This is a genomic window from Amycolatopsis sp. NPDC004368, assembly GCF_053602515.1.
Window position 1 is genome coordinate 113,911 of the sequence record NZ_JBSGDT010000002.1, and the last position, 55,328, is coordinate 169,238.

Genomic DNA, 55,328 nt, shown 5'->3' on the forward strand with positions numbered 1-55,328 from the left:
CTGCTGTCGGTGGCCGTCGGCGCGATCCTGACCTACAGCACCGCCCAGCTGAGCTTCGAGCACCAGGAACTGCTCGGCGGCAGCCTCTCGATCGTCGCGGTCGCGTTCGTCACGGCGATGATCTTCTGGATGCGCAAGGCGTCCAAGCAGATGGCGGCCGAGCTGCGCGGCAAGATGGAGGACGCGCTCAACGTCGGCCCCGCCGCGGTGCTGCTGCTCTCGTTCCTCGCCGTGGGCCGCGAAGGCCTCGAGACGGCGGTGTTCTTCTACTCCGCCGTGCAGACCGCGCAGTCGGACACGATCCAGCCGCTCATCGGGTTCGTGGTCGGCATCGCCGCCGCGGTCGTGATCGCCTACCTGCTCTACCGCGGCGCCGTGCGCTTCAACCTCGCGAAGTTCTTCAACGTCACCGGTGTGCTGCTGGTGTTCGTCGCCGCCGGTGTGCTCGGCTACGGCCTCCACGACCTGCAGGAAGCCGGGTTCATCCCTGGCCTGACCACCCTCGCCTTCGACGCGTCGAGCACGCTGCCGGAAACGTCCTGGTACGGCGCGCTGCTCAAGGGGATCTTCAACTACTCGCAGCAGACCACGGTGCTGCAGGCCATCGCCTGGGTCGCCTACGTGGTGATCGTGCTGCCGCTGTTCCTCAAGCCCACCAAGAAGAAAACCGTCACGGCTCAGGCCGCTGCGGCCGCTGTCAAGGAGTGACCGTGCCCTTTTCTCCCAGAACCCCGCTGGCCGTGCTGGCCGGAGTCGGCGCCCTCGTGGCCCTGTCCGCCTGTGACAGCACGGATTCCGCGTCGAGTGGCTCCGGTGCCGCCGGGGGCCCGATCAAGGTCGAGGCCGCCGACACCAGCTGCGCCGTCGCCACGAACACCGCCAGCGCCGGCAACGTGACGTTCGAGATCACGAACAAGGGCAGCAAGGTCACCGAGTTCTACCTCTACGCCGAGGGCGACCGGATCATGGGCGAGGTCGAGAACATCGCCCCCGGCCTCAACCGCCGGCTCATCGTCGAGGTCCCCGAGGCCGGCAAGTACCAGACGGCGTGCAAGCCGGGCATGGTCGGCAACGGCATCCGCGGCGACTTCACCGTCACCGGCGGCGCGCAGAAGCAGACCGACACAAACTCGCAGAAGGCGGAAGCCACCAAGAGTTACGCCAGCTACGTCGCCAACAACACCGCCGCACTCGAGACCGAGACGCAGAAGTTCGTGGACGCGGTGAAGGCCGGCAAGGTCGACGAGGCCAAAGCCGAGTACGCCACCACGCGCGTGTACTACGAGCGCATCGAGCCCGTCGCCGAGAAGTTCGGCGACCTCGACCCGGCCATCGACGTGCGCGAGGCCGACCTCGAGAACGGCCAGCAGTTCACCGGTTTCCACCGCCTCGAGAAGGACCTGTGGGTCACCGGCCTGAAGCCCGACAGCTCGCAGATCGCCGACAAGCTGGTCACCGACGTCAAGGACCTGGTCGCCAAGACCAAGACGCTGCAGCTGAGCGCGCTCGACCTCGCCAACGGCGCCAAGGGCCTGCTCGACGAGGTCGCCACCGGCAAGATCACCGGCGAGGAGGAGACCTTCTCGCACACGGATCTGTGGGACTTCCAGGCCAACGTGGACGGTTCGAAGGGCGCAATCGCCTCGCTGCGGCCGATCCTGCAGGAGCGCGACCCGGCCCTGGTGTCCACTCTGGACAAGCAATTCGCCAACGTGCAGTCCCTGCTGGACAAGACCCGCTCCGGTGACGGGTTCAAGTACTACAACCAGCTGTCCCAGGACGAGATCAAGGCGTTCGCCGCGGCGGTCGACGCGCTGAGCGAGCCGCTGAGCAAGGTCGCGGAGGTTGTGTCGAAGTGAGTGACGAGGGCACCCGCGTCTCCCGCCGGAAGCTGTTCGGGCTGGCGGGAGCGGGGGTCGCCCTGGCCGGCGCGGGAGCGGCGGCCGGGGTCGGCATCGACCGGGCGGGCGGATCCACCGCGCAGGCCGCGGTGACCACTGTGGACTTCCACGGTGAGCACCAGGCCGGCATCGTCACGCCGACCCAGCAGAACCTGCACTTCGCCGCGTTCGACGTGACCACCACGGACGTCGGGGAGCTGCGGCAGCTGCTGCGCACGTGGACCTCGGCCGCGCGGCGGATGACGGCAGGGCAGGAAGTCGTACCCAACGGCGCCGTCGGCGGAGCGGCCGAAGCCCCGCCCGGCGACACCGGTGAGGCACTCGACCTGCCGGCTTCGGACCTGACACTCACCATCGGGTTCGGCCCGTCGTTGTTCGACGACCGCTTCGGCCTGGCCGCGAAACGCCCGGCGCAGCTGATCGACCTGCCCCTGTTCCCGAAGGACAAGCTCGACCCCGCCCGCACCGGCGGCGACCTGTGCATCCAGGCCTGCGCCAACGACCCGCAGGTCGCCGTGCACGCCGTGCGCAACCTCGCGCGGCTCGGCTTCGGCGTCACGGCCGTGCGCTGGTCGCAGCTCGGCTTCGGCCGCAGCGCGTCGACCTCGCGCGCGCAGGCCACGCCGCGCAACCTGTTCGGTTTCAAGGACGGCACGAACAACATCAAGTCCGAGGACACCGACTTCCTGCGCGACGAGGTGTGGGCCGTCGCCGGCGACGGCCAGGCCTGGATGGCCGGCGGCACGTACCTCGTCGCCCGGCGGATCCAGATGCACATCGAGACCTGGGACCGCGAGCCGCTCGAAGGCCAGGAGCAGATCATCGGCCGCACCAAGGGTTCCGGTGCGCCGCTGGGCCAGACGGCCGAGTTCGACGACGTCGACCTCGGCGTCCGCGGCGCCGGCGGGGTGCCCCTGATCGCCGACGACGCGCACATCCGCCTCGCTTCGCACCAGACGTTGAACGGCACCAGGATCCTGCGCCGCGGCTACAACTTCGTCGACGGTTCCGACGGCGTCGGCCACCTCGAAGCCGGCCTGTTCTTCCTGGCCTTCAACCGCGACACGCGCAAGCAGTACGTGCCGATGCAGCAGGCGCTGTCGTCGAAGGACGCCATGATGGAGTACGTGCAGCACACCGGTTCGGCGCACTTCGCGGTACCCCCGGGCCTCACCCCGACCTCCAGCTGGGGCGACGGGCTGTTCGCTTGACTTCGAGTGCGGTTGAAGTTGCACGATGAAGTGCATGTTCACCCCAGCAGAGCTCGAGTACCTCGCCACGCAGGGTCTCGGCCGGCTCGCCACGCAGCAGCCGAACGGGACCCTGCAGGTCAGCCCCGTCGGCTTCACCTACAACGCCGAGGCCCAGGCCATCGACATCACCGGCTACCACCTCACGCAGAGCCGCAAGTACCGCAACGTCGCCGCCAACGGCCGCGCCGCCTTCGTGGTCGACGACCGGCCGTCGCTGAACCCCATGCGCGTGCGGTGTCTGGAGATCCGTGGCCACGCGGAGGTGCTGACCGACGTGTTCGCCCCGCACGGGCACCTCGACGGCGCGGTGATCCGACTGCACCCGGAACGCATCATCAGCATGGGCATCGACGGCGCCGATGTGCCGCCGTTGGAGATGAAGCCGAACAACCGCAACGTGGTCCGCTGAGGCGGTCGTCGACTGTGGACGAACGTTCGGCGATGGAACTGGTCGAGAAGGCACGCGCCGAGACCGCGTCGTTGGCCGCCTCCCTGGCGCGGCGGCGGGACGAGATCGTGGCGGCGTCGAAGTTCACCAGTGGCGACGACGAACACGACCCGGAAGGCGCCACCATCGCCTTCGAGCGGGCACAGGTCCAGGCACTGCTGCGGCAGGCTGAAGACGAACTCGCGGCGCTCGGACAGGCCGCCGAGAGAGTGCTCGCCGGCGTCTACGAGGTCTGCGAACGCTGCGGCGGCCCCATTGCCGAAGGCCGCCTGGTGGCCCTCCCGACAACGCGGGTCTGCATCCGTTGCGCGGACAAGAGGTGACCGTCGCCCGGCAAACCCACCGCCAAAGTGCCGGTTGCCGTACCCGCCCCTCGTGCGGGTACGACAACCGGCAGGCCCCCAGGTCCTTCAGCGGCGCGCCCCCGCCACCGCGTAGACCGCTGTGCCCACAGCGAAAAGCGCCGAAGCCAGCCACCACGTGACAGCGACGTCCGCGGGTTGCAGCGGCCACGCCACCACGTGGTAGAGCCCCGCCGGCTCTGGTGGCACGAAGAGCGCGACCACGAGCCACAGCAAGGGCAGCGTCCAGCCGAACTGGCCGCCGAAGGCGAACGCGGCCAGGCCCGCGAGCCCGACGACACCGAGGCCGTCACGCAGGATCACCGGCGCGGGGACCGCGCAAGCCCGTACCAGCAGCACGACGCCGACCGCGATCACGCCCAGCAGCACCAGGTGCACGAGCCGCCGCGGGAACCAGCCGAACGCGGCGGTCCGGTCGAGGTCCACGTCCTGGCCCGAGAGGCCGGTGGCTGCGACGGCGATGGCCGCGCCGAGCGCCAGGGAGGCGAACAGCACCGACCAGTCGGCGCCGGCGAGCACGCGGATCACGAGCGGGCACAGCACCAGGGCCGCAAGGGACACGGGCAGGCGGCGGGAGCGAGCGTAGAGCGTCAGCCACCTCATGACGACCCTCCGGTCAGGAGTGCGTACGGGTCACCTGAGCAGGTCTGCTGAGCCTGGTACGCGGCCGAGACGCGTGCGAGCTGCTCGCTGGCGGGCAGGGCGCGCAACTGCGTCCCGACGTCGTGCATCGGTGTGGTGAGCCAGGAACCGTAGACGTCGGCGCGGGGTGGCGAGCTCGGGTCGCCGAGGAGCCAGGAAGCGATGATGTAGTGCGCCTTCGTGGCGGTGGGCGGGCCGGAGCAGAACGGTGCGGTCGCGAGGAGTTCGTACTCGAGGTCGTGGCCGGAGAAGTTCCGCAGCGAGGGGTCGTCGCGGCGAACGACGAGTGCGGACGGGTCGCCGGGACCGTGGGACCTGGTCTCCGAGGTCGTCGTTTCGACGATGCGCGTCGGCGCGCCGGGCAGCTTCGCCAGCAGGGCCAGCGCGGCCTTGCCCGGGCCGGCCACAGTGGACAGCCAGTCGGCGTGCAGAGTGGTGACGCACACCGGGCCGTCGCACACGGGCGCTGCAGCGCCGGGGTTGTCGACGAAGTTGTCGGCAGCCGTCGCCGGGAAGATCGGGATGGCGACGGCCAGCCCGACGACGACCGGCAGCAGGGCGAACCAGCGCCGGGCGGCCAGCGCGAGGAACCCCGTCGCCGCCAGGCCGAGCAGCCAGCACAGCTGACCGATCGACACCGAAACAACCGGGTCCACGAACGCGCTGAAGGGCTGCACACCCGCGGGCGAGAGCAGCGCGATCCGGTTCGGCACCGTCTGCTGAATCGAACTCCCCCGCACCCCGGCGGTCTGCAGGAACACACCCACCACCAGCGCCAGGATCCCGGCCGCGGGGGCCGTCAGCGGGTGGGGCAGCAGCCGCCCGGCGGCCAGCCCGACGGCCGCGCCGGCCACCACCGAGGCGATCCCGACCAGCAACGGCAGCACCCACGTGAAGGTGACCATCCCGTCGTTCGCGATCACCTGCCCGAGGCCGACCGCGACGATCACGAGGTAACCGACCACAGCGGACAGCCCGATCACGAGCGCGATCTTCGACGTTCGCCGGGCGACGGGCAGCGGAGTGGTGGACAACAGTTCGTCCATTCCCGACCGCCGGTCGCGCATTCCCTGGATCGCCCCGGCGCTCACGACGATCGGCCACAGCAAGGAGAGCTGATAGCGCGACCACAGCACCGACGGGGTCCACTGCAGGTTCCAGGCCTGGGCGTCCTTCCACCACGGGCCGCTGAACAGGAAGAAGTAGCCCAGCCCCACGGCCAGCAACACGACCACGAGCCACGGCGCGATCGTCCGCCGGAACTCGATCCGCAGCACGCTCACCAGGAACCCCTCCCCCGCTCGTGGTTGAGCAGGGCCGAGTAGCCGCGTTCGATGGGGCTGTCGCCGATGTCGTCGGCGCTGCCCGCGGCGGCCAGCTGCTCGGGCGTGCCCTGGAACACGAGCTTGCCCTCGGCGAAGAGCACCACGTCGGTGCACGCCGTGGCGACGTCTTCCACCAGGTGCGTCGACACGACGACACACGCGTCCTGTCCGAGCTGCGTCATGAGCTCGCGAAAGCGCACGCGCTGGGCCGGGTCGAGGCCCGCGGTGGGTTCGTCGAGCAGCAGGATGCGCGGGTCGTTCACGATGGCCTGCGCGATGCCGACGCGCCGGACCATGCCACCCGACAGGGTTTTCAGCTTGTCGTCGGCGCGGTCGGCGAGCCCCACTCGCTCGATCGCGCGCTGCACGGCGCCGGGAATGTCCTGCTTGGACATCTCCTTCAACCACGCCAGGTACTCGACGAACTCACGCACGGTGAACCGCTTGTAGTACCCGAAGGTCTGCGGCAGGTACCCGATGTGCCGGCGCAGGCGGCGCTGATCGATGTGTCCCCCGACCGACTCACCGAGCAGCGCCAGCCCGCCTTCCGCCGGCCTGAGCACCGTCGCCAGTGCTCTGATCAGCGTGGTCTTGCCGGCCCCGTTGGGCCCGAGCAGGCCGTGGACTCCTTTGCCCAGCGAGAGATCCAGGCCGTCGACGGCCATTTTCCGCCGCCCCACCCGTACTTTCAGCGCTTCCGCCTGGATTTCCCAGGCATAGGTCGACGGAGCGACCTCGGCGGCTTCGACTGCCCGCATGTCCATTGTCCCCTTCCTCCCTCAGTGGTGCACGCCGAGCCGCGTGAAGGCGCCCCGACGGAGCACCACCACCACGGCCGTCAGCGCGAAGATCCCGCCCCAGACCGGGAGCGATCCCGGTTGCAGTGCGAACGAATACCCCTTGGCCAGCGTCGGCACGACGAGCACCGCGACCCACGCCGCCACCAGCACCAATCCGGCCCGGGCCACGCCGATGACCGCTCCCAGCGCCAGGGTTCCCGTGGTGAACGCGAGGCTCGGCACGAGTGCCAGGCCCAGGTTCGTGCCGCTGAGCCAGCCCGCCACCAGAAGCACCGGCAGCACGAGCACCAGCACGGCCGTGGTGCGCCTCAGCACGAGGTCGAGACCCGCCCGCGGACTGGCGGCGACCACCTCGTACGCCTGGTCCAGACCACGCGACCACGCCGCAGCGACGCCCAGCACCGGCAGCACCGGCGCGAACAGCTGCACGAACGACAGCGTGTTCGGCAACGCCCGGTCGATCAGCACGGCCACGGCGGCCACCAGCACCATCATCACGAGCCACGGCAGCATCACGGGCGTCGCCCAGCCGCGCAGCCCGACCTTGAGGCGGCTCGGCGCGGGCCGCGGTGCCTTCGTGAGCTGCGGTTGCAGCCCGGCCCAGACGTCGGTGACCAGCGAGTCCGCTGTGGACAGTGCGGCCAGCCGGCCCCGGCACACCGCACACGTCTCCAGGTGCGCCTCGGCGGCCCACTCCGCGTCGCCCGGCAGGGGTTCGCCGTCGAGGTAGCCGGTGAGCATTCGATCCGGGACGTGGTTCATGTCAGTGCCTCCCGCATGGCGATCCGCGCACGGCGCGCCCGCGTCTTCACAGTTCCTTCCGGCAGCCCGAGCAGCACGGCGGTCTCGCGGACGGACAGCCCGTCGAGCACCATCGCCTGCAGGACCTGCCGCAGCTCCGGGGCGAGCGTGCGCAGCGCGTCGCCCACCTCGTCGCCGACGGTGCCCTTGAGCGCCTCGTCCTCCGCGGCCGGCGCGGTCACGTCGACCTGCGTCACAGTGGGCACCTGCGCGTGCTGGGCCCGGCGCCGGAACGCGTCGACCAGCCGTCGCGCCGCGATCGTCCAGACCCATCCGACGGCCGAACCCCCGGTCGCCGCGCCGGCGAACGACCCCGCCGCCCGCCACACCGCCAGGTACGTCTCCTGCATCACCTCGGCGACGATCTGCTCGTCCGAACACCGGCGCCGCAGCCGAACCGCCAGCCACGGCGCCGTGCGCCGGTAGAACTCCTCGAACGCCACCCGATCGCCCCGCGCAGCACGGCGGACGAGGTGTTCCTCGTCCGCCTCGGCCACGGATTTCTGGTGCTTCACATCAGGCAAGACGCCGCGAATCATCCCACGGTTCTCACTCGCGTGTGTCCTGGATCACACCAACGGGCGTGGCCAGCGTGTCGATTCTGAACCGGACGAAAGTCGGCTCGATGGGCTCCGTGCGGGTGCACATCGACCTCGCCCCGCTGAACGAAGAGCTGGCGCGCGAAGCCGCCGCGGCGAACTAGCCGACCGGGTGCAACGGCATCCGCACCCCCGGCGGCAACCGCGGGTGGTCCGGGGCCGCGCGGAAGGCCTGGATCGCCAGCGCGGCGAAGCGGCGCGAAGCCGCGACGCGGGCGGCCGGTGAAGTGGCTCGGATGCCGTTGTTCGCCATGAGGACCAGCACCAGGTCGTCGACGACGAAGTCCGGCCGCAGGTGTCCCGCGGTTTTGGCCCGTTGAGCGAGAGTGGCGAACGACGCAAGGGCGGCGTCTCGTGTGGTGGTGAAGTCGAACGCGCGGGGATAGCGCGACAGGAAGGCCGCGGTGAAGCCGCGGTCGCGGGCGTGGACGTCGAAGAGCCTCTCGATCACCTGGCAGAACCCGGTCCACGCGTCGGGGCTGGTGAGGCCTTCGTCGACGATCCGGCGGCACACGTCGAGCTGGTCGGCGAAGGCCGCGCCCGCCAGATCTTCCTTGGTCGGGAAGTGCCGGTACAGCGTCGCGGGGCCGACGCCGGCGCGGCGGGCGATCTCGCGCATCGGCACGTCGAGGCCATCAGCGGCGAAGACCTCGCGGGCGGCGGTCAGGATGCGGTCGCGGTTGTCGCGTGCGTCCGAACGCAGGGTCTGAGTCAAACGCGGAGTCACGCTCTCACTTTAGCCGAACCGGACGCCCCCGTCCGTTACCGTCGGCAGCCCGAGTGAGAGGAGAACACGCAGGTGAAAGCAGTCGCGATCGAAGAGTTCGGGCCGCCCGAGGGCTTGCGGGTGGTCGAAGTCGACGAGCCGGAGCCCGGCCCCGGGCAGGTGCTGATCGAGACCGAGGCCATCGGTGTCGGCGGGGTCGACGCCGTGATCCGGCGCGGCACGCTCGGCAGCTACGGCTTCCGGCCCGGCCACATCCCGGGCAGCGAGGTCGCCGGCACGGTCGTCGCGGTCGGCGAGGGCGTCGACCGGGCGCTCAAGGGCCGGCGCGTGTGGGCGTTGACCGGCACCGGCGGCGGCTACGCTGAGCGGGCGCTGGCCGACGAGTTGCTCCCGATCCCGGACACGCTCTCGAGCGAGGACGCCGTCGCCATCGGCACGTCGGGACCGGTCGCGCACTTCGCGCTGGCCCACGCGCACTTCCGGCCCGGCGAGTCCGTGCTGATCCGGGGCGCGGCGGGCAGCATCGGGGTCTCGGCGGTCCAGCTGGTCAGCGGTCAAGCGGAGACCGTCGCCGTGACCACGTCCAGCCCAGGACGCGGCGAACGGCTCAGGAGCCTCGGCGCCACCGAGATCCTCGACCGGCAGGCCACCGGCGACGGCCAGTACGACGTGATCCTCGACCTCATCGCCGGCGAGCACCTGCCCGGCTTCTTCGACCGGCTTCGGCCCAACGGCCGCCTGGTCGTGGTCGGGGTCGTCGGCGGGATGCCCCCGGCGGACTTCGCGGCGAAGCTGCTGCAGAACTTCCGCCGGTCGCTGTCGTTCGTCACCTTCAGCGCCGACACGGTGGCGCTCGAAGACCGCCAGGCCGTGCGCGAGCGGCAGTTCGAGGACACCGGCTTCCGGGCCGTCGTCCACGAGGTGCTGCCGCTCGATCAGGCCGCCCTCGCCCACCGCAAGATGGACGACGGCGAGGTCTTCGGCCGGATCGTGCTCAAGCCGTAGGTTCGTTGGCCGTCCGGATGAAGTCGCGGACGGACGTCACCGGGTCCCCGGAGCGCACCAGCGCCTCGCCGACGAGCACGACGTCCGCGCCCCAGCCGCGGTACTCCGCGACGTCACCCGGGCCGGCCACGCCCGACTCGGCCACGCGCACGCGATCGGCGGGGATCTGCGGGCCGAGCTCCTTGAACACGGTCCGGTCGACCTCCAGGGTGGTGAGATCGCGCGCGTTGACGCCCAGCACCTGCGCACCGGAGGCGACCCCGCGCTCCAGCTCCTCAACGGTGTGCGACTCCACCAGCGGCGTCAGGCCCAGCTCCACGGCGAGGCCGTGCAGGTCGCCGAGGAGCGAACCCTGCAGCGACACCACCATCAGCAGCGCCAGGTCCGCCCCGAACGCCCGCGCCTCCCACAGCTGGTACGGCTCGACGATGAAGTCCTTGCGCAGCACCGGAACGTCGACGCGCGTCCGCACTGCTTCGAGGTCCGCCAGCGAGCCACCGAACCGGCGCCGCTCCGTGAGCACGCTGATGGCGGCCGCGCCGCCCTGCTCGTACTGGCCCGCGAGCGCGGCCGGGTCGGCGATGTCGGCGAGCGCGCCCTTGCTCGGGCTCTTGCGCTTCACCTCGGCGATGATCGACACGCCCGGCGCCCGGAACGCGGGCAACGGGTCCCGCGTCGGCGGCAGATCACGCACCCTGGCCTGCAGATCCGCGAGCGACGTCGTGCGCTTGCGGTCCTCCAGGTCCTCGCGGACACCTTCGATGATGCCCTTCAGCACACCCAAACCCATGACAGCACTCCTCACGACGGCTCGCCCTCATCTTCAGCTTTCGGTTCGGAGAAGGCACGCGAGCGTGGTGGTGATCACCATGAGAAGGACCACGGCAAGGGTGCACCGGCCGCGCTCCAACCGACAGGAGCGGTCCTTTGTAGACAGAAATTGCTCCGGTGGCTCACGGCTCGTGGAGCGAGCGGGCCAGGCCGGTTGGCGGGAAGCGGAGAGCACTGGCGATTACATCGCGTCGACCGCAGGACGGGCGGATCGAACATCGCCCGTTGGCGTCTGCACCGGACAGGGAGCACTCGAATGCAACCACCGGTTTGTGGCGAATTTGACTGGCACCTCGTCGGATCGCCCGCCGTGGTCCGCCAAACAAGCGTGCATTCCCACCGGCGACGCCATCGGCGCCTGGACGGTCGGCGGAAATGCTGATCGACACACAACCCGCCCACAAGCGCCGGAGCGGACACTCAGGCCGAACGCGCAGTCGGCCCGAGTAGAAACGGCTGAACGCCGGTCACGGCCAGAACTTGCGCCAGCCGTCGGCTTCCAGGGTCGACGGTTCCACGCCGGCGTCGCGCGCTGCTTGCTCCGCCGCGCGGATGTCGCGGGCGAACTGCTTCGCGACGGCCCGCAGTTCGTCCTCGGGGTCGGTGCCCGCGCGGCGGGCCGTGGCCGCGGTGCGGAACAGCTGCTCGGCGGGGGTGGAGCCGGCCGGGAACAGGTCGAGGGGAATGCCGGCGCGGCCACTGCGTTGGCCGAGTTTTGCGGCCAGCGCCACGGCGGGCTGACCGAGCGCGACTCCGTCCACAATGGACCGACGTTGCTTCTCGGCCTGCTTGAGCTCTTCCCACTTCAGGTTCTGCTGGTCGACCGTGGCCACGTGCGCGCCGTCGGCGAACACGTGAGGGTGGCGGCCCACGAGCTTGGCCACCAGGGCCCGCGCGACGTCGTCGATCGTGAACGGGTCGGTGGCGTCCTCGGCGGCCACGCGGGCGTGGAAGAGCACCTGCAGCAGCACGTCGCCGAGCTCTTCGCGCAGGGCTTCGCGGTCGTTGTCCTCGATGGCCTCGAGCAGCTCGTAGGTCTCCTCGACGAGGTACTGGCGCAGCGTTTCGTGCGTCTGCACCGCGTCCCACGGGCAGCCGCCGGGTGAGCGCAGGCGGCCCATGACCTCGGCGGCTTCGACGAGCGGCGCCACGGGCGCCTCGAGCACGCGGGCACCCTTGGCCACCAGTGCGGCCGCTTCCGGTGCAGAGGCAGAAGCCGTGATCAGCACGAAGTCACCCGTGATCCCGGCCGGAACCGGGGGCACGCCGAACTGGGCGGCATCAACGTCCGAAGCCGCGTACACCGCGGCGCCCCGCAGCAGACCGGCCGCTTCGGCCGGGATGGTCGCCCCGTGGGCAACGACGACCACCGGCCCGTTCACTGCTGCATTCACTGCTGAGCCGGAGCACTGCCCCGGACCGGCAGCACGACACCCTGCAGGCTGTTCGCGTTGGCCGCGAGGTCCATGCCCACGATGTCCCACACGCCGTAGCGCGGGTTGATCTTGTAGTCGACCTGGCTCACGTACGGCTGCAACATCCGCACGCCGATCGCCCCGACCTGGTCCGGCGTCGGCTGCTGGGGCTGGTCCGTGGAGACGGGCTTGTCCGTGGACCGCTGCTTCACCACGGCCACGATCCAGCCGCTCGGCACCTGGGTCGGGTTCGGCTGGAACGCCATGACCGTGTTCGGCTGCGAGCCGAACAACACCGATCCGGCGTCCGCGGGCGACGACAGCGCTGCGAGCGGCTCCCCGACGTTGCCCTGCGCGCCCTTCGTCAGGTCCGCCTGCACGGCGGCCGGATCGGCCGCGTACGTCTGCGCCTTGGCCAGCGCCTCGGCGCGCGCGGTCGCCGGGTCGAGCGACGACGCCTCACCCTCGGCCGTCGGCTGGCCGATCACGACGTAGTCGAGCGTGACCGACAGCTTCGGCAGGTACTTCACCGCGAGCTGCTGCTCCAGGTACGCGTCGGTGAGCGCTTCGCGGTGGTCCCGCGCCCGCTGCACGAGCTGCGTGACGGCCGCGGGCTGGTCCTGCGCGAGGTTCTCCGGCATGGGCCCCGCGAGCGGGTCTCCCTGCGCCAGCGCGGCGGAGATGGTGGCCTGGTCGGCGACGAGGCCTTCCTTCTGCGCCGCCTTCTGCACCACGACGTGCAACAGCTGCTGGCGCACGATCTCCCGGCCCACCAGGTCGAGCTTGTGCTGCGCGGCGAGCTGCTGGGCGTACGGCTGCTCCTGCACGGTCTTGTCGATCAGGTCCTGGACCTGGTCGATGGTGGTGACCTGACCGTCGATGACCGCTGCCGTCGTCACCTGGCTCGGGCCGGCGCCGCACCCGGCGAGCAGGAGACCACCGGCAACGACACCCGCCAGCGCGCTGGTCCGTTTCCCGGCACCAGAGCGACCCATGATCCGCATCACAGGCCATACCCTCTCACACGTCCGCCCCCGAAACGCAACACCATCGAGGTCCGTTCGGCGATATTGTCGACTTATGGACTCTTGGTTGTCGATCGAGGTCTTCGATGGGGAGTTCTCCGCGCGCAGCTGGCAACGCGCCCACGGCGACAACCTCACCGAGGCCGCAGTGACCCATGGCGCTTCGCAGTGGACGTGGCACGTGCACCGCTGGAGCGTGACGTTGGAGATCGAGTTCGCGGATTCAGCGCAGCGGGACCGGTTCCGCTCGCTCGCGGCTGTTACGGCAGCCCTGGACGCCGTGCCGGATCCGGATCGCGGGCTGGCTGTGTACAACGGCCGGGGCGGCGGCGCGGGCGCCCGGGTGCCCCGCACGCCGCGGCCCCTGCCGATGGCCGGTGCGGGCGCGGTGCGTACGCCGAAAGAGGAAGTCCGTTTACGGCTGGCGACAGGTGAGCCGCCCACCTTCCAGCTCAGCTCAACCGGCTGAGCAATTCACGCCAAGCAGCCGCAGGGAGGGTGATGTGGCCGGCCTCGCGGTCTTTGGTGTCCCGGACCAGAACTTCGCGACCTCTCGCAACCTCGACGCAGTCACCGCCATGGCTGCTGTGCTTGCTCTTGCACCATTGGCTCGGCACGCGATTACGCTCCTGGATGGCGAGGCCCCTCAAAACTGGAGCTGTATCTCTTCTTCGGTTGCTGGATAAAGCTCGGCCGCGAGATCGGTGATGAACTGCTTCGAGTCGGTCTCGTTCAGCGCCTGCTCATTCAAGCCCCGGCAAACATTGCGGTACATGGCGATCTCTTCGGGGTCTTCGAGGAAGAGGTTCACCGCCTCGGTGTCGATGTAGACCACCGGATCCACTTCCTCGAATTCGAGCAATTTGAAGCTGCCTCCCACCCCCACATGGCAGCCCACCGAGGCAGGCACGATGCGGATCGCGATGTTCGGGCGCACCGCCAGCCGCAGGAGGTGGTAGAGCTGCTCCGCCATGAGGTCAGGGCCGCCGAAGTCGAGCCGCAGTATGAACTCGTGCAGGAAGATTTCGAACTTGATCCGCGACTGGTCGAGGACATCGCGGCGCTTCATGCGCCGGTTGACATAGCCTTCGAGATCGTCCTGCAGGTTTACCGACGACTCCATCTGCGCCCGGCAGTATCGCTCGGTCTGCATAAAGCCAGGAATAAGGTTCGCCTGAAAGGCGAAGATGGATGCAGCCTCGGCCTCGAAGTTCTCCAAGGTCCGCAACCGTCTCCGGCGGCGGTCCAATGGAGATTCGACAAGGCCGTATTTGTCCATGCCCTCGCAGAGGGCATAGATCTCGTCCGCCTCGTCGCCGACCACGCCCATGACCGCGAGCATCTTGACCACATCGATGTACTTGCTGCCACGCCGCGCGTTGAACATGTTGGAGATGCGGGTGGGCGGCCAGTCCAGCCGGCGCGCCATTTCCCGCACACCCCAGTGGTGTTCTTCCATCAGCTCGCGCAGACGCACACCGAGTTGGCGGCCTCGCACAGTCGAGAAGCGATCATGCACACAGGTGACGGTAAGGCCGCAACCGGTTCCACTCCAGGGTTCGGCTGGTAGTTCGCCCGAACGTCGGGCCGTTTCCAGCTGTGTACACCTCACACCGCAGCGGGCGTCTTCGTCAGTTGCGTCAGCAGCTTCGCGCACCAGTCCAGCAACTCCTGGTCCCGCAGCGTCGGCGCGCCCATCCGCCCACCGGCGGGGCCTTCCGTCGGTTTGGGGACGGAGACCGTGTTCGTGATGGCCTTGTACGTCGCCTTCGGGTAGAGCCGCTTCAGGCGCACCATCTGCGAGTCCGCGAGCGGCAGGGGTGCGAAGCGGATCGTGTTGCCCTGCACCGCAACCTCCGTGACGCCCGCCGCGCGGCAGGTGTGGCGGAAGGCCGCCACCGCGAGCAGGCGGTTGACCGGGGCGGGAGGTTGGCCGTAGCGGTCGATGAGTTCCTCGCGCACGGCGTCCAACCCAGCCGTGTCCGGGGCGGCCGCGATCTTGCGGTAGGCCTCCAACCGCAAGCGCTCGCCCTCGACGTAGTCGTGGGGGATGTGAGCGTCCACGGGCAAATCAACGCGGACTTCGGCGAGTTCCTCGTCTTCGGCGGGCTCGGCGCCGGCGTGGCGGCGGAAGGCTTCGACCGCTTCGCCGACCAACCGCACGTACAGGTCGAAGCCGACGCCCGCGATGTGGCCGGACTGTTCGGCGCCGAGGATGTTGCCGGCGCCGCGGATTTCCAGGTCCTTCATGGCCACAGCCATGCCGGCGCCCAGCTCGGTGTTCTGGGCGATCGTCGCGAGGCGGTCGTGGGCGGTTTCCGTCAACGGCGACTCGGGCGGGTACAGGAAGTACGCGTAACCGCGTTCGCGGCCACGTCCGACGCGGCCGCGAAGCTGGTGCAGCTGGGCCAATCCCAGCAGGTCACCGCGTTCGACGATGAGGGTGTTGGCGTTGGAGATGTCGAGGCCGGTTTCGACGATGGTGGTGCACACGAGCACGTCGTACTCGTTTTCCCAGAAGCCCTGGATGATTTTTTCGAGCTTGTCCTCGTTCATCTGGCCGTGCGCGGTCACCACGCGGGCTTCCGGCACCAGCTCGCGAATCCGGCGAGCGGCCTTCTCGATGGACGAAACGCGGTTGTGCACGTAGAAAACCTGGCCGTCGCGCAACAGCTCGCGGCGGACGGCGGCACCGACCTGCTTGTCGTCGTAGCTGCCGACGTACGTCAGGATCGGGTGGCGGTCTTCGGGGGGCGTCAGAATGGTCGACATCTCGCGGATGCCGGCGAGCGACATCTCCAGCGTGCGCGGAATCGGCGTGGCCGACATGGTGAGCACGTCCACGTGGGTGCGCAGCGCCTTGATGTGTTCCTTGTGCTCCACGCCGAAGCGCTGTTCCTCGTCGACGATCACGAGGCCGAGGTCCTTGTAGCGGATGCCGGTCTGCAGCAGGCGGTGCGTGCCGATGACGATGTCGACCTCGCCGTCGGCGAGCTGTTCGAGGATCACGTCGGACTCGGCCTTGTTGGTGAACCGCGAAAGGCCCTTGATGGTGACCGGGAACGACTGCATGCGCTCGGAAAACGTGTTGAGGTGCTGCTGCGCGAGCAGTGTCGTCGGCACGAGCACGGCGACCTGTTTGCCGTCCTGCACGGCCTTGAACGCGGCGCGCACGGCGATCTCGGTCTTGCCGTAACCGACGTCGCCGCAGATCACGCGGTCCATGGGGACGCCGCGCTCCATGTCGGCCTTGACCTCGTCGATGGCGGCGAGCTGGTCGTTGGTCTCCTGGAACGGGAAGGCGTCTTCGAGCTCGCCCTGCCACGGCGTGTCGGGGCCGAAGGGGTGGCCGGGCGCGGCCTGGCGGGCGGCGTAGAGCTGCACGAGCTCGGCCGCGATCTCCTTGACGGCTTTTTTCGCGCGCGCCTTGGTGTTCTTCCAGTCGGAGCCACCGAGCTTGTTGAGTGTGGGCAGCTCGCCGCCGACGTAGCGGGAGACCTCGTCGAGCTGATCCGTGGGCACGAACAGGCGGTCGCCCGGGTGGCCGCGCTTCGACGACGCGTACTCCAGCAGCAGGTACTCGCGCGTGGCGCCGGCGACCGTGCGCTGCACCATCTCGACGAAGCGGCCGATGCCGTGCTGGTTGTGCACCACGTAGTCGCCGGCCTTCAGCGCCAGCGGGTCGACGGCGTTGCGCCGCCGGGAGGGCATCTTGGCGTTGAGGTCCTTTGTGGACGTTCCGGCGTTGGCGCCGCGGCCCGTGAGGTCGGCCTCCGAGAGCACCACCAGCGCGCGCTCGGGCGAGACGAACCCGTCGACGAGCGCGCCACAGGTGACCGTGACGAGGCCGGTGCGCGGGGCCTCGGTGATGCCTTCGCCGGCCAGCGCGGCGGGCACTTCGGCCGCGGTGAGCTGCTCGACAGCGCGCGCGGCCGTGCCGTGGCCCGCGACCACCAGCACGCCGGTGCCGCCCGCGGCCACGTGGGCGCGCAGGTCGGTCATCGCGCGGTCGAACTCGCCGCGGTAGGCGGGCGCGGCCTCGACGCCGACGCGGTAGACGTCGGGGTCTTCGCTGCTCAGCTGGGTGATCGTCCACCAGGGGCGCTTGGTGTCCTGCGCGTGCTCGGCGATCTCGGCGAGGTCGCGGTAGGCCGACGCGCCGAGGTCGATGGGCGCCTGGCCGCCGGCCGCGGCCGTGGTCCACGACGCCTCGAGGAACTCCTGGCCCGTGCGCACGAGGTCGGCGGCGCGGGCGCGGATCTTCTCCGGGTCGGCGAGCAGCACGTGGCTGCCGCGCGGCAGGGCGTCGGTGAGCAGGGTGAGCTCACCCGCGCAGAGCACGGGGATGAGGGCTTCCATGCCTTCGACGGGGATGCCGTCGGCGAGCTTGGTGAGCATTTCGGCCAGCTGCGCGTCGGCTTCGTAGGTGACGGCCAGCTCGGCGGCCTTGGCCTTCACGTCGGCCGTGAGCAGCAGCTCGCGACACGGCGGCGCGGTGACGCGCTGGATCTCGCCGGGCAGCGACCGCTGGTCGGACACCGCGAACGCGCGGATCTCGCTGACCTCGTCGCCCCAGAACTCCACCCGGACGGGGTGCTGCGCGGTGGGCCCGAACAGGTCGAGGATGCCACCGCGCACGGCGAACTCGCCGCGTTTCTCGACCATGTCCACGCGCGCGTACGCGAGCTCGACGAGGCGCTCCAGCAGGCCTTCGAAGCTCTGCTCCTCACCCACGACCAGGTCGATCGGCGCCAGCGAGCCGAGGCCGGGAGCCATCGGCTGGATCAGGCTGCGCACGGTCGAGACGACGACCTTCAGCTCGTCGTCGCCCTGGTGCAGCCGGTGCAGCACCTCCAGGCGCCGGCCGACGGTGTCGGCGCGCGGCGAGAGGCGCTCGTGGGGCAGCGTCTCCCACGACGGGAAGTCGACGACCTTCTCACGGCCGAGCAGCGCTTCGAGGGCCGCGGTGAGCTCATCGGCCTCCCGCCCGGTGGCGGTCACCGCCAGCACGTGGCGGCCCGCCCCACCTGCGGCTTCGCTCTCCGCGAGCGCGGCGGCGACCAGCTGCCGCGCCGTGACGGCGCCCTGCAGCTCGAGCAGCGGGGCGCCCGCGCGCTCGACGACCCCGCGCAGGGCGGGGTCGGGAAGGATGGCTTGGAGGAGTCCGGACAGTGGAGCGTCGGTCACTCCCCCAGACTACGTCCCGGGGGCGGGGTGCCCCAGGTAGGTGGTCAGGGCGGGCCGCAGGTCTCGCTGGTCGATCTCGCCGACGGTCACCCAGGCGACGTGACCGTGGGGCCGGATGAGGACGGCGAGCGGCTGCTCGGGGACGCGGTGGCCGATGAGCGGGTTGTCGCCTTCCGCGTAGTGCTGCCAGGTGCCGCTGATCTTGGTGACGACGTGGGTGGCGCCGTCGGGGGTGTCGAGGAGGTCGGTGAAGACTTCCCGGAGCGCGTCGGCGCGGGCGCCCCGGGCCTGGCTGAGGGCGGTCTGGGCCATGCTCCAGCGCTGGGCCCACGCGCCGATGGGGCGACGCTCGGCGGTGTCGGTGTCGAGCAGTGTTTCGGGCGCTCGCCCGGGGGCGACGAGGGCGAGCTTCCAGCCGAGGTTCATCGCGTCGCCGAGGCCGACGTTGCGCCCCTGGCCACCAGCCGGCACCGGCGATCGGCGCAGTTGTCCACAGCAGACCGGAGTTGTGGACAACTGCGCGCGCACCGCGGCTCACTCAGCCGACGTCTCTGCTTCACGGCTTCAGGCTTCACGTATTAAGGCTTCGCGGCGTCACGGCTTCACTTGTGCTTCACCGCGACACAGCCTCACCGCGTCACGTCTCCACCGCTTCACCACTTTACTGCTTCACCACGTCACTGCTTCACCACGTCACTGCTTCACCAAAGTCGCCACGTTGATGTGCGGCCACAGGATGTCCAGGAAATCCAAGATGATCGTCTGCGTGTACTGCAGCTGCAGGAACTCGCCCAGCAGCGGGTCGGCGACCTTCTCGATCCAGAACACCGCCGTCATGCTGACGACGTTGGCGTTGGTGACCACGAACGGGATGTTCTGGACACCACCGGCCGAGCCGCCGATCACGTCCGTTGTGGACAGTGGCAGCACGGTGGTCTCGGTGATCGTCTGGTTCTTGATCGCCTCGGTGAGCACCAGGTTCGGGTTGGCAATCGCGCCAGAAGGAATCCCGGGGGCAGCGGCGTGGTCGTGAAGGGCGCCAGATACTGCGCGTTGGTGTCCGGTTTGCCCGTGCTCTTGGTGATGGGCGTCGAGTCGGCCACGTCGATTCGCGGGCCGCCCTTCACCTTCAGTGGCTGCCCCTGCGCGAGGAGCGCGTCGCCGTGGGGGATGGTGGCCATGCGGACCACGGTCTCCGGGGCGGCGGGCGAGGTGGTGGCCGGCACGTCGATCCATTGGCCCGTCTCGAAGTGCAGCGCGCCGCCGGTGACGCCGTCGCTGATCTGCTGCTTGTAGTGCAGGCCGCGGAAGAAGATGTCGTCCTGGGCGGAGCCGCGGTTGGGCACCGGGGCGCCGATCGGCTCGAACTCGAGCGTCTCCTGCGTTGAGTTCAGTTCGAGGAAAAACGGCTTTTTGTCGTGCTGGTCGGGGCGCGCGATGAGGTTGAACCCGCGGCCCATCCAGCGGCCGGTGAGCTCGCGCAGGAAGTGCAGCGTCGCAGGGTCGGCGGGGGCGCCGGCGCGAAAAACGTGAGCGGTCATGGCGGAACTTCCTTTCCGTGGCAACGGATCCCCGTGTCCGGGGACCCGTTGCGGTCACGGAATCAAGGCTTGCCCAGGTTCACGGGTTCACTCGTTCGAGCTAGTGGACCGTCACCTGGGGAAGCCGGGAATGGCCCAACGGGCCGGATTCCGCGGATCCCATGGCGCTCAACGGTTCCAGTCAGGGTCGCCGATCATGACCTCACCCCTTTTCACGTCGTCGGACAGGACACCGACGACACGGACGCGAAGCGTTGACTGGTTCAAGTAACACGGGACAGAACTTCAGCCACAAGAAATAGTTGTGACTAGGCCGGCGTGACCCTCAGCAGCTTGTCGTCCGAACCGTTCGACGTCGTGACGTACAGGCTGCCGTCGGGGGCCGAGCGGACCGCGCGCAAGCGGCCGAAGTGCTCGGAGAACTCCGGCGGCAGCGTGACGCCCGTCACGTGCGCCGAGGCGTCCAGGTGAAGCAGCAACAACTTCTGCCCCTTCAGCGCCACGACAGCCAAGGCACCCTCGTTGGGCCCCCATTGCGGCCCGGTCAGAAACGCGTCTCCCGAGGTGGCTTCCGTGATGTCACCCGAGGTCCACAGTGGACGAACCGCGTCCGGGAAACGCTCTAGGTCAGTCATCGGCACGCTCTCGTCGTACGAGGAGTCCGTGCCGCCCTTCGACGGGTCCCAGCCGTAGTTGCGGCCGGGCTGGATGAGGTTGACCTCGTCGTCGAAGGTGGGGCCGTGTTCGGAGGTGACGATCTGGCCCGTGCCGGGGCGGATGGCGACGCCCTGGACGTTGCGGTGGCCGAACGTGAGGATGCGGCGTTCAACCGGGTCCGCCGAGGAGAAGAACGGGTTGTCCGGCAACGCTTCCCCGGTCTTGGCGTCGAGCCGCAGCACCTTGCCGCCGAGGCTGTGGCGGTCCTGGGCGAGCGTGGAGCGCGCGGTGTCGCCCGTGCCGACGAGGAGCGCGCCGTCCGGGGCCAGCGTCGGGCGGCAGCCGGAGTGGCGGCCGCTGGGGTTCACGGGCAGGCCGGTGAGCAGGTCGCGCACCCGCGTGGCGCTCACGCCGTCCGGGGCGAGCCGCCAGGTGACCAGGCGGACGTCCACGGCCCGACCGCCTTCCTGGTGCGTCTGGCACGTGGTGAACTCCCGCGAGGACGCGAAGTCCGCCGCGAGGACCAGCCCCATCAGCCCGCCTTCGCCGCGCACGAGGACGTCGGAGAAGTCGGCGCGGACGTCGATCGCCCGCCCGGACCGGATCAGCGCGAGTTTGCCCGGACGCTGGGGCACGAGCAGCGAGCCGTCGGGCAGGAAACCGACGTCCCAGCCGTGTTCGAGGCCGCCGGCGACCGTCTCGACGCGGAAGCCACCGGCCGACGTCGACGAGGGCGCGCTCGTGAGCGGCGGTGCCGGCGAGGCCACCCCCGTGCACCCCGCAGCGAACACCGCGACCACTGCCAGCACGACTCCGGGCTTGCGCATACGGTCCAGCATGCCCGACAAATCGTACGTTCGCGTCTCATTCGCCGGGCCGGACCAGACCCGACTCGTAGGCGAACACCACCGCGTGCACGCGATCACGCAGGCCCAGCTTGGCGAGCACGCGCCCGACGTGCGTCTTCACCGTCGTCTCGCCGATGAACAGCTTGCCCGCGATCTCGGCGTTCGACAGGCCGCGCGCGATGAGCCCGAGCACGTCCTTCTCCCGCTCGGTGAGCGCGTCCAGCTGCGGCGCGGCGACCGGGCGCGAGGTGAGGTAGCGGTCGAGCAGCCGCCGCGTGACCGAGGGCGACACCATCGCGTCGCCGCGCAGCACGCCGCGGATGGCCACCAGCATCTCGTCCGACGGCGCGTCCTTGACCAGGAAACCGCTCGCGCCCGCGCGCAGCGCCGAGTACGCGTATTCGTCGAGGTCGAACGTCGTGATCACCAGCACGCGCACGTCCGGCAGCTCGCCGCAGATCCGCTCGGTGGCGGCAACGCCGTCGAGCACCGGCATGCGCACGTCCATCAGCACCAGGTCGGGCCGCCGCTCGCGCGCGATCGCCACGGCCGCGGCGCCGTCACCCGCCTCCGCCACGACCTCGAGGTCCGGCTGGCTGTCGACGATCATCCGCAGGCCGACGCGCACCAGCTCCTGGTCGTCGCAGATCAGCACCGACGTCATCCCGGCTCCCCCGTCCGCAACGTCGCCCGCACGCGGAACCCGCCGTCGGGCAGCGGGCCCGTGTCCAGCTTGCCGCGGTAGAGCTCCACGCGCTGGGCCATGCCGGCCAGCCCGCGCCCCGACGACGGCAGCCCGGCCGCGACCGGCTGCCTGCCGCCGGTGTTCGTCACCTCGACGTGCACCTCGGCGCGCGTGAACTCCACTCGCACGCGCGCGGTGGCGTCGGCGGGCGCGTGCTTGAGCACGTTCGTGAGTGCTTCCTGCACGATCCGGTAGGCCTGCAGCGCAGCTCCGGCCGGCAGGTCGGCGACGTCACCGGTCACCTCGAGCCCGACGTCACGCCCGGATTGCTCCACGAGCGCGCGCAGCTCGCCGAGCGTCGGCTGCGGCGTGCGCGCGGGTTCGCCGGCGTGCATGACCTCCAGCAGCCGCCGCAGCTCGGCGAGCGCGGTGCGGCCGGTGCGGCCGATGGTGTCGAGCGTGCGGTCCACGGTCTCGGGGTCGTGGTGGCGCGCGAGCTTCGCGCCTTCGGCGTTGAGCACGATCACGCTCATGCTGTGGGCCAGCACGTCGTGCAGCTCGCGGGCGATGCGTGTGCGCTCCTCGGCGACGGCCGCGCGCGCCTGCGCCTGCCGCTCCGATTCGGCGAGCTCGGCGCGCAGCGATTCCTCGTCGGTGAGCTGCTCCTTCGCGTGGAAGAACTCACCCAGCGCCCACGCCGCGACGTGCAGCGGCAGCACACCGATGATCGTCAGCGTCGGGTTCTGCGTGGAGACACCCCACGTGAAGCCCCACTCGAACTCCAGCACGAGCACGGCCGCCGCGATGCCGGCCCCGAAGAGCCGATCACCCTTCTTGACCAGCGTGAACAGCACCACGGCCATCGCCAGCTCACTGCGGCCGCGGTCGTAGGCCCACACCTCGTTGGTGTAGACCGCGACCACTCCGGCGACGATCAGCACGGCCGTCGTCCGCGGGAACCGGCGGCGCACCAGCAGCGGCAGCAGGAACGCCAGCGGCACCAGCTGCAGCGACCACGACCGCGCGGCTGCGATGTTCGGGCCGAGCAGCAGGAAGACGGCATACAGCGGCAGGTCCAGCGTCCAGCGCCGCCTGCGCACCCACACCACCAGTCCTCGCACGCCTTCGACGCTAACGTGCTCCGGCCGGGTGCCGCGTCCTTCCGCGGTATGCCGCCGGTCCTCCGATGGGACGATCTCCTCGGGCCGTTCGGCCGATCCGCGGCGACGGGAGCCGTCCCTAGCTTCGAAACATGTCGATCACCACGGAGTTCTTCCGCCACCCCATGCTGACGGGCGCGATCGCCGCGAGCTCGGGCTCGCTGGCCACCGCCGTGACGCGCGACCTCGGGCTGGAGTCCGCGGCGTCCGTCGTGGAGCTCGGGCCGGGCACGGGCGTGTTCACGGCCGCGATCCTGGCGGTGCTGCCACCGTCCGCCGCCTTCGTCGCCGTCGAGATCAACCCGCGCCTGGTGGCTTCGCTGCGGCACGCGTTCCCGTCGGTTTCGGTGGTGGAGGGCTCGGCGGAGACGCTGACCGAACCGTGTGACGTCGTGATCTCCGGTCTGCCGTGGACGGCCATGCCGGCTTCGCGGCAGACGCGCGTGCTGGATTCCGTGTGCACGGCCTTGACTTCCCACGGCCGGTTCACGACGTTCGCCTACGCCCACACCGCGTGGACGCCTTCGGCCCGCCGCTTCGCCCGGCTGCTGCGGAGCCGGTTTTCGGTGGTCGAGCGCACGCGCGTGGTGTGGCGGAACCTGCCGCCCGCGTACGTCTACCGAGCGGCGCTGCCGGTCTGCCACCTCGGAACCTCGCGTGACCAGCCTGCTGCGGCCGCTTCTTGACGCGCCGGCCGTCGTCGTCTACGTCGTCTGCGGGCTGATCGTGGTCGCGGAAACGGCTCTGCTGCCCGGGATCGTGCTGCCGACACTGTCCACTTTGCTCATGATGGGGTTCCTGGTGCAGCGCGGGACGTTGACGTTGTGGGTGGCGCTGGTGGTGTGCGTGTGCGCCGCGGTGGCCGGCGATCAGCTGGCCTACTGGGAAGGGCGGGTGCTGGGGCCGCGGCTGCGGACTTCGCGGCTGGGCCGGCGGATCGGCGCGGCGCGGTGGGATCGGGCGGAGGCGGTGGTGGCGCGGTACGGCGTGCCCGCCGTGGTCGCGGGGCGGTGCCTGGCCGGGGTGCGGACGCTGGTGCCGAGAATCGCCGGCTCGGCGGGCTTGCCGTACCGGCGATTCGCGGCGGGCAGCGTTTGTGCCGCGGTGGTGTGGGCGGGGGTGGAGTTGCTGGCCGGTCAGGCGGCCGGGTGGGTTGCGGCTCCGGCGTTGTGACTCAGCTGCTGACGAACGCGCCACCGTTGACGTGCAGGACCTGTCCCGTGATGTGGCCCGCACCTCGGCTCGCCAGGAACGTCACCGTTTCCGCGATGTCTTCCGGACGTCCCTCGCGGTTGGTCATCGTGTTGGCCACCAGCCGTGCGCGGCGCTCGTCGGTGAGCTTGCTGTGGAAGAACTCCGTGTCGACGATCAGCCCGGGCGCGACCACGTTGGCCGTGATCCCCCGCGGACCGAGGAACCGCGCGAGGTCCGCGTTCCACGTCTCGACGGCCGCTTTCGCCCAGCCGTACGACCCGGCGCCCGTGTGCGCGGCGATGGAGCCGATCGTGACGATCCGGCCGTGGTCCACGATCCGCCGGCGCAGACCCGACGTGACCAGCGCCGCGGTGAACAGGTTGGCCCGGAAGTTGGCCGTCCACGCGGCATCGAGCGTGGCGAGGTCCTCGCTGTCGTCGCGCAGGAAATCGGTGTTGCCGCCCGCGTTGTTGACCAGGACGTCGATCCGGTCGGGCAGTTGCGGCAGCGCCGCCTCGACCGCCGCGGCGTCCCCCGCGTCGAACACCACCGCCCGCGCGCCGAGCAACGCCGCGGCCTCGGTGAGCACACCCTCGCGGCGGCCGGTGATCGTCACCTTGTCCCCGTGCCCGGCGAACGCGGCCGCGATGGCGTAGCCGATGCCGGTGCCCCCGCCGGTGATCACTACTTGCCGTGTCATTGGTAAAGACCCTTTCCCCAGTGAACGAACACCGACCGTACCGGGCCAGGCCTAGGATCCGCCGTATGACTGAGCTGAACGCCGCTTCGACGACGCGGATCCACACCGCCGAAACCCTTGCGGCACAAGGATGATCAACAAGATCGCGTGGCTGCACGTGGTGGACGGCCGGGTGCTCGCGGCGGTGTCGTCGGGCAAGTCCACCTGGTACCTGCCGGGCGGAAAGCGCGAACCGGGCGAGTCGGACACCGAGGCGCTGGTGCGCGAGATCGCGGAGGAGCTATCGGTGGCGCTGGACCCGGCGTCGCTGCGGCCGGCCGGCGTGTGGGAAGCACAGGCGGACGGCCGCGCGGCGGGCACGATCGTGCGGATGACGTGCTACACGGCCTCCTGCACCGGCACGCTGGCGGCGTCGAGCGAGATCGCCTCCTTCGGCTGGCTGACCTACGCCGACCGCGCCCGCGTGTCGTCCACGACGCAACTGATCTTCGACGACCTGCGGGCGCGCGGGCGGCTCAGCTGAGCTTCTCCGCCATCGCCTGCGCCAGCGCCGTGAGGCCAGACAGCGGTCGGACCATCACCACGAGCTCGTCGATCTCGCCGGCTTCGTTGGTGTGCAGGAAGTCGCAGCCTTCCACCTCGCGATCGCCGACGCGCGCGCGAAAAACCAGGGCGTGCCCGTGCTCGTCGGTGAGCTCGCGCTCGTAGCGGAAATCCTCGAACGTCGCCAGCGCGGCCCGCAGGATCGCCTCGACCTGCCCCCGCCCCTGGTACGGCCGATGCACCGCGGGACTCCGGAACACGGCGTCCTCGGCGAACAACCCGACGGCGGCGTCGAGGTCACGGGTCTCGATGGCTTCGCGGAACGTCTTCATGGGACTGATCGTCAAGCACCTCGACGGCTCGAGCAAGTGACTCAGCCCAGCAACCGCGGCTTGTTCTCCAGGTGCGAGAGTCCGTTCCAAGCCAGGTTCACCAAATGCGCCGCCACCTCATCCCGCTTGGGCTTGCGCGCGTCGAGCCACCACTGTCCCGTCAGCGCCACCATGCCCACCAACGCCTGGGCGTACAACGCCGACAGCTTCTCCTCGTACCCGCGCGCCGCGAACTGCTGGGCGAGGATGTGTTCCACCTGGCCGGCGATGTCGTTCAAGACCGTGGAGAAGGTGCCGGTGGAGCTGGCCACCGGGGAGTCGCGCACGAGGATGCGGAAGCCGTCGTGGGAGTCCTCGACGTAGCTGAGCAGGGCGATCGCCGCTTGTTCGAGCATGACGCGGGGGTGGCCGCCGTGGAGGGTGTTCACCATGCGGTCGAGCAGGAGCTGGGTCTCGCGGTCCACGACGACCGCGTAGATGCCCTCCTTGCCGCCGAAGTGTTCGTAGACCACGGGTTTCGAGACGTTCGCGCGGGCGGCGATCTCCTCCACCGAGGTGCCGTCGAAACCCTTTTCGGCGAACAACGCGCGCGCCACGGCCAGCAGCTGCTGCCGCCGTTCGCTGCCCGTCATGCGGACGCGCGTGGCCGGCGCGGCCGGTCGGGCGCCCGTCACGCCGGTGGCTGCCGCTGCTTCGCGCTTCGCTCGTCGTCGCCCCGCCATGGGCAGGAGGGTAGCCGCAGGCGGTCGCGGCGGCGGAGTCAGGAGAACGCCGTGGCCCGCGCCGTCTCCTCCCACGCGCTCAAATCCGCCCGCACCCGATCCAGGTGCGCGCCGATCGCCTCCACCGCGTCGCCGCCCAGCGCCAGCCGCAGCGGCGTCTCCGGCGCGTCCAACGCCACCAGGATCGCCGCCGCGGCCTTCGCCGGATCACCGGCCTGGGTGCCGTCCGCGTCGACGACGAGCCGCCGGGTCGGGCCGACCGAGTCGGCGTAGTCCGGGATCTCCTCCAGGCTGCGGCTCGTGCTGCCCCACAACCCCGTGCGGAACGCGCCCGGCTCCACGATCAGCACCTTGATCCCGAGCCGGCCCACCTCGTCGGCGAGGCCCTCCGAGAGGCCCTCCAACGCGAACTTCGTGCCGCTGTACGCCGAGAAACCCGCGAACGACAACTGGCCGCCCATGCTGCTCATCTGCACGATCGCGCCGGAGCGGCGGGCCCGCATGTGGGGCAGGGCGGCGCGGACGAGAGCCGCGGGGCCGAAGACGTGCACGTCGAACAGCGAACGCAGTTCCGCGTCGGTGGTTTCCTCGAACGCACCGACGTGGCTGCGGCCCGCGTTGTTCACGAGCACGTCGAGCCGGCCGTGGCGGGTGATCACGGAGGACACGGTGGCGTTCACGGCGGAGACGTCCGTGACGTCGAGCGCCACGGCCTCCACCTGGTCGGGGTGCGCGGCGACGACGTCGGCGAGCGTTTCGGGGCGCCGTGCGGCCGCGATCACCACGTCCCCCGCCGTCACGGCGGCCTCGGTGAGCGCGCGGCCGAAGCCGCTGTTCGCGCCGGTGATCAGCCAAACCCTGTTCATGTCATCGCTCCTTTCGCCGTAACCAACCCTGCGCGAAATTCGCTCGCGGGTCCAAGACCTGCCGTGATAACCCTTGGTTATGGACGTGCACGGGCGCGACCTGCGCTACTTCGTCGCGGTCGCCGAAGAGCTCCACTTCACGCGCGCGGCCGAGCGGCTCTACGTGTCACAACCCGCGCTCAGCAAGCAGATCCGCGTGCTCGAACGCCAGCTCGGCACGGCCCTGCTCGACCGCGACCGCGGCGAGGTCCGGCTGACAGCCGCCGGCAAGGCGTTGCTGCCCCATGCCCGGAACGTGCTCGCCGCGTGGGCCGCGGCGGAGAACGCCTTGAAGGAAGCGCGAACCGAGCTCGTCGTCGGCATGAGCACCAGCCCCGGCCGCGGCGGTCTGCTGCCCGCCATCCGGTCGCGGTTCACCGCCGAGCACCCCCACGCCCGGCTCACCCTGCGCCAGATCGGCTGGCACGACTCCACCGCGGGCCTCGCCGACGGGTCCACCGACGTCGCCTTCGTCTGGCTCCCCGTGCCCGGCCCCTACCGCTGGGTCGTGGTCGCCGAAGAACCGCGGCTCGTCGCGATGCCGGCCGGCCACCGGCTCGCCGGACAGTCCGCAGTGGACTTCGCCGACCTGATCGACGAACCGTTCCTCGCCCTGCCCGCCCAAGCCGGCCCGCTGCGCGACCACTGGCTCGCCCCCGAAGCGCGAGGCGGCCGCGCGCCCGTGATCGGCGGCGAGATCAGCAGCGCGGACGAAACCTACGAGGCCCTCGTCGACGGCCGCGGCGTCTGCCTCATCGCCGCCGGCAACGCGCCCCTGCTCACCCGCGGCGACGTCGTCGCCCTGCCGGTGCGGGGCGTGTCACCCAGCCGCCTGGCCCTGGCCTGGCGCGCGGACGACACCCGCGCGCTCGTGCAGGGCTACGCGCGCGCCGCGCGGCTGGCCACGCAAGAGCCGTGAAAGAAAAGCGGACCACCGGCAACCGGTGGTCCGCGAGAAAACCGAACTCAGCCCTCGGAAGCGATCCGAGCCAGGCGCTGCGGAGTCGGCCAGCGCACGTCGTGCGCCCAGCCGAGCTTCTCGAACATCCAGATCAGCCGCGCCGACATGTCGATCTGGCCGCGCTTCACGCCGTGGCGGGCGGACGTCGGGTCCGCGTGGTGCAGGTTGTGCCAGGACTCGCCGAAGGAGAAGATCGCCAGCGGCCAGAAGTTGGCCGAGCGGTCACGCGCCGCGAAGGGGCGTTCGCCGATCATGTGGCAGATGGAGTTGACCGACCAGGTCACGTGGTGCAGCACGCAGATGCGCACGAGCCCGGCCCAGAAGAACGCGGTGAGCGCACCCCAGAACGACCATGTGATCAGTCCGCCCAGCAGCGCCGGCAGGGCGAGCGAGAGCAGCGACCACAGCCAGAACAGGTCGTCGACCTTCTGAATGGCCTTGTCCTTCACCAGGTCGGGCGCGAAGCGGGCCTGGTTGGTCTTGTCCCGCTCGAACAGCCAGCCCATGTGCGCGTGCCAGAAGCCGCGCGCGATCGCCGCGGGCGAGGTGCCGAACATCCACGGCGAGTGCGGGTCGCCGTCGCGGTCGGAGAACGCGTGGTGACGACGGTGGTCGGCCACCCAGGTGATCACGGGCCCCTGCAGGGCGATGCTGCCGGCGATGGCCATCACCACGCGCAGCCACGGCTTGGCCTTGAACGAACCGTGCGTGAAGTACCGGTGGTAGGCGACGGTGATGCCCAGGCCGCTGATCCCGTAGAACACCACGAACAGCGCGACGTCGACCCACGTCAGCCCCCAGCCCCACGCGAAGGGCACGGCGACCAGCAGGGCCACCAGCGGCGCGAGCACACCGAAGTACACCGACAGCTGCACTCCGATGCCACGCTGGCCTTCGGTGATCGGCTTGGGGCCCTTCGGGGCCGGTGGCTCTCCAGTCGGCTGGGAACGGTCGAGGGTGGCCGTCATACAGTTCACTTCTTCCTACGAGCCCCTGCGAAGGGTGACCTAACCTACGATGCCGTAAGTTACGGTACAGGAGGTTTCGAGCCCTGTGGAGGCCTGAAATGTCCGTTCCGCTCCGGTGCGGTTCACCCTGAGGAGTACCCCGGGCGCGGGCGCTTCACCCTCCCGCCACCACTGTCGCCGATCATCGCTATCCTGACCAGGATCGATCCGCCGTAGTGTAATCGGCAGCACTTCAGATTTTGGTTCTGACAGTTCAGGTTCGAATCCTGGCGGCGGAGCAGACGAGTGACCAACCCGAGCCGGAGCGTCTAGGGGGTGTGGGGCGGCTGAGCGACGAAGCGATCGACCCCGGAACCGCCCGGCGTCCGACTCTGGTCGAGATGTCCGATGCGTGGCTGGTGGGCCGCGCGCGTGAGCTGATCGCCGCCGTCCAGCGGCAGGAGTTCGACAAGCAGCTCGAGATCGTCGGGATCATGGACGGGCTGCTCGAGGAAACCCTGCGCCGCGGCGAACCGACGCTGGTCGCGCAGCTGCTGCGCGCCTCGGCGTTCGCGCGGCTGGTCACACGCGGGCTGGCGGCGGAAGCAGAGCCGCGGCTCGACGAAATGCTCGCCCACACCCGTCGCCACGGCCTGTCGCTGTTGCGGGCCGACGCGCACGCGCTGCGCGGACGCCGGCTCGTGCTGGCCGCGCAGGAAGACGCCGCGCTCACCGAGATCGCCCGCGCGCTCGCGATCCTCGACGACTCCACGATCCCCGACCGCCAGGTCGGCGTGCGCAACTGGAACCGCATGCAGTCGATGGCGCTCATCGACTGCTGGATCGTGCTCAACCAGCTCGGGGTGTACGAGGCGGCCGAAGAGGTCATCGGGCGCGCCCACCAGGCGATCCGCGAGAGCGCGAGCCCCCACGAGATCACGCTGCAGCTGATGAACCGCGTGAAGATGCTGCTGGGCTGGGGCCTGCGGCTCGAGCGCATCGAGCAGTACGACGAGGCGGCCGAGAAGTTCCGCACCGCCGCGTCGATGGCGGTGGCGGCCGAGGGCCCGTTCGCCGAGTCGCTGTTCCCGCGCAAGGCCGGCGTGTCGGCCGTCGACCAGGTGGGGGTGCTCGCCGCCGCGCTGGCGCTGCACAACCCGGCCGCCGAGCAAGTGGACCGGTTGCGCCGGATGCAGCAGGGCCACCACTTCCCGCACGAGCAGGAAATCGTCGCCATCGCGCTCGCCCGCTGCCTCGACCGGGCCGGGCGCCGTGAAGAAGCGCTCGACGTGCTGCGGGAGACGCGCAAGGCGATGTCCGAGGACATCTCCCAGCCGTCGATGCGGCTCAACATCGCCCGCGAGCTCGCGCGCCTCGACACCGCGCCGGACCACGCGTCGGGCGCGGGCCGGTCGCTGATCGACTACGCGACCACGCTCGAGAGCGAGATGTGGACGCTGCGCGAATCGCAGATCGCCACGCTCAACGCGCGCCGCGAACACGAACGGCTCTCGGCCGAACACGGTGCGATCACGCAACAAGCGTTGCAGGACCCGCTCACCGGCCTGCCCAACCGCCGCGCGCTCGACGAGCGCCTGCGCGCGCTCGCGTCGTCGGCCGACGCCCAGCCGCTCGCCGTCGGGCTCGTGGACCTCGACGGGTTCAAGGGCGTGAACGACAAGCAGTCGCACGCCGAGGGCGACAACGTGCTGCGTGTCATCGCGAGCACTTTGCGTGATGCCCTTCGCGGCGACGACGTCGTCGCGCGCTACGGCGGCGACGAGTTCATCGTCCTGCTGCCCGGCGCGCCCGCATCGGCCGCGAAGATGGCGCTGGGGCGCGCGGTGAAGTCCGTCGCCGAGCTGCCGCACCACCTTTCGCACGGCGTCACCCTGTCCATCGGGCTGGTGTCGCTGCGGCCGCAGGAGCGGGCCGAGCAGGTGCTCGCGCGCGCGGACGCGGCGATGTACGAAGCAAAACGTGGGGGCGGCAACCAGGTCGCCTCCGCCAATTCGATGGCGGGCGACGCCGGCGCGAGCTGGCCCGCGGAGAGCATCCCGGCCGACCCCTCGTGGGGCGTCGAGGAGCCCACGTAGGATCGTTGCCCGTCGGAACGAGCCGGTGAATCGTTGTTGGGAGTCTCGTTGAGCGGCCCGCTGAGCACGCTGATCCTCGCCGCGGGTGAGGGCACCCGCATGCGTTCGTCCACCCCGAAGGTGCTGCACCCGATCGCCGGGCGCCCCTTGGTGGAACACGCCGTCCGCGCCGCGGCCGGTCTGAAACCCGAACACCTGGTGGTGGTGATCGGTCACGGCCGCGAGGCGGTCGGGGCCGAGCTCGCGCGCGTCGGCGGTGTGCTGGGCCGCGAGGTGACCACGGCCGTGCAGGCCGAGCAGAAGGGCACCGGTCACGCCGTGTCGTGCGCGCTGCACGAGCTGCCCGCCGGCCTCACCGGCACCGTGCTCGTGAGCTACGGGGACGTGCCGCTGCTCGACACCGAGACGCTCGCCGCGCTGCTGGCCGAGCACACGGGCTCGGGCAACGCGGTCACCGTGCTCACCGCCGTGGTCGCCGAGCCCGCCGGCTACGGCCGCATCGTGCGCGATGACGCCGGCGTGGTTCAGTCGATCGTCGAGCACAAGGACGCGACGCCCGCGCAGCACGAGATCACCGAGATCAACTCGGGCGTCTACGCGTTCGACGCCGCCGTGCTCACCGACGGCCTCTCGCGGCTGTCGACGGACAACGCGCAGGGCGAGCTCTACCTCACCGACGTGCTGGGCATCGCCCACCACGACGGCAAGGGCGTCGGCGCGCTCGTGGTCGACGACCCATGGGTCACCGAGGGCGTGAACGACCGCGTGCAGCTCGCGACCTTGGGCGCCGAGTACAACCGACGGATCGTGCGCCGCTGGCAGCGCGAGGGCGTCACCGTGACGGACCCGAACACGACGTGGATCGAGGCGGACGTCACGCTCTCGCGCGACGTGCTGCTGGAGCCGAACACGCAGCTCAAGGGCACCACCTCGATCGGCGAGGGCTCGGTCGTCGGACCGGACACGACGCTGAAGAACGTCGTGGTGGGTGCGCGGGCCTCCGTGGTCCGCGTGCACGCCGACGACTCGGAGCTGGGCGACGGCGTGAACGTCGGCCCGTACACCTACCTGCGGCCCGGCACCAAGCTCGGCGCGAAGGGCAAGCTGGGCGCGTTCGTCGAGACGAAGAACGCGCAGATCGGCACCGGCACCAAGGTGCCGCACCTCACCTACGTGGGCGACGCGACCGTCGGCGACCACAGCAACATCGGCTGTTCCAGCGTCTTCGTGAACTACGACGGGGTGAACAAGCACCACACCGTCGTGGGCTCCCACGTGCGGCTCGGGGCCGACAACACGCTGGTCGCACCGGTGCGGATCGGTGACGGCGCTTACAGTGGAGCGGGTGCGGTGATCCGGGAGGACGTGCCGCCTGGTGCACTTGCGCTCTCGGCGGCGCCGCAGCGCAACGTCGAGGGCTGGGCGGTCCGGCGCAGGCCGGGCACGCCCGCGGCGGAAGCGGCGGAAGCCGCGCTCGCCGCGAGTGAGGACACCGCCGTGTCCGTGTCGGAAGCAGGAAACGACGGGGAGTCGCCAGCATGAGTCCGAAGTCAGGTACGCCGAAGAAGAATCTGATGCTCTTCTCCGGCCGGGCGCACCAGGAGCTCGCGGAAGAGGTCGCCAAGCACCTCAACGTGACCATCACTCCGCAGACCGCGCACACGTTCGCCAACGGCGAGCTGTTCGTGCGGTTCGAGGAGTCGGTGCGCGGTACCGACGCGTTCGTGATCCAGGCGCACACCACGCCCATCAACGAGTACGTGATGGAACAGCTGATCATGGTCGACGCGCTGAAGCGTGCTTCGGCCAAGCGGATCACGGTGGTCATGCCGTTCTACCCGTATGCCCGACAGGACAAGAAGCACAAGGGCCGCGAACCCATTTCCGCCCGGCTCATCGCCGACCTGTTCAAGACCGCGGGCGCCGACCGGATCATGACGGTCGACCTGCACACCGCCCAGATCCAGGGTTTCTTCGACGGCCCGGTCGACCACCTGATGGCCCAGTCCGTGCTGGCCGACCACATCAAGGCCACCTACGGCGAAGCCGACATCACGGTCGTCTCGCCCGACTCCGGCCGGGTCCGGCTGGCGGAGAAGTGGGCGCAGCAGCTGGGCGACCGGCCGATCGCGTTCATCCACAAGACGCGTGACCCGGACAAGCCGAACCAGGCCGTGGCCAACCGCGTGGTCGGCAAGGTGCAGGGCAAGCTCTGCGTCCTGATCGACGACATGATCGACACGGGCGGCACGATCGTCAAGGCCACCGAGGCGCTGATCGAGGAAGGCGCGGCCGACGTCGTCATCGCCACCACGCACGGCATCCTTTCCGACCCGGCCACGGAGCGGCTCTCGCAGTGCAAGGCGCGCGAGGTCATCGTCACGAACTCCCTGCCGATCCCGGAGGAGAAGCGCTTCCCGGGGCTGACGGTGCTGTCGATCGCGCCGATGCTGGCGGAGGCGATCCAGCAGGTGTTCGAGGACGGCTCGGTGACGTCGCTGTTCGACGGCGCGGCCTGAGGTTTTTGGGTTTTCGGTTTCGCCGCCGGCGGATTTCGGTCCGCCGGCGGCGAAACTGTCTGTGCGGGGGTGGTTCAGGCCGCTAGCTTCGCCGCATGGGGAACTTCAAGTTCGGTGTCAGCCTGCGGTCCGTCACGACCACGTTCCACGACCAGTGCCGGCGCGCCGAGGAACTCGGCTACGACGCGATCAGCGTGCCCGACCACTTGGGCGCCGGGCGCCCGGCGCCGTTCCCGGCCCTGGTGGCTGCCGCTTCGGTGACCTCGCGGCCGCTGGTCGGGACGCTCGTGTCGAACCTGCCGTTCTACAACGTCGCCCTGTTCGCCCGCGACGTCGAGAGCACCCAGGTGCTCACCGGCGGCCGCCTCGAGCTCGGCCTGGGCTCCGGCCACATGAAATCCGAGTTCGACGAGGCACGCCTGCCGTGGCGCAACGCCGCCGACCGCATCGCCTACCTGCGTGACGGCCTGGCCGAACTGCGCTCCCGCCTCGACACCCTGCCGCGCCTGCTCATCGCGGGCAACAGCAACGGCGTCCTCGCCCTGGCCGCCGGCGAGGCCGACGTCGTCGGCTTCGCCGGACTGCGTCAGGCCCGCGGCAAAGCACCAGGCACCTTCGTCCTGGACCCGGCCCCGGTCATGGACGAGCGGGTCGCCTACTTCCGTTCCCTGGCCAGTGATCGCGACGTCGAGTACAACCTGCTGGTGCAACGCGTGGTCGTCACCACCGACCGCCGCGGGGCAGCTGAGGAATGGCGGTCATCGACGGATCCGAAGCCTGGGGTCGACGAGCTGCTGGAAGCACCGCAGCTGTTGCTGGGGACGGCGGATGAGATCGCCGAACAGCTCGTGCAGCGCCGGGAACGGTGGGGATTCTCGTACATCACGGTGTTCGACTCGATGATGGAGGAGCTGGCGCCGGTGGTGGCTCAGCTTCGGGGACGTTGATCGCGGCGAGCAGAACCGCCACCTCGTCGACGAGGTGCACACCGCACTCGCCGACGCCGGGCTGCTCCGGAACCTCACGCCCCAGCGGCTCGGCGGCCACGAAGCGGGCGTGGCGACCCTCATGGTCGTCACGTCGCCCAGCAGGTGCTCGAAGCGATCAACATCCTGATCAACGTCCACGGTGCCACGAGCTTCGCGGAAACCAGCCGCAGGCAACAGTTCTGGCGCCACGCGAACACCGCCGCCCACCAGGCCGGCCGCGCGAATCCCGAGGCGCCCCGGGGAGTCCATTGTGGACGTTCGGCGGCAAACCAGCGACCTCGGCTGACTCGACGCCGACGGCTTCCTCACCCTCACCGGCCGCAAGAAGGACCGCGTGATCACCTCGGCTGCCAAGAACCTCTCACCCGCCGCGATCGAGAACGACCTGCGCCGGGTCGCCGATGCCGTGCTGCTCGGCCGTACCCGATGGCGCCGCCGAGCGTCGATCCCGGACGATCTGCCCGCACTCACCGCGGAAACCGGGAACCCGGCAGGCACACCGACGAACGACTGCGTTCGGTCATCACCCGTGACGTGGAGTCGGTGAACGCACGCTATTCTCCGCCCGAGCGAATCCGGGAGTTCGCGATCGGGCCCGAGCCGTTCATGGTCTGGTCCGGTGAGCCGCCCCCGGTCCTCGAGATCCGGAGCGACGTCGTCGCCCGGTGCCACACCGCACCGGTCGACTGCGCTCCACCCCGCCCGCTGAACCACCGGCAACGCCGCCGGTGACCGTGAGGAAGGACCCTTCTCCATGAGGAAACTGCGGACCAAGGCGGCCGTGCTGGCCGCCGTGGCGCTCGTGGCGGCCGCGTTCACCGCCGCCCCGGCGCAAGCAGCGGGCGGCGGCAACAACGACCCCTCGTGCCGGCCCAGCGCGGCGCACCCCCGTCCCGTGGTCTTCCTCCACGGCCTCGGCGCCACCTACTACGAGGACCTCAACCTCATGCAAGCTGCCGTCGCGGCCAAGGGCTACTGCACGTTCAGCCAGACCTACGGCGCCTACCCCGGTTTCCCCGTGGTCGGCGGCCTGCGCCCCATCGCCGACTCGGCCGCGGAGATCAAGGCGTTCATCGGCCAGGTGCTCGCGGAGACCGGAGCGTCGCAAGTGGACGTCGTCGGCCACTCCGAGGGCGGCTTCCAGTCCCTCTACGTCACGAAAACCCAGGGCATCTCGGACAAGATCGGCTCGGTCGTGTCCATCGCGCCGCCCACGCACGGCACCACGTTCGCCGGCCTGACCAAGCTCGCGTACCTGCTCGGGCAGGGCGAGCGCGACGCCGTCGGCAAGGCCCTGCAGACGCTCGGCTGCCCGGCCTGCGACGATCTGATCACCGACGGCGCGGCCGTCAAGACCCTCACGAACGGTCCCATCGCGCAGCCCGGCGTGAAGTACACCGTGATCACCTCGCGCTACGACGAGCTGGTGACCCCCACCGACACGGCGTTCGTGCGCGAGGCCGGCGTGCGCAACGAGTACGTCCAGGACACGTGCCCGTTCGACCCGGTGGGCCACATCGGCGAGGCTTACGACCTCAACGTCTGGAACCTCGTCACCAACGCCCTCGACCCGGCCCACGCCACGAAGTTCTTCTGCACCGTCGGCTCCCCGGGCTGATCCCGGGCGGGGCCCCTCGGGTTTCGAGGGGCCCCGCGCCGGCCGTCAGTACGCGACGGTGAAGCGCGCCCGGCTGTGGCGCGGCTCGTCGATCTCGTCGAGGAACGCGATCGCGAAGTCGTCACCACCGATGTGCGACTTCCCCGCATCGTCGGTCACCAGCACGTCGCCGCCCAGGCGGAACGACCCCTTGCGCTCCCCCAGAACCCAAGCGCCGAATTCCGCGGCCGGGCTCACGTAGAACCACTCGACGTCGGCCGGCAGCGCGCGCAACGCGTCGAGCACGTCCGCGTGGGAGCTCGCCTCGGACTTGTACTCGTCCGGGAAGTCGGGCGTGTCCACCAGCCGCGGACCGCCCTCGGTCGTGTGCAGGGACCCCGCGCCACCCACGAACGACAGCCGCGCCCCGGTCGCGCGGGCCGCTTCGCTCAGCGCCGGCAGCGCGTCGAGCAGCCGCCGGCCCTCGTCGTCGGCACGGCTGGGCGTCGCGACCACGATGACGTCGGCGCCCTCGGTCACGTCAGTGATGAAGCCGTCGTCGTGCAGCGAGCCCGAGCGGGCCTCCACCTCGGCGGGCAGGCCCTCGGCCTTGCGCGCCACACCCACCACCGCGTGGCCACGCCGCAGGGCCTCGTCCGTGATCCGGCCACCGGCGTACCCCGTCGCGCCGAAAACCACCAGCTTGCTCATGTTCCCCGTCCCTCCTGATTGAACGCTCAACGAGAGCGAGGGTAGAGGCGGGTGATCCACTACTTCAACGAAACCAACGCACCGCCGGGTAGGCGTGCAGGTCAGCCGCCGAGCTGGGCGAACGACTTCGCGAGACCGGCCTTCGCCGCGTTCGCGTCGAAGGGCACACGCACCTCGCCGACGGCCGTCGGCTTCGCGAGCACCTGGTAGCTGGCCGTGCGGTTGGGCAGCGAGAACTTGACCGTGCACGACATGGTGATGGTCGCGTCGGCGGCCGCGTCGCCTTGCGTGGAGCAGGTCTTCGACCCGAGGGAATCGGCGCTGATGTCGATCGTGAGTGTCACGTGCACAGTGGGCTTCGAGCCCGGGCTGTTGCCGACGACGCTGTTGGTCACGTCGACGGTGGCGGTGCACGAGCCGACGAAGTCCTGGCAGTCGAGGCGGTCGTTGGTGACCACCACGCTCGCCTGCGCGAGGCCGTCGAACGGCCGGCCCAGCCCGCCGACGGCGTTGTCGAAGTCGGCGTGGAACTTCTTGAGGTCGTCGCCGGTCAGCGGCTTGACCTGGAAGCCGGTGCCGAGCTTCGGGCCGCCGAGCGGGTCGAGCAGCGCCGGCGCGAACGAGACCACGCGGTGGGGCGACGCGGTGGTCACCTGCAGCGCACCGAGGCCGCCGCCGAGCTGGTAGACCTCCGTGCCGTCGTCGAGCTTGCGCTTCACCGGGTCGGCGGTCTGGTTGAGAGTCGACAACGATTTGGTCAGCCCGGCCACCAGCCGGCCCGGGGAGAACCGCGCGGAGGGATCCATCGGCAGCTCCGTGCCGACGGTGTGCACCCAGCCGGCACCGAACTGCGTGCTGTTTTCCTCGAGGCCGTGCGACTTCCAGTAGTCGGCGTCGGCGGAGAGGTAGAGATCGTCGCCGAGTTCGGTGACCTGCACCACGTGACCTTCGAACGGCAGCGCGCCGAATCCGTCGCCGTCGCGCGTGATGCGGAAACCGACCCCGATCGGCTTGCCCGAGGCATCCTTCACCGTGGTGTCGAGCTCCAGCGCGGGCGCCTTGCCCAGCGCGTCCAAAGCGGCGTCCACGGCCTCGCGCTGCTCCGAAAGCCGGTCGGCTTTCTGCTGGTCAGCGGCGGAAACTCCCGCCGAACCGGAGACCGCGACCTCGCAGCCCGCCAGTACCCCACCCAGTAGTACGACCGCCGCGGCGATCCATCCAGCCCGCATTCTCGCCCCTCTTTTCCGCGGGGATCATCCCATGCCCGCGGCACGCGCCTGCACGACCGGAATCAAGTCGTCACCCGCCGGCCGACCCAAGGTTTAGCCGGGCGGGGCCACCCACCGCAACCTCCTTGTGCGACGAGGGTTTACACTTCTCGAGTTGTCTCGGCGAGGCGGGTGCACCCTGTGGTGCCCAGCGTGATCGACGCGGCGGCTCGAGAAGCCCCGTGGAATGTGCACGCCTGGAAACTCGCCGCCGTACGCAGCCGAATTTCGAACGCTGATTTGTGAACACCGCCCTGAGCAGAGATCGACGATCCCCGCCGCCACCTGCTGCTCGAATTGTGATTTGAAGGAGTGCTACACCGTGTCCGAGGTACGTCTTTCCGTCGAGCCGCGCACCGAGTTCGGCAAGGGCGCCGCGCGGCGCACCCGTCGCGCCGGCAAGATCCCCGCGGTCCTCTACGGGCACGGCTCGGACCCGCGGCACTTCGCGCTGCCGGCCATCGAGTTCGCCCGCGTCGTGCGTGAGAACGGCAGCAACGCCGTGCTCACCCTCGACCTGGAGGGCTCCAGCGAGCTCGCGCTGACGAAGACCATCGTCGTGCACCCGCTGAAGAACTACATCGAGCACGTCGACCTGCTCGTGGTCCGCCGCGGCGAGAAGGTCACCGTCGACGTGCCGGTGGTCGTCACCGGCACCGCCGGCCCGGGTGGCCTGGTGAACCAGGACCTCGACGCCGTGCAGATCGAGGTCGAGGCCCTGCACATCCCCGACCAGATCGAGGTCTCGGTCGAGGGCGCCGAGGTCGGCACCCAGATCACCGCCGCGCAGCTCACGCTGCCGCAGGGCGCGGTCCTCGTGACCGACGCCGAAGCGCTGGTCGTGGCCGTGAACGAGCCGCAGCGTGAAGAGGCCGCTGACGAAGAGGCCGGCGAAGGCGCCGAGGCCGCCGCCGGAGACGCCGAATAAACTCACTTCCGTGAGTGAAGACCTGCCCGGGGCCGGCGAGCTGACACTGCTCGCCGGCCTCGGCAATCCCGGGCCCCAATACGCCGGCAACCGCCACAACGTCGGTTTCATGGTGCTCGACGAGCTGGCCACCCGCATCGGCGGCAAGTTCAAGGCGCACAAAAGTGGCGCCGAGGTGCTGGAGGGCCGGCTGTCGGGCCGGCGCGTGGTGCTGGTCAAGCCGCGCTCGTTCATGAACCTCTCCGGCGGGCCCGTGGTCGGCGCCGCCCGGTTCTTCAAGGTCGACCCCTCGGGCGTCGTCGTGGTCCACGACGAGCTCGACGTCGACTTCGGCTCCCTGAAGCTCAAGCTCGGCGGTGGCGACAACGGGCACAACGGCCTGCGGTCCATCACCAAATCGCTCGGCACGCGTGAGTACTACCGCGTGCGCGTGGGCATCGGCCGCCCGCCGGGCCGCCAGGACCCCGCCGATTTCGTGCTCAAGGACTTCTCGACGGTCGAGCGCAAAGAGCTCCCGTTCGAGATCTCCGTGGCCGCCGACGCGGCCGAAGCGCTTGTCTCGAAGGGGCTCACCGCCGCCCAGAACGAATTCCACGCGGGCTGAGCAACCGATTGCTCCCTGTCAGTGATCAACAGTTGCTTTGCGTAGTTTTTCCTCACTCGATGGGCGGCTTATGGGGCCCTGATCGAGTCGTCCCGGTGCGCGCGGCCTTCCCGCTGCCCCGGTGACCGGTTAGGACGGAAAGCGGGAGTCCGCATACCGACCCTGAATCGGAGAATGTTTCATGTCGTTCACCGCCGAGGACCTCAGCGAGGTCACCTTCGGTAACGCCCCGATCGGCCGCCGTGGTTATGCCAAACAGGAGGTCGACGAGTTCGTGCGGCGCATCGCGAAAACGATCGCCGAAGAGGACGACCTGACCGCGGCCGAAGTCCACCACGTCATGTTCAACAAGCCGCTGATCGGCAAGCGCGGCTACGACGAACGCGAAGTCGACGAATTCCTCGACGCCGTGGAAGACCAGCTCGCCGACCTGTCCGGCCGGCGCGCCCCCGCCGTTCCCGGCGCCCGCGACGAGCACGAGGCCACCGCCTCGCGCGCCCCGCGCCCGGAGGTGACGGAGACCGAAGCCCACTTCCAGGAGCGGTAGCCCCTCCCCCGAGGCGCTAATCTCCCGCGCCGTTCCCCCGCGGCGCTTTCCTCCTGAACCAAACCCCGCCCTCCGGACTCCCAGAACCCCGAAAAACGAGAACCGGCCCGCTCACAGGTTGAGCGGGCCGGTTCTCGTTTTCCGGGGTCAGTGCCCCACAGGGGTCAGTGCCCCACAGGGGTCAGTGCTCCGCGTTGCGCGCGATCTTGTCCGCGTACTGCACCGCAGTCGCCGCTCGCTTGACCTTGCCCGACGGCGTCTTCGGCAGGCTTCCGGCGGGCAGCACCACCACCGCGAACGGGCGCATGTCCACGGCGTCGCGCACGCGGGCGGCGACCTCCTTGGACAGGGCGCGCTCGGCGTCGAGGTCACCGGCCAGCTTCGACTCCACGACAACGGCGAAGCGTTCGCGGCGGCTGCCCGCGTCGAGGCGGACGGCGACGGCGTTGCCGGCGCGCACGCCCTCGACCGAGGTGGCCGCGCGTTCGATGTCGGTGGGGTACAGGTTGCGGCCGCCCATGATGATGACGTCCTTGCGGCGGCCGCAGATCACGATCTGGCCGTCGACGAGGTAACCCAGGTCGCCGGTTTTCATCCAGCCCTCTGCGTCCTGGGTCTCGAGCGGGCCGTCGACGGTCAGGTAGCCGGGGGTCACGGCGGGCCCGCGCAGGCGGATCTCGCCGACCTCACGGTCACCCAGGACCTCGCCGTCAGTGGAGACGATGTCCGCCTCCAGACCGTCGAGCGGGCGGCCCAGCATGGCGAACGCGCGCACCGCCTCCGTGCCGCGGCGCGGATCGCCCTCGGGCACCGGGACGGCCCGGTTGTCGGCCTCCAGGGCGTCGGCCTCGACGACGTCCAGCGTGAGGCCCGTGAACAGCGGCGCGAACGACACGGCCAGCGTCGCCTCGGCCATGCCGTAGGCGGGGAACACGCACTCGGCGGGCATCTTGAAGCGCGCGCCCGCGTCGACGAACGTCTGCACGGCCGCCTCGTCCACCGGCTCGGCACCGTTGAGGGCGATGCGCAGCTTGGACAGGTCGTAGGCGTTGTCGTCCTCGACGCGGGCCATGCGGCGCCCGACGATGGCGTACGCGAAGTTCGGCGCGGCCGTGGTCGTGCCGTTGTACTTGGAGATCAGCTCGGGCCAGATCAACGGGCCGGACAGGAACTCGACCGGCGTGATCTTCACCAGCTCCACGCCGAACGTCATCGGCACGGTCAGGAACCCGACCATGCCCATGTCGTGGAACGTCGGCAGCCACGACACCATCACGTCGACGTCGAAGTCGAACTCCGCGCGCTCGACCATGGCCTTGACGTTGGTGTAGAGGTTCCCATACGTGATCCGCACGGCCTTCGGGTCGGCCGTCGACCCGCTGGTGAGCTGCAGGAGTGCGGTGTCGCCCTCGGCGGTGGGCACGACCTCGGCCAGCGGCTCGGCCTCGGCCAGCTCCGTGATCAGGCGGTGCTCGATGCCCTTCTCCGCCAGCACGGGCGCGAGCTGGTCGAACGGCTCGCCCAGCACCACGAGCCCGGCGCCGATCATGTTCAGCACCTTCACCGTGTCCTCGGCCCACTCGACGAGGTCCGTGCGCGCCGTCGGCTGGTGCAGCATCGTCACGCTGCCACCCGCCAGCCACACGGCCTGCACGGTGGGCGCGATCAGCACCGGCGCGGCGGCCAGCACCGCCACCGCACTACCGGGCTTCAACCCGCTCGCGACCAGCCCACCGGCGATCTTCTTGGCCTGGTCGTGGACCTCGGCCCAGGTCCGGCGCACCGGCTCCTTGGGCTCGCCCGTGACCATGCCGCGCTGCTGACCCCGCCCCGTCGCCGTGCCGACGAGCGTGTCCACGAACCGACTCATGCGCGACAGATTACTGTCTGGTTGTCAACGCCCGCCCGCGGTGGCGTGAACAGCGACGGTCAACACGTCATTCCAGGGCTTCGGACGTCTCCAGCCAGCGCGCCTCGACGTCTTCCTTCTCCGCGTGCACGCCCTTGAGCTCGGTGTTCAGCGCGATCAGCTTGTCCGGGTCCGTCGCCGCTTCCAGCAACGCCGCGTGCAGCTTCTCCTCACGCGCGGCCAGCTGGTCGAGCTTGCGCTCCAGCCGCCCGAGCTCCTTCTGCGCCGCCCGGATCTCGGCGTTGCTGCGCTTGGCCTCGGCCTTGTCCGGAGCCGCCTCCTCGCGCCGCGGCGCCACGTCCTTCAGCTTCGTGCGGCGGTCGAGGTACTCCTCGATGCCGCCGGGCAGGTTCGTCACGTGGCCGTCGCCGAACAAGGCCACGGTGATGTCGCAGACGCGTTCCACGAGGTAACGGTCGTGCGAGACCACGACCATCGTGCCGGGCCAGCCGTCGAGCAGGTCTTCGAGCTGCTGCAGGGTGTCGATGTCGAGGTCGTTGGTGGGCTCGTCGAGCAGCAGCACGTTGGGCTCGGCCATCAGCAGCCGGCACAGCTGCAGCCGGCGCCGCTCGCCGCCCGACAGGTCACCGACGGGCGTCCACTGCCGTTCGGGCGGGAAACCGAGCTTCTCGCCCAGCTGCGAAGCCGTCATCTCCTGCTTGCCGAACACGACGCGCCCGGCCACCTGCTCGATGGCCTGCAGCACCCGCAGGTCGCCCGGCAGGTCGTCGAGCTCCTGGCGCAGGTGCGCGAGCGCCACGGTCTTGCCCTCGACGCGCCGTCCGGTCTCCGGCTCGACGTCGCCGCCCAGCAGCTTGAGCAGCGAGGTCTTGCCCGAGCCGTTCACGCCGACGAGACCCACTCGGTCACCCGGCCCGATGCGCCACGTCACGTGGTCGAGCAGCGTGCGGTCGCCGACGGACAGCGACACGTCTTCCAGCTCCAGCACCGTTTTGCCGAGGCGGCGTTTGGCGAACGCCATCAGCTCCACGGAGTCGCGCAGCGGCGGCACGTCGGCGATCAGCGCCTCGGCGGCTTCCACGCGGTAGCGCGGCTTCGACGAGCGCGCCTGCGGGCCGCGGCGCAGCCACGCCAGCTCCTTGCGCGCCAGGTTCTGCCGCTTCTCCTCGGCCGTCGCGGCCAGGCGCGCCCGCTCGGCGCGCGCGAAGATCCAGTCGGCGTAACCGCCTTCGTACTGCTCGACGCGCCCGTTCGCGACTTCCCACGTGAGGCTCGCGACGGTGTCGAGGAACCACCGGTCGTGGGTCACGACCACCACGGCGATGCGGCGGGACAGCAGGTGGTCGGCCAGCCAGCGGACACCTTCGACGTCCAGGTGGTTGGTGGGCTCGTCAAGCACCACGAGGTCGAGCTCACCGGTCAGCGCGGCCGCCAGCGCGACGCGCCGGCGTTCGCCACCGGAGAGGTTGGCGGTCGGGGTGTCGAGACCGATGGCCGTGATCCCCAGACCGTCCACAATGGACCGCACGCGGGCGTCGGCGGCCCATTCGTGTTCGGCGCCGTAGCGCTCCAGCACGACGTCACCGACCGTGCTGCCGTGCGGCAGTTCGGTTCGCTGCGTGACGACGGCCATGCGCAGGTCGCGAACGTGGCTCACGCGACCGGAATCCGGCTCGCTGATGCCCGCGAGCACTTCCAGCAGCGTCGTCTTGCCGCCGCCGTTGAGACCGACCACGCCGATGCGCTGCCCGGCGGCGACGCCGAGCGAAACACCGTCCAGCAACGGTTTCACGCCGTACGACTTGCTCACCGACTCCAGGTTGACCAGGTTGGCCATCCGATTCAGCCGATCCTTTCCACAGTGGACAGAAGGGTCACGCGTGCACGCGCGGCGGCGTGCCCCGGGGCGCGTCGTCGCCGCCGACCAGCCGGGCACCGGGCACGGGGCCGTGGGCGACGCGCACCGTGCGGCACACGCCGGCGCCGGACAGCTCGGCCGCCACCTCGACGGCGGCCTGCGCGTCGGCGCAGAGGAACGCGCACGTGGGCCCCGAGCCGGACACGCAGCCGGCCAGGGCACCCGCGTTCACACCGGCGCGCAGCGTACGGCGCAGGCCGGGACGCAGGGACACGGCGGCCGCCTGCAGGTCGTTGCCCAGCAGCAGCGCGAGCTGACGGGGGTCGCCCGACGCCAGTGCCTCGACGACCGGCGTGTGCGAGCCGATGCGCGGCGGGTTGCCGTCGGTGCGCAGCCGGTCGAGCTCCTTGAACACCTTCGGCGTCGACAGGCCTTCGGAGTCGAACGCGAGCACCCAGTGGAACGTGTGGCGCGAGAGCACCGGCACGAGCTGCTCACCGCGGCCGGTGCCGAGCGCGGTGCCGCCGTAGAGCGCGAAGGGCACGTCGCTGCCGAGCTTGCCCGCGATGGCGGCCAGCTCGTCGCGCGTCACGTCGAGCTTCCACAGTGAGGCCAGGCCCACGAGCGTCGCCGCGGCGTCGGCACTGCCGCCCGCCATACCGCCGGCGACGGGGATGCCCTTGCGCAGCACGATCCGCACCTTGGGGTCGTCGCCCTCGGGGCGCCCGGTGTAGAGGGAGAGCTCCTGGGCCGCGCGCCAGGCGAGGTTGGTGGCATCGGTGGGCACCGAGCCTTCCCCCTCGCCGTAGACCTCGAGCCCGGGATCGTCGGTGGCCGCGACGGTCACCTCGTCCGTGAGCGACAACGCCTGGAACACGGTGACCAGGTCGTGGTAACCGTCCTCACGCAGGTCACCGATCGCCAGGTGCAGGTTGACCTTGGCCGGGACCCGGACGGTGACTGGTGGTGGAACTACGGCGAGCACCCGTCAAGCCTACGTGGCCGGACGCCTGGGCTCCCCACCAGGAGAAAACAGCCGTTTTCAGGACGCGTGTCCCAACCCTTCGGACACGTCCCCGCCACTTTCGGACTTCGTGTCCGGCGCGGGCCCGCGCACCACCTCGTAGCGCAAGTGGGTCACGTCGCGGTCGGTCCACTGCCGGACCTGGCGCAGCTCGACGTGGGTGTCGCCGAACAACCGCCGCCCACGGCCCAGCAGCACCGGCACGAGGTGGATCTCCAGCTCGTCGAGCAAATCCGCACGCAGCAACGCTTGCGCCGCGCCGGCGCCGTGCACCAGCACCGCCCGCCCGCCCGCGGCGGCCCGCGCGTCGGCCACGCACTCGCCGACGTCGGTGTAGAACCGCGCGCTACCGGGCGGTGTGTCGTCCGGTTCGACGTGGTGCGTCAGGACGTTGATCGCCACGCCGTCGTGGTGGTCGCCCTGCCACCGCCCGGCCAGCTCGAACGTGCGCCGGCCCGAGATCACGGCACCGGTCGCCAAGGCCTCGCGGTAGATCTCACCGCTGGGCCCGTCGCCGAAACGGTCGTCGAGCCAGTTGAACAGCCGCCCGCCGCCCTCGCCGAGCTCCTGCCCACGCCGATCGTCGGGCCCGGTGATGAACCCGTCGAGGGACATCGACATGTACAGCCGGATCGGTCCGCCGTGGTGCGTCATGTGATCCTCCTCGTGTCGCCGGACACGAGGACGTCGAACGAGCTCCCCGGAAATCGACAGGGCCCCTCGAATCCGCGAGGGGCCCTCTCGATTCCGGAAGACCGTGGCTCAGGCGGCGACGCTCTGCGGACCGCGGGCGGCCTGCGTCACGTGGGCACCGCGGTCGGCGATCCACGCCAGCGCCGCGTCGGCCCGCTCACCGCGGACACCCACGCGGAAGCGGGCGATCGGGGTGTCACCGATGCGGGTCAGGCCGCCGCCGATGGTGGCGAGCTCCACGTCGAAGCGGCCGGCCGCCTCGGGCAGCAGCGCGCCGACGGACGCGAAGCCGATCAGCACGATGTCGGCGGACCGGTCGTACTTGGCGGTCTGCGCCCGGGCCGTTTCGATGGCCGGCAGCACCGCCTGCGCGGTCCAGCTGCCGGGGGAGGCGATGAGGTCGAGCACGTGGCCGCGTTCGACGACCGCGCCGTCTTCGAGCACCGCGACGTCGTCGCAGACGCGGCGGACGACACCGGCGTCCGGCGTGGTGAGCAACACCGTGGTGCCCAGCTCGGCGCGTGCCCGGTCGAGCACGGCCAGCACGGCGCCGGCTTCCTCGGGGGCGATGCCGGCGGTGGGGTCGTCGGCGAGCAGCACGGCGGGGCCGGCGGCGAGCGCCTTGGCCACGGCGACCCGGCGCAGCTGGCCGGGCGTGAGGTCGGCCGGCTTCTGCGCGGCGCGGGCGGTGAGGCCCACGAGGTCGAGCAGGTTGCCGACGCGGCTCTTGCGCTGCGGGCCGTCGACGCCGAGCTGCTCCAGCGGCGTGGCGATGTTGCCGGCGACGGTGCGCTCGGCGAGCAGCTCCGGCTTGGTGCCGACCACACCCAGCTGACGGCGAACCTCGCGCAGCCGGCGGCCGTCGAGTGCACCGGTGTTGAGGCCGTCGAGCCGCACAACACCGCGGTCGGGGCGCTCCTGCAGCGCGATGCAGCGGGCGAGGGTGGACTTGCCGGAGCCGGCGGGGCCCACCACACCGAAGAGGGAACCGGCCTGCACGTCCACGCTCACATCGCGCAGCGCGGAAACCGGATTTCCGTTGAGGGGAAAGGACTTGGACACGTTTTCGACAGTGATCACGAAGGAAGCTCCAGGCATGGGGCGCAGCGCCGTTTCCGGGCGCGCCGGGCGTCACCGAATCACCGTCCTTTTCGGACGGTGCGCAGAATTGCGTGAATAAGGATCAGGCGATGACCATGGAGCGTCGACACGCACTTACCGTGCGGCGACCTTCGTCAACAACACGCCGTCGGGTCAACAGGAGCGGGCGGGCTACCCTCTTCATCGGAAACAGCCTCCATCGGTCCTGGCTGTAGCACCTGCCCCACGGAGGGTGGTTGCTGCGACTTCGGCGAGCCAGGTCTCTCAGTCGCTCGGGATGGACTTTCTGAGTAAAGCCGATCCCATTGGGTGAACGCAAGCGCGTTGGTGCAGATCACACGAGTGGTGGTGCCCGAATACCGGGACACCCGCAGTCACATCGTGGACCCCGAATGCTCCGGCACCGAACTTCCTCGGCCCGCCAACCGCCGTCGCTCTTTCCACTGTGGACTGTTCCATTCCCTGGTGCAGCGAGGATTTTCGTCGTGAATGCGCTCGCGATCGGGCCCGGTTGGTAACTGACGGTTCGGCGAACTACCTCGCGAGGGCGAGACATCGCGTCTTCCCGACCGGACTCTTGTCCCGCCGGTGAGCCGTTCACGGGCGTCCGCCACCCCCGTTGTGATACAGCCGTATCAGATACAGTCGTACCACGAAAGCGAGGGAGCACGATGCCGCGACGGGTCGACCACGAGCAACGCCGGCGCGAGATCGCGATGGCGGTGTGGCGCATCGCGGCCGAGCGCGGCCTGGAATCGGTGAGCCTGCGCGAGGTGGCCGCCGAAGCCGGCGTGTCGCTGCGGCTGGTGCAGTACTACTTCGAGACGAAGCACAACCTGCTCGTACTCGCCCTGCGCTACCTCCACGAACGCGGCGAGCAGCGCACCCAGGCCCGCGTGGCCGCGCAGCTGGACCAGAGCGTGCGCGGCGTCGCACGGACGCTGCTCACCGAACTGCTCCCGCTCGACGCCGAACGCTCGCTGTCCTTGCGCGTGCACCGCGCCTACTTCAGCCGCACCCACAGCGACCCGGCGCTGGCGAAACTGTTCGTCGCCGCCGAAACACCCGTGGAGGACCTGCTCACCAGCCTGCTCCGCCGCGCCGCCCTGCCCCCGGGGATCCAGCCCCGGCACGAGGCGAACCTGCTGGTCGCGGGCATCACCGGCCTGGGCCTCGACGTGCTGCACGGCCGCTTCACCCCGGCCGAGGCCATCGCGACACTCGACTACCACCTCGGCCGGTTGTTCGGCCCGAGTCAGGCTTGAGCGAGCCGTACGAAGTCGTGCACGTCGAGCTGCTCGCCGCGGGTCTTCGGGTCGATTCCGGCGGCCACGAGCAGCTCACCGGCGCGGTCGGCCGACCCGGCCCAACCGGCGAGAGCCGCGCGCAGCGTCTTGCGGCGCTGGGAGAACGCGGCGTCCACCACCTCGAACAGCCGCTGGCGGTCCACGCCTTCGCGGGGCGTGCCGCGTTCGAAGGCCACGAGGGAAGAGTCGACGTTCGGCACCGGCCAGAACACCGAGCGCGGCACGGCACCGACCTTGCGCGCGGGCCCGTACCAAGCGAGCTTCACACTCGGCACGCCGTAGATCCGGCTGCCGGGTCCGGCGGCCATGCGGTCGGCGACCTCGGTCTGGACCATTACCAGACCCCGCGCCAGCGACGGCAGCTCGGCCAGCAGGTGCAGCACCACGGGCACCGCGACGTTGTACGGCAGGTTCGCGACCAGCGACACCGGTGCTTCGGGCAGATCCGCGGCCGTGACGCGCAGCGCGTCGGCGCCGACCACCGTCAGCTGATCGGCGACAGCCGCGGCGCGGTCGGCCGCGGTGCGCGGCAGCCGGGCGGCCAGCTTGGGATCGATCTCGACGGCCACCACCCGCGCGCCGGCGTCGAGCAATCCCAGCGTCAGCGAGCCGAGGCCGGGGCCGACTTCGAGGACGACGTCGCCCGGCTTCACCCCGGCCAGTTCGACGATGCGGCGAACCGTGTTGGGGTCGTGCACGAAGTTCTGGCCGAGCTTTTTCGTCGGCCGGACGTCGAGCTCTTCGGCCAGCCCGCGGATCTCGGCAGGCCCCAGCAGTTCAACCACCGGGGAAGCCTACCGAGAGCCGCGAAAGACCGTGCTCAGGCCCGCTTGCCGCAGACCGGCCAGGCGCTGTAGCCGCCGCGAGCGTCGCGGACCTTCTCCGCGATGGCGATCTGCTGGGCGCGCGAAGCCTGGTTCGGGTAGGCCGCGTACTGGTCGCCGCCGTAGGCGTCCCAGGTGCTCTTGTCGAACTGCAGGCCGCCGTAGTAGCCGTTGCCCGTGTTGATGGACCAGTTGCCGCCGGCCTCGCACGCCGCGATGCGGTCCCACGCGGAACCGTCGCCGATGGCGGGTTCCGCGGGCTTCTTCGTGCCGACCTTGAGGATCTTCGGCTTGGCCTCGACGAGGACCTTCACCGAGACCTGCTCGCGGGAGATCTCTTCGCCGTTCTTCTTGGTGACCTTGTAGGTCACCATCTTCTGGCCCGGGGTGCCCGGGTCCTGAACGGTGGTCTTGCCCTGCTCGAGCGTCGGGTCGTCGACCTTCTGGGTGTCGGGGTCGATGGTCTCCTGCTGGTTGACCATCGAGACGCCCATGCGGCTCACGTGGATCTCGGCGCCGTCCTTCAGCGCGACGTCCAGACCACCCTCGACGGCGTCGTCCGGGCCGAGGTTCATCTTGAAGTCGGAGACGAACTCCTTGGTGGTCACCGCGTTCGTGGTGACCTGGCGCGGCGCGTTCGTGCCGTCGAAGACCGTGACGTGCTTGAGGGTCTTGACCTGCACGGTCGAGCCTTCGAGCGGCAGCTCGCCGGTGCCCGGCATCGACGTCCAGGCGCCCTTGCTCATCATGTCGCCCATGCCCAGCTGGGTCATGGCCTCGCCGAGCGTGGTCGCGCGCACCCACGAGGGGCGCGAGACGCCGTCGACGACGAGGTTCAGCTGACGACCGCGCTCCAGCTTGATGACGCCGCCGTCGCCGACCTCGGCCTGCGGCGAGGGCGAAAGCGAGTCGTGGGCGCCGACGGACAGGCCGGCGTCTTCCAGGACCTCGCCGACGGTGTCGCCGTAGCTGTGGACGGTGAGCTCGTGGCCGTCGACGTCGACGGTCACGCTCTTGTTCATCGCCAGCGCCGCGGCACCGCCGCCGCCGACGGCGATCAGGACCGACAGCACCGCACCCTTGAGGAAGCGGCGCTTCCAGGTGCGGGTGGCCTCGCGCAGACCGTCCTCGACGGCGGCCTTCTTGGCCTCCGGAGAAGCGGTGCGGTCCTCGGCCAGCTCGTCCGGCAGGGCGAGCGGCGGGAGCATCGTGGTCTCGGCGTTGATCAGGCGGATCAGCTCGTCGACGTCGACGTCGATCTCGGCCATCATCGCGTCGGCGTCGGGCCCGAGGGCCGCGAGCACGTCCTGCTGCGTCACGTACAGCTCGTCGGAGAAATCAAGCTCTCCGTACGCGGTGTCGTCGAGCTCTCGCTCGAGCACGGCCACCGAACCAGCGGAAGAGAATAGGGTCTGCGCAGCACCACGGTTCTCGGTGCTATGGCGCGAGGCACCCTGCCTGCTACCAGTCACTGGGTCGTTCCCTTTCCCAGGACAGGACGTGTCGCCACGACCTGTTCCTTCGTCGCGACGCGCCATTCGGCGCGCCTCTCAAGTCCGACACCCCCAGTCAGCGCCATCGTCACGGTCCCGAGTCGTACCAACCTCGATGCCGCTTCCCCGACGTGCACTGACGTGACTGTGGGCGTATCAGCCGGATCCGCGTCCGCGGTTCCGACCGGCACGATCACGGGACAGTAACGGAGGTCGCCGGGTTGCGCAAACACCCCCCGGAGTGTCGTGACCTGTGTCACTCGTCAGTGTGGGCTATCGCGCTCCCCGAACGTCGCAATCCGTTCAACCCGTTGTGACAGACGGCAATTGGTAAACACGCTCGGCAGTGGTCCGGACCGCTTCGGCCACCTCGTGGACCGCTTCGCCCCTCAGCGCGGCGAGGTGCCGGACGGTGTAGGCGGTGCAGTAGGGCTCGTTCGGCCGCCCACGGAACGGGTGGGGGGTCAGGAACGGCGCGTCGGTCTCGACGAGGTACTGGCCCGCCGGGGCGAGCCGGGCGGCCTCGTGGAGCCCCCGGGCGTTCTTGAACGTGACCGTGCCCGCGAACGAAAGCACGTAACCCTTGTCCACGCAGCGGCGCGCGATGTGCTCGTCGCCGGAGAAGCAGTGGAAGACGACGGTGTCCGGTGCGCCCTCTTCGTCCAGGATTCGCAGCACGTCCTCGTGGGCGTCGCGGTCGTGGATCATCAGCGTCTTGCCGAGCCGTTTGGCGAGGTCGATGTGCCAGCGGAACGCGTGCTGCTGGGCGTCGTGCGGCGAGTAGTCCCAGTAGTAGTCGAGGCCGGTCTCGCCGACGGCGACCACGCGCTCGGCGGCCGCCAGACGTTCCACTTCGGACTTGTCGGCCTCGGAGAACTCCTTGGTGCGCGTGGGATGGATGGCCACGGCGGCGAACACGCGCTCGTCCCACGTGGCCGCGTCGACGGCCCAGCGCGCCGAGGCCAGGTCGTCGGCGACGGTGACCACGCGGGCCACGCCGGCGCGTTCGGCGCGGTCGACCATGGCCGTGACGTCGGCGGCGGTCTTCGCGCCGCACGCGTCGAGGTGGGTGTGGGCGTCGACCACGGCGGCCGGGAGGCGGTCGGGGATCGGCGGCAGTTCACGCTTGTCTTCACCCATGGGTTGAATTTAGCCCGGACGGCGAAGGGCGCCCCGAGGGAGTGCTCGAGGCGCCCTTCACGGACCTAGCCAGCCAAAACCAGCCGACCTTTTGCCCAACCATGCCGCGAGATCGCTTGAGACGATCTCGCACGCCCTGCCGGAGGCGGGCCGACAACACTGTGTTACTTGGTGATCGGCGCCCAGTCCGGCCCGTCTTCGCCGAGCTTCGGGTCGAGCTTCGTGAACAGCGGCGTCGGCTTCTGCAGCGGCCGGCCGACCTCGATCGGCGTCGACTCCCACTTGGCCTGCTCACCCGCGTAGTCGCCGGTGAGGATCGGGTTGATCCGGCCCGGGATGTCGAGGTCCTCGACCTCCTGCAGCTCCGGCTGCGCGGCCCACACGCCCGTGCCGCCGAGGGCCTCGTGCACCTTCTGCGCCGAGTGCGGCAGGAACGGCGTGAGCAGCGTGTTCGCGTCGCTGACCACCTGCAACGCGGTGTGCAGCACGCTGTCGCGGCGCGCCGGGTCGTCCTTGAGCTTCCACGGCTCCTGGTCCGACAGGTACCGGTTGGCCGCGGTGACCACGCGCATCGCCTCCGACGCCGCCGCCTTGAAGCGCGAGCGGGCCAGGTGGGCGCCGGCGGTGTCGAACGCCTTGCGCGAGAGCTCCTTGAGCTCCTCGTCGGCCGCCGTCGGGGCGTCGGGCCGCGGGATGGCGCCCACGTTCTTGTGCGCCATCGAGATGGAGCGGTTCACGAGGTTGCCCCACTCGTTGGCCAGCTCGAAGTTGGTGCGGCGGACGAACTCCTCCCACGTGAAGTCGGTGTCCTGCGTCTCCGGGCCGGCCACGGAGATGAAGTAGCGCAGCGCGTCGGGGCCGAACTCGCGCAGGAAGTCGTGCACGTAGATGACCGTGCCGCGCGAGGTGGAGAACTTCGAGCCGCTCATGGTGAGGAACTCGCTGGACACGATCTCGTCGGGCAGGTGCAGCTTGCCGTACTTGCCGGGCCGGCCGCCGTGGTCACCCTCGCCGTTGTGGCCGAGCAGCAGCGCCGGCCAGATCTGGGCGTGGAAGGTGATGTTGTCCTTGCCCATGAAGTAGTAGGAACGCGCGTCGGCGTTGTTCCACCACTCCTGCCACGCGTCGGGGTTGCCCGTGCGCCGGGCCCACTCGACGCTGGCGGAGAAGTAGCCGATCACGGCGTCGAACCACACGTAGAAGCGCTTCATCGACTGGTCGCGCCAGCCGTCGAGCGGGATCTTCACGCCCCAGTCGAGGTCGCGCGTGATCGGGCGCGGCCGCATGTCGTCGATGAGGTTCTTGGTGAAGTTGAGGACGTTCGGGCGCCAGTCGTTTTTCGTCGACAGCCAGTCGCCGAGCGTCTTGGTGAACGCCGGCAGGTCGAGGAAGTAGTGCTCGGTCTCGACGAACTTCGGCGTCTCGCCGTTGATGCGCGAGTGCGGGTTGATGAGCTCGGCGGCGTCGAGCTGGTTGCCGCAGTTGTCGCACTGGTCGCCGCGCGCGAACTCGTAACCGCAGATCGGGCAGGTGCCCTCCACGTAGCGGTCGGGCAGCGTGCGCCCGGTCGACGGGCTGATCGCGCCGCGCGTGGTCTTCGGGACCACGTAGCCGTTGCGGTTGAGCGCGAGGAAGATCTGCTGCGTGACCTCGGCGTGGTTGCCGGTGGAGGTGCGCGTGAACAGGTCGTAGGACAGGCCGAGGCCGCGCAGGTCCTCGTCGATCTGGCGGGTGTACTTGTCGGCGGTCTGCTGCGGGGTGAGGCCCTCGTTGTCGGCCTGCACGGTGATGGGCGTGCCGTGTTCGTCGGTCCCGGACACCATGAGCACCCGGTTGCCGGCCATTCGCTGGTAGCGGGAGAAGACGTCGGACGGGACGCCGAATCCGGATACGTGGCCGATGTGGCGGGGGCCGTTGGCGTAGGGCCAGGCCACCGCTGTCAACACAGAGGTGCTCATACCTGTTTAGCCTACGGAAACCGTCCAAGGCGTTTGTGGGCGGTCCGCGGGTCGAACTCGGGGAGGAGAGGGTCTTCATGATCACGGCACGGGGTCTCGAGCGGCGGTTCCGCCGCAAGGGCCGGGGCGGGGGTGAGGTCCACGCCGTCAAGGGGGTCGACCTCGACGTGGCGGCCGGTGAGCTGGTGGGGTTCCTCGGGCCGAACGGCGCGGGCAAGACCACGACCCTGCGCATGCTCACCACGCTGCTGAAACCGTCGGCCGGCACGGCGACCGTCGGCGGACACGACCTGCTCACCGACCCGCTGGGGGTGCGGCGCAACATCGGGTACGTCGCGCAGGGCGGGGGCGCGTCGCCGGAGGTGCGGGTCGCCGAGGAGATAGAGCTGCAGGGGCGGCTGTATGGCATGTCGAAGGCCGGCGCGATCGCGCGCGGCGAGGTGCTGAGCGAGCAGCTCGACCTCGCCGGGCTGGGCGGGCGGCTCACCAAAACGCTGTCCGGGGGCCAGCGGCGGCGGCTCGACATCGTGCTCGGGCTCATCCACAACCCGGGGCTGGTGTTCCTCGACGAACCGTCGACCGGCCTCGACCCGCAGAGCCGCGCCAACCTGTGGGACCACATCCGGCGGCTGCGCGCCGAACACGGCGTGACCATCTTCCTGACCACGCACTACCTCGACGAGGCCGACGCACTGGCCGACCGGCTGATCGTGATCGACGACGGCCGCATCGTCGCCGAGGGCACGCCGGATTCGCTGAAGTCCCGGGTGTCCGGCGACGGCGTGGTGATCGGCGTGGACCCGTCGCTGACCACGGAGGCCGCGGACGTCGCACGGCAGCTCCCGGGCGCGCACGAGTTCGACGTGACCGACGGCTCGATCCGCTTCCGCGTGCCCCGCGGCGACACGGCCATGCCGGAGCTGCTGCGCGCACTCGACGCGAAGGGCATCGCCATGACGTCCATGCAGGTCACGCGCCCGACCCTCGACGACGTGTTCCTCACCCTGACCGGCCGCACCCTGCGGGACGCCGAGCAGCCGAGCTCCCCGGAGGTGTCCGGTGCTGCTTGACACCTGGCTGATCTTCCGCCGCGACATGACCGCGGCGCTGCGCAACCCGGCGTGGCTGCTGATCGGGATCATGCAGCCGCTGCTGTACCTCTTCTTCTTCGGACCGCTGCTGGTGAAGACGCTCAACGCGCAGGGCATGTCCGACGTCGACGGCTGGATGGTGCTCACGCCCGCGCTCATCGCGCAGCTCGCGCTGTTCGGCAGCTCGTTCGTCG

The 55,328-nt window shown here is 70.2% G+C and carries 56 protein-coding genes, 1 tRNA gene and 1 riboswitch (2 of these 58 only partly in view); of the genes, 23 read left to right on the forward strand and 34 right to left on the reverse strand.

Going from position 1 to position 55,328, the window contains the following annotated elements:
- The 5 genes in view from efeU to ACWEOE_RS04065 are tightly spaced (at most 34 nt apart) and all read left to right on the forward strand, a layout consistent with a single transcriptional unit that may run on beyond the window.
- Nucleotides 1-708: the 3' portion of an iron uptake transporter permease EfeU gene (gene efeU / locus ACWEOE_RS04045; RefSeq protein ID WP_452003630.1), read on the forward strand. It extends 141 nt beyond the left edge of the window; only the last 708 of its 849 coding nucleotides appear in the window; its start codon lies off the left edge, out of view; the stop codon is at nt 706-708.
- Between the two features lie 2 nt (nt 709-710).
- Nucleotides 711-1,859 carry an iron uptake system protein EfeO gene (gene efeO, locus ACWEOE_RS04050; RefSeq protein ID WP_452003633.1) on the forward strand — a complete coding sequence of 383 codons (1,149 nt, stop codon included), beginning with the start codon at nt 711-713 and terminating at the stop codon, nt 1,857-1,859.
- Entirely contained in the window at nt 1,856-3,112 is a 1,257-nt protein-coding gene (efeB, locus tag ACWEOE_RS04055; RefSeq protein WP_452003635.1) for an iron uptake transporter deferrochelatase/peroxidase subunit, read from the forward strand. The genes efeO and efeB overlap by 4 nt, the downstream gene beginning before the upstream one ends.
- Before the next feature lie 34 nt (nt 3,113-3,146).
- A complete protein-coding gene (locus tag ACWEOE_RS04060) occupies nt 3,147-3,563 on the forward strand; it encodes a PPOX class F420-dependent oxidoreductase (RefSeq protein WP_452003637.1) in 417 nt (138 codons plus the stop codon).
- Between the two features lie 32 nt (nt 3,564-3,595).
- Nucleotides 3,596-3,925, forward strand: a complete 330-nt coding sequence (locus ACWEOE_RS04065; protein WP_452003639.1) for a TraR/DksA family transcriptional regulator — start codon at nt 3,596-3,598, stop codon at nt 3,923-3,925.
- An 87-nt stretch (nt 3,926-4,012) separates the two neighbouring features.
- Here ACWEOE_RS04065 and ACWEOE_RS04070 read toward each other — a convergent pair whose 3' ends face one another.
- The 6 genes from ACWEOE_RS04070 to ACWEOE_RS04095 all read right to left on the reverse strand — a co-directional run bounded on the left by ACWEOE_RS04070 (nt 4,013) and on the right by ACWEOE_RS04095 (nt 8,858).
- On the reverse strand, nt 4,013-4,567 hold the full coding sequence (locus ACWEOE_RS04070) for a hypothetical protein (RefSeq protein ID WP_452003642.1): 555 nt from the start codon (nt 4,565-4,567) through the stop codon (nt 4,013-4,015).
- Nucleotides 4,564-5,889: a hypothetical protein gene (locus tag ACWEOE_RS04075; RefSeq protein WP_452003644.1), complete on the reverse strand. Its 1,326-nt coding sequence runs from the start codon at nt 5,887-5,889 to the stop codon at nt 4,564-4,566. Before ACWEOE_RS04075 ends, ACWEOE_RS04070 begins: the two co-directional genes overlap by 4 nt.
- Nucleotides 5,886-6,689 (reverse strand): ABC transporter ATP-binding protein, encoded by an 804-nt coding sequence (locus ACWEOE_RS04080; protein ID WP_452003646.1) that lies wholly within the window; start codon nt 6,687-6,689, stop codon nt 5,886-5,888. The genes ACWEOE_RS04075 and ACWEOE_RS04080 overlap by 4 nt, the downstream gene beginning before the upstream one ends.
- Nucleotides 6,690-6,710: 21 nt before the next feature.
- Nucleotides 6,711-7,493, reverse strand: coding sequence for a zf-HC2 domain-containing protein (locus ACWEOE_RS04085; protein WP_452003648.1), 783 nt, complete (start codon nt 7,491-7,493; stop codon nt 6,711-6,713).
- Nucleotides 7,490-8,047, reverse strand: coding sequence for an RNA polymerase sigma factor (locus tag ACWEOE_RS04090; RefSeq protein WP_452004546.1), 558 nt, complete (start codon nt 8,045-8,047; stop codon nt 7,490-7,492). The genes ACWEOE_RS04085 and ACWEOE_RS04090 overlap by 4 nt, the downstream gene beginning before the upstream one ends.
- Nucleotides 8,048-8,231: 184 nt before the next feature.
- Entirely contained in the window at nt 8,232-8,858 is a 627-nt protein-coding gene (locus ACWEOE_RS04095; protein WP_452003650.1) for a TetR/AcrR family transcriptional regulator, read from the reverse strand.
- A gap of 72 nt (nt 8,859-8,930) precedes the next feature.
- On the opposite strand from ACWEOE_RS04095, the gene ACWEOE_RS04100 reads away from it, so the two are divergent.
- A complete protein-coding gene (locus ACWEOE_RS04100) occupies nt 8,931-9,863 on the forward strand; it encodes a zinc-binding dehydrogenase (protein WP_452003653.1) in 933 nt (310 codons plus the stop codon).
- Here the strand turns inward: ACWEOE_RS04100 and trpC are convergent.
- The 3 genes from trpC to ACWEOE_RS04115 form a co-directional block, all read right to left on the reverse strand.
- Nucleotides 9,853-10,647, reverse strand: a complete 795-nt coding sequence (gene trpC / locus ACWEOE_RS04105) for an indole-3-glycerol phosphate synthase TrpC (RefSeq protein ID WP_452004549.1) — start codon at nt 10,645-10,647, stop codon at nt 9,853-9,855. The genes ACWEOE_RS04100 and trpC overlap by 11 nt on opposite strands.
- Nucleotides 10,648-11,161: 514 nt before the next feature.
- Complete coding sequence (locus ACWEOE_RS04110) at nt 11,162-12,076, reverse strand: MazG family protein (RefSeq protein ID WP_452003655.1); 915 nt, start codon at nt 12,074-12,076, stop codon at nt 11,162-11,164.
- 8 nt (nt 12,077-12,084) lie between these two features.
- Nucleotides 12,085-13,104 carry a hypothetical protein gene (locus ACWEOE_RS04115; RefSeq protein ID WP_452003658.1) on the reverse strand — a complete coding sequence of 340 codons (1,020 nt, stop codon included), beginning with the start codon at nt 13,102-13,104 and terminating at the stop codon, nt 12,085-12,087.
- A gap of 97 nt (nt 13,105-13,201) precedes the next feature.
- On the opposite strand from ACWEOE_RS04115, the gene ACWEOE_RS04120 reads away from it, so the two are divergent.
- Nucleotides 13,202-13,603, forward strand: a complete 402-nt coding sequence (locus ACWEOE_RS04120; RefSeq protein ID WP_452003660.1) for a hypothetical protein — start codon at nt 13,202-13,204, stop codon at nt 13,601-13,603.
- Here ACWEOE_RS04120 and ACWEOE_RS04125 read toward each other — a convergent pair.
- From ACWEOE_RS04125 to ACWEOE_RS04165, 9 genes are all read right to left on the reverse strand, one after another.
- The gene (locus ACWEOE_RS04125) at nt 13,587-13,751 is read right to left on the reverse strand and encodes a DUF397 domain-containing protein (RefSeq protein WP_452003663.1); all 165 of its coding nucleotides are present in this window, start codon (nt 13,749-13,751) and stop codon (nt 13,587-13,589) included. The genes ACWEOE_RS04120 and ACWEOE_RS04125 overlap by 17 nt on opposite strands.
- 29 nt (nt 13,752-13,780) lie before the next feature.
- Nucleotides 13,781-14,653 carry a helix-turn-helix domain-containing protein gene (locus ACWEOE_RS04130; protein WP_452003666.1) on the reverse strand — a complete coding sequence of 291 codons (873 nt, stop codon included), beginning with the start codon at nt 14,651-14,653 and terminating at the stop codon, nt 13,781-13,783.
- 89 nt (nt 14,654-14,742) lie between these two features.
- On the reverse strand, nt 14,743-18,306 hold the full coding sequence (gene mfd / locus ACWEOE_RS04135; protein WP_452004551.1) for a transcription-repair coupling factor: 3,564 nt from the start codon (nt 18,304-18,306) through the stop codon (nt 14,743-14,745).
- A gap of 24 nt (nt 18,307-18,330) precedes the next feature.
- Nucleotides 18,331-18,849 carry an FAD-dependent monooxygenase gene (locus tag ACWEOE_RS04140; protein ID WP_452003668.1) on the reverse strand — a complete coding sequence of 173 codons (519 nt, stop codon included), beginning with the start codon at nt 18,847-18,849 and terminating at the stop codon, nt 18,331-18,333.
- Between the two features lie 165 nt (nt 18,850-19,014).
- Nucleotides 19,015-19,296, reverse strand: coding sequence for a hypothetical protein (locus ACWEOE_RS04145; protein WP_452003670.1), 282 nt, complete (start codon nt 19,294-19,296; stop codon nt 19,015-19,017).
- On the reverse strand, nt 19,224-19,862 hold the full coding sequence (locus ACWEOE_RS04150) for a heme-binding protein (RefSeq protein WP_452003673.1): 639 nt from the start codon (nt 19,860-19,862) through the stop codon (nt 19,224-19,226). Before ACWEOE_RS04150 ends, ACWEOE_RS04145 begins: the two co-directional genes overlap by 73 nt.
- 308 nt (nt 19,863-20,170) lie before the next feature.
- On the reverse strand, nt 20,171-21,346 hold the full coding sequence (locus ACWEOE_RS04155; RefSeq protein ID WP_452003675.1) for a PQQ-dependent sugar dehydrogenase: 1,176 nt from the start codon (nt 21,344-21,346) through the stop codon (nt 20,171-20,173).
- 37 nt (nt 21,347-21,383) lie between these two features.
- Nucleotides 21,384-22,031, reverse strand: a complete 648-nt coding sequence (locus ACWEOE_RS04160; RefSeq protein WP_452003678.1) for a response regulator — start codon at nt 22,029-22,031, stop codon at nt 21,384-21,386.
- Nucleotides 22,028-23,173, reverse strand: a complete 1,146-nt coding sequence (locus ACWEOE_RS04165; protein ID WP_452003679.1) for a sensor histidine kinase — start codon at nt 23,171-23,173, stop codon at nt 22,028-22,030. The genes ACWEOE_RS04160 and ACWEOE_RS04165 overlap by 4 nt, the downstream gene beginning before the upstream one ends.
- 131 nt (nt 23,174-23,304) lie before the next feature.
- Between ACWEOE_RS04165 and ACWEOE_RS04170 the strand changes: the two genes are divergently transcribed.
- Entirely contained in the window at nt 23,305-23,898 is a 594-nt protein-coding gene (locus ACWEOE_RS04170; RefSeq protein WP_452003681.1) for a class I SAM-dependent methyltransferase, read from the forward strand.
- Nucleotides 23,870-24,385, forward strand: coding sequence for a DedA family protein (locus ACWEOE_RS04175; RefSeq protein ID WP_452003684.1), 516 nt, complete (start codon nt 23,870-23,872; stop codon nt 24,383-24,385). The genes ACWEOE_RS04170 and ACWEOE_RS04175 overlap by 29 nt, the downstream gene beginning before the upstream one ends.
- Before the next feature lies 1 nt (nt 24,386).
- On the opposite strand, the gene ACWEOE_RS04180 is transcribed toward ACWEOE_RS04175, so the two are convergent.
- The gene (locus ACWEOE_RS04180) at nt 24,387-25,106 is read right to left on the reverse strand and encodes an SDR family NAD(P)-dependent oxidoreductase (RefSeq protein WP_452003687.1); all 720 of its coding nucleotides are present in this window, start codon (nt 25,104-25,106) and stop codon (nt 24,387-24,389) included.
- A 130-nt stretch (nt 25,107-25,236) separates the two neighbouring features.
- Between ACWEOE_RS04180 and ACWEOE_RS04185 the strand changes: the two genes are divergently transcribed.
- A complete protein-coding gene (locus ACWEOE_RS04185) occupies nt 25,237-25,629 on the forward strand; it encodes an NUDIX hydrolase (protein WP_452003690.1) in 393 nt (130 codons plus the stop codon).
- Here the strand turns inward: ACWEOE_RS04185 and ACWEOE_RS04190 are convergent.
- The 3 genes from ACWEOE_RS04190 to ACWEOE_RS04200 form a co-directional block, all read right to left on the reverse strand.
- On the reverse strand, nt 25,622-25,981 hold the full coding sequence (locus ACWEOE_RS04190) for a nuclear transport factor 2 family protein (protein ID WP_452003693.1): 360 nt from the start codon (nt 25,979-25,981) through the stop codon (nt 25,622-25,624). The genes ACWEOE_RS04185 and ACWEOE_RS04190 overlap by 8 nt on opposite strands.
- A gap of 41 nt (nt 25,982-26,022) precedes the next feature.
- Nucleotides 26,023-26,613 (reverse strand): TetR family transcriptional regulator, encoded by a 591-nt coding sequence (locus tag ACWEOE_RS04195; RefSeq protein ID WP_452004554.1) that lies wholly within the window; start codon nt 26,611-26,613, stop codon nt 26,023-26,025.
- Between the two features lie 128 nt (nt 26,614-26,741).
- On the reverse strand, nt 26,742-27,569 hold the full coding sequence (locus ACWEOE_RS04200) for an oxidoreductase (RefSeq protein ID WP_452003696.1): 828 nt from the start codon (nt 27,567-27,569) through the stop codon (nt 26,742-26,744).
- A gap of 79 nt (nt 27,570-27,648) precedes the next feature.
- On the opposite strand from ACWEOE_RS04200, the gene ACWEOE_RS04205 reads away from it, so the two are divergent.
- Nucleotides 27,649-28,527: a LysR family transcriptional regulator gene (locus tag ACWEOE_RS04205; RefSeq protein ID WP_452003699.1), complete on the forward strand. Its 879-nt coding sequence runs from the start codon at nt 27,649-27,651 to the stop codon at nt 28,525-28,527.
- 47 nt (nt 28,528-28,574) lie between these two features.
- Here the strand turns inward: ACWEOE_RS04205 and ACWEOE_RS04210 are convergent, their stop codons facing one another.
- Entirely contained in the window at nt 28,575-29,537 is a 963-nt protein-coding gene (locus ACWEOE_RS04210) for an acyl-CoA desaturase (protein WP_452003702.1), read from the reverse strand.
- A 206-nt stretch (nt 29,538-29,743) separates the two neighbouring features.
- Between ACWEOE_RS04210 and ACWEOE_RS04215 the strand changes: the two genes are divergently transcribed.
- The 6 genes from ACWEOE_RS04215 (at nt 29,744) to ACWEOE_RS04240 (ending at nt 36,738) form a co-directional block, all read left to right on the forward strand.
- A tRNA-Gln gene (locus tag ACWEOE_RS04215) sits at nt 29,744-29,815 on the forward strand.
- Nucleotides 29,816-29,917: 102 nt separating this feature from the next.
- Nucleotides 29,918-31,612 (forward strand): diguanylate cyclase domain-containing protein, encoded by a 1,695-nt coding sequence (locus ACWEOE_RS04220; RefSeq protein ID WP_452003705.1) that lies wholly within the window; start codon nt 29,918-29,920, stop codon nt 31,610-31,612.
- A 48-nt stretch (nt 31,613-31,660) separates the two neighbouring features.
- Nucleotides 31,661-33,154: a bifunctional UDP-N-acetylglucosamine diphosphorylase/glucosamine-1-phosphate N-acetyltransferase GlmU gene (glmU, locus tag ACWEOE_RS04225; protein ID WP_452003708.1), complete on the forward strand. Its 1,494-nt coding sequence runs from the start codon at nt 31,661-31,663 to the stop codon at nt 33,152-33,154.
- Complete coding sequence (locus ACWEOE_RS04230) at nt 33,151-34,131, forward strand: ribose-phosphate diphosphokinase (protein ID WP_452003711.1); 981 nt, start codon at nt 33,151-33,153, stop codon at nt 34,129-34,131. The genes glmU and ACWEOE_RS04230 overlap by 4 nt, the downstream gene beginning before the upstream one ends.
- A 95-nt stretch (nt 34,132-34,226) precedes the next feature.
- Entirely contained in the window at nt 34,227-35,078 is an 852-nt protein-coding gene (locus tag ACWEOE_RS04235) for a TIGR03621 family F420-dependent LLM class oxidoreductase (RefSeq protein WP_452003714.1), read from the forward strand.
- A gap of 796 nt (nt 35,079-35,874) precedes the next feature.
- Entirely contained in the window at nt 35,875-36,738 is an 864-nt protein-coding gene (locus ACWEOE_RS04240) for an esterase/lipase family protein (RefSeq protein ID WP_452003717.1), read from the forward strand.
- Nucleotides 36,739-36,783: 45 nt separating this feature from the next.
- Here the strand turns inward: ACWEOE_RS04240 and ACWEOE_RS04245 are convergent, their stop codons facing one another.
- Entirely contained in the window at nt 36,784-37,428 is a 645-nt protein-coding gene (locus tag ACWEOE_RS04245) for an NAD(P)-dependent oxidoreductase (RefSeq protein WP_452003720.1), read from the reverse strand.
- A gap of 101 nt (nt 37,429-37,529) precedes the next feature.
- A complete protein-coding gene (locus ACWEOE_RS04250; protein WP_452003723.1) occupies nt 37,530-38,657 on the reverse strand; it encodes a hypothetical protein in 1,128 nt (375 codons plus the stop codon).
- Between the two features lie 361 nt (nt 38,658-39,018).
- Here ACWEOE_RS04250 and ACWEOE_RS04255 point away from each other — a divergent pair, with 361 nt between their 5' ends.
- From ACWEOE_RS04255 to ACWEOE_RS04265, 3 genes are all read left to right on the forward strand, one after another.
- Complete coding sequence (locus ACWEOE_RS04255) at nt 39,019-39,624, forward strand: 50S ribosomal protein L25/general stress protein Ctc (protein ID WP_452003725.1); 606 nt, start codon at nt 39,019-39,021, stop codon at nt 39,622-39,624.
- 10 nt (nt 39,625-39,634) lie between these two features.
- Nucleotides 39,635-40,228 (forward strand): aminoacyl-tRNA hydrolase, encoded by a 594-nt coding sequence (pth, locus tag ACWEOE_RS04260; protein ID WP_452003727.1) that lies wholly within the window; start codon nt 39,635-39,637, stop codon nt 40,226-40,228.
- Nucleotides 40,229-40,409: 181 nt separating this feature from the next.
- Complete coding sequence (locus tag ACWEOE_RS04265; protein ID WP_452003729.1) at nt 40,410-40,775, forward strand: DivIVA domain-containing protein; 366 nt, start codon at nt 40,410-40,412, stop codon at nt 40,773-40,775.
- A 181-nt stretch (nt 40,776-40,956) separates the two neighbouring features.
- On the opposite strand, the gene ACWEOE_RS04270 is transcribed toward ACWEOE_RS04265, so the two are convergent.
- The 5 genes from ACWEOE_RS04270 to ACWEOE_RS04290 all read right to left on the reverse strand — a co-directional run bounded on the left by ACWEOE_RS04270 (nt 40,957) and on the right by ACWEOE_RS04290 (nt 47,300).
- On the reverse strand, nt 40,957-42,645 hold the full coding sequence (locus ACWEOE_RS04270; protein WP_452003731.1) for a fatty acyl-AMP ligase: 1,689 nt from the start codon (nt 42,643-42,645) through the stop codon (nt 40,957-40,959).
- Between the two features lie 67 nt (nt 42,646-42,712).
- A complete protein-coding gene (locus ACWEOE_RS04275; protein WP_452003734.1) occupies nt 42,713-44,482 on the reverse strand; it encodes an ATP-binding cassette domain-containing protein in 1,770 nt (589 codons plus the stop codon).
- 37 nt (nt 44,483-44,519) lie between these two features.
- Nucleotides 44,520-45,488, reverse strand: a complete 969-nt coding sequence (locus ACWEOE_RS04280; RefSeq protein WP_452003737.1) for a 4-(cytidine 5'-diphospho)-2-C-methyl-D-erythritol kinase — start codon at nt 45,486-45,488, stop codon at nt 44,520-44,522.
- Between the two features lie 57 nt (nt 45,489-45,545).
- Nucleotides 45,546-46,181, reverse strand: a complete 636-nt coding sequence (locus ACWEOE_RS04285) for a dihydrofolate reductase family protein (RefSeq protein WP_452003740.1) — start codon at nt 46,179-46,181, stop codon at nt 45,546-45,548.
- A 108-nt stretch (nt 46,182-46,289) separates the two neighbouring features.
- On the reverse strand, nt 46,290-47,300 hold the full coding sequence (locus ACWEOE_RS04290; RefSeq protein WP_452003743.1) for a methionine ABC transporter ATP-binding protein: 1,011 nt from the start codon (nt 47,298-47,300) through the stop codon (nt 46,290-46,292).
- Nucleotides 47,301-47,498: 198 nt separating this feature from the next.
- Nucleotides 47,499-47,605, reverse strand: a riboswitch (SAM riboswitch).
- Between the two features lie 387 nt (nt 47,606-47,992).
- Between ACWEOE_RS04290 and ACWEOE_RS04295 the strand changes: the two genes are divergently transcribed.
- Nucleotides 47,993-48,586 (forward strand): TetR/AcrR family transcriptional regulator, encoded by a 594-nt coding sequence (locus ACWEOE_RS04295; RefSeq protein WP_452003746.1) that lies wholly within the window; start codon nt 47,993-47,995, stop codon nt 48,584-48,586.
- Here ACWEOE_RS04295 and rsmA read toward each other — a convergent pair.
- The 4 genes from rsmA to metG all read right to left on the reverse strand — a co-directional run bounded on the left by rsmA (nt 48,577) and on the right by metG (nt 54,043).
- A complete protein-coding gene (gene rsmA, locus ACWEOE_RS04300; RefSeq protein WP_452003748.1) occupies nt 48,577-49,413 on the reverse strand; it encodes a 16S rRNA (adenine(1518)-N(6)/adenine(1519)-N(6))-dimethyltransferase RsmA in 837 nt (278 codons plus the stop codon). The two genes, ACWEOE_RS04295 and rsmA, sit on opposite strands and share 10 nt — an antisense overlap.
- Nucleotides 49,414-49,448: 35 nt before the next feature.
- Nucleotides 49,449-50,834: a transglycosylase family protein gene (locus tag ACWEOE_RS04305; protein ID WP_452004557.1), complete on the reverse strand. Its 1,386-nt coding sequence runs from the start codon at nt 50,832-50,834 to the stop codon at nt 49,449-49,451.
- Nucleotides 50,835-51,248: 414 nt separating this feature from the next.
- A complete protein-coding gene (locus ACWEOE_RS04310) occupies nt 51,249-52,085 on the reverse strand; it encodes a TatD family hydrolase (protein WP_452003751.1) in 837 nt (278 codons plus the stop codon).
- 164 nt (nt 52,086-52,249) lie between these two features.
- Nucleotides 52,250-54,043, reverse strand: coding sequence for a methionine--tRNA ligase (gene metG, locus ACWEOE_RS04315; protein ID WP_452003753.1), 1,794 nt, complete (start codon nt 54,041-54,043; stop codon nt 52,250-52,252).
- A 77-nt stretch (nt 54,044-54,120) separates the two neighbouring features.
- On the opposite strand from metG, the gene ACWEOE_RS04320 reads away from it, so the two are divergent.
- A complete protein-coding gene (locus ACWEOE_RS04320; RefSeq protein ID WP_452003756.1) occupies nt 54,121-55,113 on the forward strand; it encodes an ATP-binding cassette domain-containing protein in 993 nt (330 codons plus the stop codon).
- A protein-coding gene (locus tag ACWEOE_RS04325; RefSeq protein ID WP_452003759.1) for an ABC transporter permease crosses the window boundary here: on the forward strand, nt 55,103-55,328 show its beginning. Its footprint extends 539 nt past the window's final position; only the first 226 of its 765 coding nucleotides appear in the window; the start codon lies at nt 55,103-55,105; its stop codon lies beyond the right edge, outside the window. The genes ACWEOE_RS04320 and ACWEOE_RS04325 overlap by 11 nt, the downstream gene beginning before the upstream one ends.

Excerpts from the sequence above, each read along its gene's own strand:
- ACWEOE_RS04150 (WP_452003673.1), bottom strand. The coding sequence starts at position 19,862 with ATGACCGCTCACGTTTTTCGCGCCGGCGCCCCCGCCGACCCTGCGACG.
- ACWEOE_RS04115 (WP_452003658.1), bottom strand. The coding sequence starts at position 13,104 with ATGGGTCGCTCTGGTGCCGGGAAACGGACCAGCGCGCTGGCGGGTGTC.
- ACWEOE_RS04190 (WP_452003693.1), bottom strand. The coding sequence starts at position 25,981 with ATGAAGACGTTCCGCGAAGCCATCGAGACCCGTGACCTCGACGCCGCC.
- ACWEOE_RS04205 (WP_452003699.1), top strand. The coding sequence starts at position 27,649 with ATGGACGTGCACGGGCGCGACCTGCGCTACTTCGTCGCGGTCGCCGAA.
- ACWEOE_RS04265 (WP_452003729.1), top strand. The coding sequence starts at position 40,410 with ATGTCGTTCACCGCCGAGGACCTCAGCGAGGTCACCTTCGGTAACGCC.
- ACWEOE_RS04220 (WP_452003705.1), top strand. The coding sequence starts at position 29,918 with ATGTCCGATGCGTGGCTGGTGGGCCGCGCGCGTGAGCTGATCGCCGCC.
- ACWEOE_RS04085 (WP_452003648.1), bottom strand. The coding sequence starts at position 7,493 with ATGAACCACGTCCCGGATCGAATGCTCACCGGCTACCTCGACGGCGAA.
- ACWEOE_RS04160 (WP_452003678.1), bottom strand. The coding sequence starts at position 22,031 with ATGACGTCGGTGCTGATCTGCGACGACCAGGAGCTGGTGCGCGTCGGC.
- ACWEOE_RS04060 (WP_452003637.1), top strand. The coding sequence starts at position 3,147 with ATGTTCACCCCAGCAGAGCTCGAGTACCTCGCCACGCAGGGTCTCGGC.
- ACWEOE_RS04155 (WP_452003675.1), bottom strand. The coding sequence starts at position 21,346 with ATGCGCAAGCCCGGAGTCGTGCTGGCAGTGGTCGCGGTGTTCGCTGCG.
- ACWEOE_RS04170 (WP_452003681.1), top strand. The coding sequence starts at position 23,305 with ATGTCGATCACCACGGAGTTCTTCCGCCACCCCATGCTGACGGGCGCG.
- ACWEOE_RS04295 (WP_452003746.1), top strand. The coding sequence starts at position 47,993 with ATGCCGCGACGGGTCGACCACGAGCAACGCCGGCGCGAGATCGCGATG.
- metG (WP_452003753.1), bottom strand. The coding sequence starts at position 54,043 with ATGAGCACCTCTGTGTTGACAGCGGTGGCCTGGCCCTACGCCAACGGC.
- ACWEOE_RS04195 (WP_452004554.1), bottom strand. The coding sequence starts at position 26,613 with ATGACGGGCAGCGAACGGCGGCAGCAGCTGCTGGCCGTGGCGCGCGCG.
- ACWEOE_RS04245 (WP_452003720.1), bottom strand. The coding sequence starts at position 37,428 with ATGAGCAAGCTGGTGGTTTTCGGCGCGACGGGGTACGCCGGTGGCCGG.
- ACWEOE_RS04250 (WP_452003723.1), bottom strand. The coding sequence starts at position 38,657 with ATGCGGGCTGGATGGATCGCCGCGGCGGTCGTACTACTGGGTGGGGTA.
- ACWEOE_RS04210 (WP_452003702.1), bottom strand. The coding sequence starts at position 29,537 with ATGACGGCCACCCTCGACCGTTCCCAGCCGACTGGAGAGCCACCGGCC.
- ACWEOE_RS04200 (WP_452003696.1), bottom strand. The coding sequence starts at position 27,569 with ATGAACAGGGTTTGGCTGATCACCGGCGCGAACAGCGGCTTCGGCCGC.
- ACWEOE_RS04180 (WP_452003687.1), bottom strand. The coding sequence starts at position 25,106 with ATGACACGGCAAGTAGTGATCACCGGCGGGGGCACCGGCATCGGCTAC.
- ACWEOE_RS04235 (WP_452003714.1), top strand. The coding sequence starts at position 34,227 with ATGGGGAACTTCAAGTTCGGTGTCAGCCTGCGGTCCGTCACGACCACG.
- ACWEOE_RS04065 (WP_452003639.1), top strand. The coding sequence starts at position 3,596 with ATGGAACTGGTCGAGAAGGCACGCGCCGAGACCGCGTCGTTGGCCGCC.
- ACWEOE_RS04285 (WP_452003740.1), bottom strand. The coding sequence starts at position 46,181 with ATGACGCACCACGGCGGACCGATCCGGCTGTACATGTCGATGTCCCTC.
- ACWEOE_RS04185 (WP_452003690.1), top strand. The coding sequence starts at position 25,237 with ATGATCAACAAGATCGCGTGGCTGCACGTGGTGGACGGCCGGGTGCTC.
- ACWEOE_RS04310 (WP_452003751.1), bottom strand. The coding sequence starts at position 52,085 with ATGGGTGAAGACAAGCGTGAACTGCCGCCGATCCCCGACCGCCTCCCG.
- ACWEOE_RS04270 (WP_452003731.1), bottom strand. The coding sequence starts at position 42,645 with ATGAGTCGGTTCGTGGACACGCTCGTCGGCACGGCGACGGGGCGGGGT.
- ACWEOE_RS04240 (WP_452003717.1), top strand. The coding sequence starts at position 35,875 with ATGAGGAAACTGCGGACCAAGGCGGCCGTGCTGGCCGCCGTGGCGCTC.
- ACWEOE_RS04080 (WP_452003646.1), bottom strand. The coding sequence starts at position 6,689 with ATGCGGGCAGTCGAAGCCGCCGAGGTCGCTCCGTCGACCTATGCCTGG.
- ACWEOE_RS04275 (WP_452003734.1), bottom strand. The coding sequence starts at position 44,482 with ATGGCCAACCTGGTCAACCTGGAGTCGGTGAGCAAGTCGTACGGCGTG.
- ACWEOE_RS04320 (WP_452003756.1), top strand. The coding sequence starts at position 54,121 with ATGATCACGGCACGGGGTCTCGAGCGGCGGTTCCGCCGCAAGGGCCGG.
- ACWEOE_RS04070 (WP_452003642.1), bottom strand. The coding sequence starts at position 4,567 with ATGAGGTGGCTGACGCTCTACGCTCGCTCCCGCCGCCTGCCCGTGTCC.
- ACWEOE_RS04230 (WP_452003711.1), top strand. The coding sequence starts at position 33,151 with ATGAGTCCGAAGTCAGGTACGCCGAAGAAGAATCTGATGCTCTTCTCC.